The sequence below is a fragment of the Enterobacter cloacae complex sp. OE43NF genome, from assembly GCF_023544405.1.
In the GTDB taxonomy this organism is placed as follows: Bacteria; Pseudomonadota; Gammaproteobacteria; order Enterobacterales; family Enterobacteriaceae; genus Enterobacter; species Enterobacter cloacae.
On record NZ_JAMJFW010000006.1, the window covers coordinates 57672 to 114941 of the forward strand.

General features: G+C 54.1%; 56 protein-coding genes and 1 pseudogene (2 of these 57 running past the window's edge). 30 read left to right on the top strand and 27 right to left on the bottom strand.

Annotated elements, in window-relative coordinates; translation table 11 throughout:
• Positions 1–614: the 3' portion of a copper homeostasis membrane protein CopD gene (copD, locus tag M8370_RS04530; protein ID WP_038984481.1), read on the top strand. It extends 256 nt beyond the left edge of the window; only the last 614 of its 870 coding nucleotides appear in the window; its start codon lies off the left edge, out of view; its stop codon occupies positions 612–614.
• 16 nt (positions 615–630) lie between these two features.
• Positions 631–969 (top strand): YebY family protein, encoded by a 339-nt coding sequence (locus tag M8370_RS04535; protein ID WP_013096105.1) that lies wholly within the window; start codon positions 631–633, stop codon positions 967–969.
• Positions 970–2391: 1422 nt separating this feature from the next.
• Here the strand turns inward: M8370_RS04535 and M8370_RS04540 are convergent.
• Together M8370_RS04540 and M8370_RS04545 are read right to left on the bottom strand one after the other, a co-directional pair.
• Positions 2392–3240 (bottom strand): glycosyltransferase family 17 protein, encoded by an 849-nt coding sequence (locus M8370_RS04540; protein WP_250020579.1) that lies wholly within the window; start codon positions 3238–3240, stop codon positions 2392–2394.
• 789 nt (positions 3241–4029) lie between these two features.
• On the bottom strand, positions 4030–4971 hold the full coding sequence (locus tag M8370_RS04545) for a VirK/YbjX family protein (RefSeq protein WP_020690823.1): 942 nt from the start codon (positions 4969–4971) through the stop codon (positions 4030–4032).
• A 166-nt stretch (positions 4972–5137) separates the two neighbouring features.
• Here M8370_RS04545 and pphA point away from each other — a divergent pair, with 166 nt between their 5' ends.
• Positions 5138–5782 carry a protein-serine/threonine phosphatase gene (pphA, locus tag M8370_RS04550; protein ID WP_161657814.1) on the top strand — a complete coding sequence of 215 codons (645 nt, stop codon included), beginning with the start codon at positions 5138–5140 and terminating at the stop codon, positions 5780–5782.
• Between the two features lie 33 nt (positions 5783–5815).
• Here pphA and M8370_RS04555 read toward each other — a convergent pair whose 3' ends face one another.
• The 4 genes from M8370_RS04555 to yebS all read right to left on the bottom strand — a co-directional run bounded on the left by M8370_RS04555 (position 5816) and on the right by yebS (position 11565).
• The gene (locus tag M8370_RS04555) at positions 5816–6055 is read right to left on the bottom strand and encodes a YebV family protein (protein ID WP_013096113.1); all 240 of its coding nucleotides are present in this window, start codon (positions 6053–6055) and stop codon (positions 5816–5818) included.
• A 105-nt stretch (positions 6056–6160) separates the two neighbouring features.
• Positions 6161–7603, bottom strand: a complete 1443-nt coding sequence (rsmF, locus tag M8370_RS04560; protein WP_161657813.1) for a 16S rRNA (cytosine(1407)-C(5))-methyltransferase RsmF — start codon at positions 7601–7603, stop codon at positions 6161–6163.
• 76 nt (positions 7604–7679) lie between these two features.
• Positions 7680–10313 (bottom strand): PqiB family protein, encoded by a 2634-nt coding sequence (locus M8370_RS04565; protein WP_038419908.1) that lies wholly within the window; start codon positions 10311–10313, stop codon positions 7680–7682.
• The gene (gene yebS / locus M8370_RS04570) at positions 10282–11565 is read right to left on the bottom strand and encodes a membrane integrity lipid transport subunit YebS (RefSeq protein WP_250020555.1); all 1284 of its coding nucleotides are present in this window, start codon (positions 11563–11565) and stop codon (positions 10282–10284) included. The genes M8370_RS04565 and yebS overlap by 32 nt, the downstream gene beginning before the upstream one ends.
• 132 nt (positions 11566–11697) lie before the next feature.
• On the opposite strand from yebS, the gene msrC reads away from it, so the two are divergent.
• From msrC to htpX, 4 genes are all read left to right on the top strand, one after another.
• Positions 11698–12195 carry a free L-methionine (R)-S-oxide reductase MsrC gene (gene msrC, locus M8370_RS04575; RefSeq protein ID WP_040020000.1) on the top strand — a complete coding sequence of 166 codons (498 nt, stop codon included), beginning with the start codon at positions 11698–11700 and terminating at the stop codon, positions 12193–12195.
• A gap of 96 nt (positions 12196–12291) precedes the next feature.
• The gene (proQ, locus tag M8370_RS04580; RefSeq protein ID WP_023620460.1) at positions 12292–12978 is read left to right on the top strand and encodes an RNA chaperone ProQ; all 687 of its coding nucleotides are present in this window, start codon (positions 12292–12294) and stop codon (positions 12976–12978) included.
• 19 nt (positions 12979–12997) lie between these two features.
• On the top strand, positions 12998–15046 hold the full coding sequence (gene prc / locus M8370_RS04585; RefSeq protein WP_161669122.1) for a carboxy terminal-processing peptidase: 2049 nt from the start codon (positions 12998–13000) through the stop codon (positions 15044–15046).
• Positions 15047–15238: 192 nt separating this feature from the next.
• On the top strand, positions 15239–16120 hold the full coding sequence (gene htpX / locus M8370_RS04590) for a protease HtpX (protein ID WP_013096120.1): 882 nt from the start codon (positions 15239–15241) through the stop codon (positions 16118–16120).
• 50 nt (positions 16121–16170) lie between these two features.
• On the opposite strand, the gene M8370_RS04595 is transcribed toward htpX, so the two are convergent.
• Positions 16171–17544, bottom strand: coding sequence for an MFS transporter (locus M8370_RS04595; protein WP_058684086.1), 1374 nt, complete (start codon positions 17542–17544; stop codon positions 16171–16173).
• Between the two features lie 178 nt (positions 17545–17722).
• Here M8370_RS04595 and kdgR point away from each other — a divergent pair, with 178 nt between their 5' ends.
• Positions 17723–18514: a DNA-binding transcriptional regulator KdgR gene (gene kdgR, locus M8370_RS04600; RefSeq protein ID WP_013096122.1), complete on the top strand. Its 792-nt coding sequence runs from the start codon at positions 17723–17725 to the stop codon at positions 18512–18514.
• Positions 18515–18581: 67 nt separating this feature from the next.
• Here kdgR and M8370_RS04605 read toward each other — a convergent pair whose 3' ends face one another.
• Entirely contained in the window at positions 18582–18821 is a 240-nt protein-coding gene (locus tag M8370_RS04605; protein ID WP_013096123.1) for a YobH family protein, read from the bottom strand.
• 159 nt (positions 18822–18980) lie between these two features.
• Between M8370_RS04605 and mgrB the strand changes: the two genes are divergently transcribed.
• The 7 genes and pseudogenes from mgrB (at position 18981) to rlmA (ending at position 24215) form a co-directional block, all read left to right on the top strand.
• Positions 18981–19124, top strand: a complete 144-nt coding sequence (gene mgrB, locus M8370_RS04610; protein ID WP_013096124.1) for a PhoP/PhoQ regulatory lipoprotein MgrB — start codon at positions 18981–18983, stop codon at positions 19122–19124.
• Between the two features lie 74 nt (positions 19125–19198).
• Positions 19199–19489 (top strand): YebO family protein, encoded by a 291-nt coding sequence (locus M8370_RS04615; protein WP_023620462.1) that lies wholly within the window; start codon positions 19199–19201, stop codon positions 19487–19489.
• A gap of 23 nt (positions 19490–19512) precedes the next feature.
• Positions 19513–20502 (top strand): MBL fold metallo-hydrolase, encoded by a 990-nt coding sequence (locus tag M8370_RS04620; RefSeq protein ID WP_013096126.1) that lies wholly within the window; start codon positions 19513–19515, stop codon positions 20500–20502.
• A gap of 525 nt (positions 20503–21027) precedes the next feature.
• Positions 21028–21172: pseudogene (locus tag M8370_RS04625) on the top strand (DUF2627 domain-containing protein).
• Positions 21173–21184: 12 nt separating this feature from the next.
• The gene (cspE, locus tag M8370_RS04630; protein ID WP_001062678.1) at positions 21185–21394 is read left to right on the top strand and encodes a transcription antiterminator/RNA stability regulator CspE; all 210 of its coding nucleotides are present in this window, start codon (positions 21185–21187) and stop codon (positions 21392–21394) included.
• A 231-nt stretch (positions 21395–21625) separates the two neighbouring features.
• Positions 21626–23332, top strand: coding sequence for a peptidoglycan DD-transpeptidase FtsI2/PBP3(PARA) (gene ftsI2 / locus M8370_RS04635; RefSeq protein WP_072193823.1), 1707 nt, complete (start codon positions 21626–21628; stop codon positions 23330–23332).
• A gap of 67 nt (positions 23333–23399) precedes the next feature.
• A complete protein-coding gene (gene rlmA / locus M8370_RS04640; RefSeq protein WP_250020556.1) occupies positions 23400–24215 on the top strand; it encodes a 23S rRNA (guanine(745)-N(1))-methyltransferase in 816 nt (271 codons plus the stop codon).
• On the opposite strand, the gene mntP is transcribed toward rlmA, so the two are convergent.
• The 5 genes from mntP to manX all read right to left on the bottom strand — a co-directional run bounded on the left by mntP (position 24212) and on the right by manX (position 28365).
• Complete coding sequence (mntP, locus tag M8370_RS04645; protein WP_013096130.1) at positions 24212–24778, bottom strand: manganese efflux pump MntP; 567 nt, start codon at positions 24776–24778, stop codon at positions 24212–24214. The genes rlmA and mntP overlap by 4 nt on opposite strands.
• 396 nt (positions 24779–25174) lie before the next feature.
• Positions 25175–25633, bottom strand: a complete 459-nt coding sequence (locus M8370_RS04650) for a DUF986 family protein (protein ID WP_013096131.1) — start codon at positions 25631–25633, stop codon at positions 25175–25177.
• A 54-nt stretch (positions 25634–25687) separates the two neighbouring features.
• Entirely contained in the window at positions 25688–26539 is an 852-nt protein-coding gene (locus M8370_RS04655) for a PTS mannose transporter subunit IID (protein WP_006175979.1), read from the bottom strand.
• A gap of 12 nt (positions 26540–26551) precedes the next feature.
• Complete coding sequence (manY, locus tag M8370_RS04660; protein ID WP_003859914.1) at positions 26552–27352, bottom strand: PTS mannose transporter subunit IIC; 801 nt, start codon at positions 27350–27352, stop codon at positions 26552–26554.
• 47 nt (positions 27353–27399) lie between these two features.
• The gene (gene manX, locus M8370_RS04665) at positions 27400–28365 is read right to left on the bottom strand and encodes a PTS mannose transporter subunit IIAB (protein WP_250020558.1); all 966 of its coding nucleotides are present in this window, start codon (positions 28363–28365) and stop codon (positions 27400–27402) included.
• Between the two features lie 315 nt (positions 28366–28680).
• On the opposite strand from manX, the gene M8370_RS23580 reads away from it, so the two are divergent.
• Both M8370_RS23580 and yoaE read left to right on the top strand, forming a co-directional pair.
• On the top strand, positions 28681–28839 hold the full coding sequence (locus M8370_RS23580; RefSeq protein ID WP_372588456.1) for a protein YoaL: 159 nt from the start codon (positions 28681–28683) through the stop codon (positions 28837–28839).
• Positions 28827–30386, top strand: a complete 1560-nt coding sequence (gene yoaE / locus M8370_RS04670) for a CNNM family cation transport protein YoaE (RefSeq protein ID WP_013096133.1) — start codon at positions 28827–28829, stop codon at positions 30384–30386. The genes M8370_RS23580 and yoaE overlap by 13 nt, the downstream gene beginning before the upstream one ends.
• A gap of 6 nt (positions 30387–30392) precedes the next feature.
• On the opposite strand, the gene pdeD is transcribed toward yoaE, so the two are convergent.
• The 4 genes from pdeD to pabB all read right to left on the bottom strand — a co-directional run bounded on the left by pdeD (position 30393) and on the right by pabB (position 35580).
• Entirely contained in the window at positions 30393–31991 is a 1599-nt protein-coding gene (gene pdeD, locus M8370_RS04675; RefSeq protein ID WP_038419893.1) for a cyclic di-3',5'-guanosine monophosphate phosphodiesterase PdeD, read from the bottom strand.
• A 130-nt stretch (positions 31992–32121) separates the two neighbouring features.
• Complete coding sequence (gene sdaA / locus M8370_RS04680) at positions 32122–33486, bottom strand: L-serine ammonia-lyase (RefSeq protein WP_038419892.1); 1365 nt, start codon at positions 33484–33486, stop codon at positions 32122–32124.
• A gap of 184 nt (positions 33487–33670) precedes the next feature.
• Complete coding sequence (locus tag M8370_RS04685; protein WP_013096136.1) at positions 33671–34249, bottom strand: CoA pyrophosphatase; 579 nt, start codon at positions 34247–34249, stop codon at positions 33671–33673.
• Between the two features lie 2 nt (positions 34250–34251).
• On the bottom strand, positions 34252–35580 hold the full coding sequence (gene pabB / locus M8370_RS04690) for an aminodeoxychorismate synthase component 1 (protein WP_047023049.1): 1329 nt from the start codon (positions 35578–35580) through the stop codon (positions 34252–34254).
• Between the two features lie 61 nt (positions 35581–35641).
• Between pabB and M8370_RS04695 the strand changes: the two genes are divergently transcribed.
• On the top strand, positions 35642–35824 hold the full coding sequence (locus M8370_RS04695; protein ID WP_008500497.1) for a YoaH family protein: 183 nt from the start codon (positions 35642–35644) through the stop codon (positions 35822–35824).
• A gap of 5 nt (positions 35825–35829) precedes the next feature.
• Here the strand turns inward: M8370_RS04695 and M8370_RS04700 are convergent, their stop codons facing one another.
• The gene (locus M8370_RS04700; protein ID WP_013096138.1) at positions 35830–36174 is read right to left on the bottom strand and encodes a RidA family protein; all 345 of its coding nucleotides are present in this window, start codon (positions 36172–36174) and stop codon (positions 35830–35832) included.
• 132 nt (positions 36175–36306) lie between these two features.
• Between M8370_RS04700 and yoaA the strand changes: the two genes are divergently transcribed.
• The 5 genes from yoaA (at position 36307) to rnd (ending at position 42686) form a co-directional block, all read left to right on the top strand.
• On the top strand, positions 36307–38217 hold the full coding sequence (gene yoaA / locus M8370_RS04705) for a DNA repair helicase YoaA (RefSeq protein WP_057071804.1): 1911 nt from the start codon (positions 36307–36309) through the stop codon (positions 38215–38217).
• Positions 38218–38283: 66 nt separating this feature from the next.
• Positions 38284–38979, top strand: a complete 696-nt coding sequence (gene tsaB, locus M8370_RS04710; RefSeq protein WP_248087326.1) for a tRNA (adenosine(37)-N6)-threonylcarbamoyltransferase complex dimerization subunit type 1 TsaB — start codon at positions 38284–38286, stop codon at positions 38977–38979.
• Between the two features lie 37 nt (positions 38980–39016).
• On the top strand, positions 39017–39598 hold the full coding sequence (locus M8370_RS04715) for a Slp family lipoprotein (RefSeq protein ID WP_250020559.1): 582 nt from the start codon (positions 39017–39019) through the stop codon (positions 39596–39598).
• A gap of 203 nt (positions 39599–39801) precedes the next feature.
• Positions 39802–41487 (top strand): long-chain-fatty-acid--CoA ligase FadD, encoded by a 1686-nt coding sequence (fadD, locus tag M8370_RS04720; RefSeq protein ID WP_072193822.1) that lies wholly within the window; start codon positions 39802–39804, stop codon positions 41485–41487.
• Between the two features lie 71 nt (positions 41488–41558).
• A complete protein-coding gene (gene rnd, locus M8370_RS04725) occupies positions 41559–42686 on the top strand; it encodes a ribonuclease D (RefSeq protein WP_250020580.1) in 1128 nt (375 codons plus the stop codon).
• Between the two features lie 73 nt (positions 42687–42759).
• On the opposite strand, the gene minE is transcribed toward rnd, so the two are convergent.
• Genes minE through minC form a run of 3 tightly spaced genes read right to left on the bottom strand, consistent with a single transcriptional unit; the run spans position 42760 to position 44576 of the window.
• Positions 42760–43029, bottom strand: a complete 270-nt coding sequence (gene minE / locus M8370_RS04730) for a cell division topological specificity factor MinE (protein WP_008500504.1) — start codon at positions 43027–43029, stop codon at positions 42760–42762.
• Between the two features lie 3 nt (positions 43030–43032).
• A complete protein-coding gene (gene minD, locus M8370_RS04735; protein WP_013096144.1) occupies positions 43033–43845 on the bottom strand; it encodes a septum site-determining protein MinD in 813 nt (270 codons plus the stop codon).
• Between the two features lie 23 nt (positions 43846–43868).
• Positions 43869–44576, bottom strand: a complete 708-nt coding sequence (gene minC / locus M8370_RS04740; protein WP_020690845.1) for a septum site-determining protein MinC — start codon at positions 44574–44576, stop codon at positions 43869–43871.
• A gap of 123 nt (positions 44577–44699) precedes the next feature.
• Here minC and M8370_RS04745 point away from each other — a divergent pair, with 123 nt between their 5' ends.
• The 3 genes from M8370_RS04745 to ycgN all read left to right on the top strand — a co-directional run bounded on the left by M8370_RS04745 (position 44700) and on the right by ycgN (position 46215).
• A complete protein-coding gene (locus tag M8370_RS04745; protein WP_013096146.1) occupies positions 44700–44975 on the top strand; it encodes a YcgL domain-containing protein in 276 nt (91 codons plus the stop codon).
• A 47-nt stretch (positions 44976–45022) separates the two neighbouring features.
• Positions 45023–45682, top strand: coding sequence for a fumarylacetoacetate hydrolase family protein (locus tag M8370_RS04750; RefSeq protein WP_038984664.1), 660 nt, complete (start codon positions 45023–45025; stop codon positions 45680–45682).
• Between the two features lie 92 nt (positions 45683–45774).
• A complete protein-coding gene (ycgN, locus tag M8370_RS04755) occupies positions 45775–46215 on the top strand; it encodes a cysteine cluster protein YcgN (protein ID WP_014832353.1) in 441 nt (146 codons plus the stop codon).
• Between the two features lie 121 nt (positions 46216–46336).
• On the opposite strand, the gene dsbB is transcribed toward ycgN, so the two are convergent.
• On the bottom strand, positions 46337–46867 hold the full coding sequence (dsbB, locus tag M8370_RS04760; protein WP_028028084.1) for a disulfide bond formation protein DsbB: 531 nt from the start codon (positions 46865–46867) through the stop codon (positions 46337–46339).
• Between the two features lie 46 nt (positions 46868–46913).
• Complete coding sequence (gene nhaB / locus M8370_RS04765) at positions 46914–48452, bottom strand: Na(+)/H(+) antiporter NhaB (RefSeq protein WP_045903159.1); 1539 nt, start codon at positions 48450–48452, stop codon at positions 46914–46916.
• Positions 48453–48653: 201 nt separating this feature from the next.
• Here nhaB and fadR point away from each other — a divergent pair, with 201 nt between their 5' ends.
• Positions 48654–49373: a fatty acid metabolism transcriptional regulator FadR gene (gene fadR, locus M8370_RS04770; RefSeq protein WP_013096152.1), complete on the top strand. Its 720-nt coding sequence runs from the start codon at positions 48654–48656 to the stop codon at positions 49371–49373.
• Positions 49374–49491: 118 nt separating this feature from the next.
• Here fadR and M8370_RS04775 read toward each other — a convergent pair whose 3' ends face one another.
• Entirely contained in the window at positions 49492–51024 is a 1533-nt protein-coding gene (locus tag M8370_RS04775) for a SpoVR family protein (RefSeq protein ID WP_013096153.1), read from the bottom strand.
• Positions 51025–51344: 320 nt separating this feature from the next.
• Here M8370_RS04775 and M8370_RS04780 point away from each other — a divergent pair, with 320 nt between their 5' ends.
• Both M8370_RS04780 and dadX read left to right on the top strand, forming a co-directional pair.
• Positions 51345–52643, top strand: a complete 1299-nt coding sequence (locus M8370_RS04780) for a D-amino acid dehydrogenase (RefSeq protein WP_014832348.1) — start codon at positions 51345–51347, stop codon at positions 52641–52643.
• Positions 52644–52652: 9 nt separating this feature from the next.
• On the top strand, positions 52653–53723 hold the full coding sequence (dadX, locus tag M8370_RS04785; protein WP_250020561.1) for a catabolic alanine racemase DadX: 1071 nt from the start codon (positions 52653–52655) through the stop codon (positions 53721–53723).
• 47 nt (positions 53724–53770) lie between these two features.
• On the opposite strand, the gene M8370_RS04790 is transcribed toward dadX, so the two are convergent.
• Positions 53771–55504, bottom strand: coding sequence for a potassium/proton antiporter (locus tag M8370_RS04790; protein ID WP_250020563.1), 1734 nt, complete (start codon positions 55502–55504; stop codon positions 53771–53773).
• Positions 55505–55601: 97 nt separating this feature from the next.
• Complete coding sequence (ldcA, locus tag M8370_RS04795; RefSeq protein ID WP_040020042.1) at positions 55602–56516, bottom strand: muramoyltetrapeptide carboxypeptidase; 915 nt, start codon at positions 56514–56516, stop codon at positions 55602–55604.
• 96 nt (positions 56517–56612) lie between these two features.
• Between ldcA and emtA the strand changes: the two genes are divergently transcribed.
• Complete coding sequence (gene emtA, locus M8370_RS04800) at positions 56613–57224, top strand: membrane-bound lytic murein transglycosylase EmtA (protein ID WP_023621731.1); 612 nt, start codon at positions 56613–56615, stop codon at positions 57222–57224.
• Positions 57225–57262: 38 nt separating this feature from the next.
• On the opposite strand, the gene ycgR is transcribed toward emtA, so the two are convergent.
• Positions 57263–57270, bottom strand: partial view of a flagellar brake protein YcgR gene (gene ycgR / locus M8370_RS04805; RefSeq protein WP_250020564.1) — the 3' end only. It continues 724 nt past the right edge of the window; only the last 8 of its 732 coding nucleotides appear in the window; its start codon lies off the right edge, out of view; it ends in the stop codon at positions 57263–57265.

Below are 57270 nucleotides of genomic sequence, written 5' to 3' on the forward strand. Positions count from 1 at the left end.
TGGCAACGCAGTTTGGTAGCGTGTGGCTGTGGCAAATTATCCTGGGCGTAATTGCGGCCTGTGTCGCCTGGCTTGCGCCCCAGAAAGGATCGCGACTCTTGCTGCTCGCCATGGGGCAATTTGTCCTGCTGGCAGGCGTAGGGCATGCGGCAATGAACGACGGTGCAGCGGGGGCGTTGCAGCGTATCAATCACGCTCTGCATCTGCTCTGTGCCGCCACCTGGGTTGGCGGCCTCCTGCCGCTGCTGTATTGCATGCATCTGGCGAAAGGGCGCTGGCGGGTTGCGGCAATTTACACCATGATGCGCTTCTCTCGCGTGGGGCATTATGCCGTAGCGGGGGTCGTGCTTACCGGCGCGATCAATGGGCTCTTTATTCTGGGCATTACGCTGCCCTGGCAGACGGGCTACGTGCAACTATTGTTGTTCAAATGTGCGCTGGTGGCATTGATGGTGGTAATTGCGCTGGTGAATCGGTATTTTCTGGTGCCACGGTTTGGTGCCCACATCGGGCGCGAACAACAGATTTTTATCAGGATGACACAGGCAGAGGTGGTGCTGGGGGCGTTGGTGCTGGCAACGGTCAGCCTGTTCGCAACCTGGGAACCCTTTTGACAAGGTTAAAAAGCATATGAAAAAGACAGTACTTTCTCTCTTATTGTTGGCCTGCACGGGTAGCGCGCTGGCGGCACCGCAGGTCATTACCGTCAGCCGTTTTGAAGTGGGTAAGGATAAATGGGCGTTCAATCGTGAAGAGGTGATGCTGACCTGCCGTCCGGGTCATGCGCTGTATGCCATCAACCCAAGCACGCTGGTGCAATACCCGTTAAACGACGCGGCCGAACAGCAGGTCGCCAGCGGTAAGAGCAGCGGACAGCCCATCAGCGTTATCCAGATTGACGACCCATCCAGCCCGGGGCAGAAAATGAGCCTGGCGCCGTTTATCGAACGCGCTGACAAGCTCTGCTAGCTTTTAGTTTCCAGTAAAAAAAAACCGCAGTGGCTTGCGAAAGCACTGCGGTTTTTCATATTTATTGATGTTTTGACGCTTTTTTTCCGGCCGCTTTAGCTGTGGACTGGAAAACCTGGCGTCGTCATCTATTCTTAAAAGGCAAGGCGACTTAGCCTGCATTAATGCCAACTTTTAGCGCACGGCTCTCTTCCAAGAGCCATTTCCCTGGACCGAATACAGGAATCGTATTCGGTCTCTTTTTATCTGCTTTTTATTTCAGTCACTTGCGGCTCTCCGTCCGAAAGTTGTCCGAACTTCAATGTTCGGTAATTCCCGTTATACCACACCGTTTTTAACATTCACAATTCATTTACACGCAAACTTTTATATCATTACGAATTCCTTTTTCTGCTTTCCAGGTACTTTGCGGTCATCCTCTCTGACTTATGCCCTAAGCGGCGATGGGCGAAATCTTTCCCAAACTCCTTCTTATGCATCCTGCCGGACAGACTCCGGATTTTATGGAACGATGGCGGAGTCTCCGTAAATTCTTTCTCGTAAAAATTCTTCGCCTGCACAAAACCCTTTGTCAACCTGCCCAGGTTAATGTTCCCATCCGGGCTGTTTTTAGCGGTTCCCTCGGACTTATCATAAAATCGCAGCGACTTACCAGACGGAAACGATCGTCCACAGGGTAGAAGGGGATATCGATTATCGCGCGCATTGCGTGTGCCACTGGGGGCGTTAACGCCGGGGGTAGGGAACACCGGTGATAGGGTTGTCTTGCGTCCGGGAATGCCAGTCAGTGGCATTCCGTCAACCGGATATGCTGACACCGTGACCAGCGAAGATGATATGGAAGAACCAGTGACCTGATTCATCCCGCATAGGGAGCTTACCTTGTCCAGACAGTGCTAAATCATATTTTTCCACGGGTAGCTGTGGCCGGGTCGGACTGACGATCTTTGCTGCAAGCAAAAAGGTAATTCCGATGTCATAGCCCTGACTGAAGATACGGAAGAAATTTACGCGGCCGGTATGGCAGAACCGAATTCCCTGATTATGCGCGATGGGGTGCCATCCGGAAAAGCATACTTGTCACGCATTAGAGAGGCGATCAACCCGGCTACGGTTGCTTTAAAATGATGGCAGTTATTTAAACTTTCAATGGCGCGAAAGTCAGGTTTTACAAAATATAATAATGGATATTTTTTATCACAAGGTTCAAAATCGTTTTAAACTATAAGGTGGAAAAATTCTATTGAACCTTAGAGAGAATTTCTGTTTTACAGCTTTTTGTTGATTTATGGATGGCTAAGGCAAAGAGGTTAAAAATCATTTTAGAATGAGAAAATACTATATATTGCTCAGCAGGATAGATATGGATGAACCGGTGAGACAAAAAACTGCCAGCTAAATAGAATTTAACTGGCTTGGATTTTAAGCAATGAAATCTTTAAATCTGTCTGCATTATCTACAAGATAAGCAGGGAATTTGTCTTTTTTTAGATCCTGTTTAATCATTTTACGGTCACGATTCCATATGTCTTTAGCATTTGTCAGAGCATCAATAATATGTTCTTTGTTATTGAGGTGAGGTAAATCATATTCAGTATGAGAAATAGAAGACATTTTTTCAGAGATACGCTCAGGAGTCATTATCCATGAAAAGTGCCATCCAGCATCAGATACAATCTTTCTTCTGATTTTGAAAGTGGTTCTGGATATGAAATCTTTATGAAGTTCGGATTTTTTTACATTTCTGAATAATTCCGGTTCACCGGCAAAGTAATCTTTAAGATTACGCAATGTTGTTGCTCGTGGAAGTTTACAAAGACGATTTGTACCGTCAGTATTAAAAACCTGAAGGTTAAACTGATAATTGAAAAAATTCATGTGAAAAATAGTGCACAGTTTTTTAGGGTTTATATTTTTGATAACTTCGGGGCGAAAAATTTCATCAACATCTGAAATTAATATGATGTCATTATCTTTTGCATTTTTTAACCCGCGCATGATTGCATTGCGGGTAGCTGCTTCATTTTTCCAGGCGTCGTACTCACCCGCAATGCCATTTTTCAATTTTGGGAGATCGTTATATATTACATAAATTATTTTATCTTTAAATTTTTCAAATTTAGAAATGTCGAAATTTAATTTTTTAGGTTTGCCAGTGAATGTGTGTGTGGATTCTACAATAACGAAGTAATCAACAACATCATTTAGAGTATTAAGACGAATATCTAGCAACATATCTTCATCGTAATATAAAAAACAATCATAAATCATCATATACATCCTTAATAATTACGCTTTCTTGGCGCATTTCTTACGTTTCAACCAGCAATTCGTAACGGAATGCTAACCGAGCAGCCTCGCTGTATGCAATAGCAGACTGCCCTGTAGAGTTAAAATTGGATCCAACTATCCTGGACTTGTCATGCTATGGCGATCATTTTCTCTATCTCACCGGAGGTGAATTTTTCTGCGTTATCACATGGCATTACTGCAAAGCCGGAACGGATCACATGTGCCAGGCATGAATTTGGGTTCATAACTCCTTCGCAAGTCATAAGAGGGTGCAGGCCACAGGGAGATCTTTTTTAATTGGTGATGTTTGCGTAATGTAGTCGATCATCAGTCTGCTGCATCTGAGTTGATGGCTTCATAACCTCTTTGCCGAAGGTGTCTAATAAGTACCTACAGAATTCTTTTGCATTCGGCGTTCCGACAAACATGGCGATAAAATGTGCACTACAGAGGGAGAAAGATCGCACTGTTTTTTATAGTTCACAGAGACGGTCAAATTGACCTTCTCAGTGATTCGGGCAGAAAACTCTTTGTGGTTGCGGTTATAGATTCTGGCAATTGAGTCGTCTGATCTATTGCAGAGGACTTGGGTAAGCTCTGAAGAGGTGAGCCAGATTTGGTTGTTATCGGTAAAGACACTGAACTGAACGCTATTTAAAATTAGTTGAGTATTCATGTGGTGTTCCTTGACTGAGGAGGTTTGCACCACTGCGACGCCAATCATTGAGTTGGTGAGATGTACAGGGTTGGCAAAAGCAAGACGCAGGGTTAAAAGCGGGCGTTAATGGCCGTTTTAATTTCATCAAGCAGCTCAAAGCGGCGGCGATATTCTGCCCGTTTCTTACTGGCAATCTCGTCCAGGGATTTGCGCGCCATCTCAAGTGGCAACTGCCAGCAGAAGGTCGAGCGTTTCTTACCGTCCAGGGTTTCCCAAAACTCATCGTAGCTGGCGTGGAAATGACGGCCTTTGCTCAGGCGATAACGCAACGCGCGGAAAACATGGCCCTCATCACTGACGGCATAGATGGCGCGGATGTTTGACTGTGCGACCAGCTGGAAAATCACTTCCATCAGTACGCGTTTTGGGAACAGACCGTGGCAGGCGCGGGTAGCCTGTTTTATCACATCGCGCGTGACGCCACGGCGAGGCCCCTGAAGACCGCCGATCACCAGTACCCGTTGTCCCGCGCTGTGCGCAACAGTGAAGGTCAGGCTTGCGAGTAAGGTATTCTCGTCATCGCGCAGCCACAGTGTGCTTTCACCTTCGCGCTCGGCTTTGTGAGCGGAGGAGGCGTTGACGGTATAGAGCACCTCATTTTTAGCCCTGAACTGCACGACAGGTTGCTCCTGAGGGCTGGTCAGCGCATGGGCGAGTAAGGGGTCTTTCAGACCATCAATCCAGTGGTAGTGGCTGACGATCGCGTCAGCACGGTCGCCGGCATTCAGGCCGCGCATCAAGTACTGGCGGTGGGTTTTACTGGGTAACGTGATTTGCGCGGCCAGCAGTCGATCAAAGTCATCCCGGCCAGAGAGTGCCTCAAGCATGCGTCGGGTAGAAGACCAGAACAGAAGCGAGCGTAACAGGAATTTCAGCCGATACTCACGCTTTTTCCAGATGGGGCCCGGAACGCATCTTCCGTTGACCAGGTCGGAAATAATATGTGTACGATGCGGATAGAGCACATCGTTATGCAGGTGAGTATTGGACACGTTGAAACCTCTCTTTTATTTAGCGCTTATTTTAAAGGCCCGATAAAAAGGGATTAATAGCGTGGGAAGGTTTATTTCCGTTTGGTTTAGCGTTTGTTTGGCTTTGTGATGCCCGGCGCTGATATTTGCATTTTTTGATGCGGCTATACTTATTCAGGGAGGCCTTATGTATCAGCGAATCGATGGTGGAAAGTGGCGTCACGTCTGGGTTGTGAGCGATATACACGGTTGCTATCAGTGGCTCTTGGACGAACTGAAACGCCTCCGTTTTAATCCTTATGAGGATTTGCTGATCTCCGTTGGGGATTTGATTGATCGGGGCCCTGACAGCGTTAAGTGCCTGCAACTGATCAATGAAAAATGGTTTCGCGCAGTCCGGGGGAACCATGAGCAAATGGCAATCGACAGCGTGGAAAATAACGACTTTGCGCTCTGGTTGATGAATGGTGGAAGCTGGTTCTCGCAGCTTGATGATTCGCAACAGCAGCAGGCGCTGACCCTGTTAGAAGCGTGCCGACAGTTGCCGCTGATTATTGAGATAACCTGCACAAACGGCCTGAATGTTATTGCTCATGCTGACTATCCGGCAGCGGAATATCGCTGGCAGCAGCCGGTGAGCGCTGAGCGGGTGCTGTGGGATCGGGATCGGCTAATGGGGTTTATGGCAGGAAAAGGGCAGGGAATTCGCGGGGCGGATCACTTCTGGTTTGGTCATACGCCGCTGGATAAGCGATATGATTTTGACAACCTGCACTACATTGATACCGGCGCGGTGTTTGACGGCTATTTCACGCTGGCGCAGTTGCAGTAATAAATAACCCGCCTTCGGGCGGGTTCTCTCTGGTCAGGCAAGACGCATGACCCAGGCATCGGTTTTACTATCGTAATGCTCGCGGTAAAGGACGGAATGTTCGCCATCAAGGATTGCCGGAACGCTGGTGTCGGCATCCCAGGCATCCAGTTGCATACACAAATCCGGGTCGGATTTGCAGGGAATACTTAACGTTCGTTCGCCCTGTGTTTCGCCGCGCAATTCTGCGTCGTCGATTTCAAAAGCGCCAATTCGCACGCTGGTTTTCGTCATAATGCTCTCCGGGTGTGTTGTCAAAATCTGGTATGACCAGTACAGCCATCCATTTTTGATCGTAGACAAGGAGAGCAAAATCGCCAGTAAAAAAGTGCGCTTTTTTTAGTCGGCGCGATCGTTACCGTTAAACAGGCGACCATCGCGCACCAGTTCGCGTGGATAGCTGTTTTTCAGACGCGAACCCACTTTCTTTGCCAGCCCCAGCGGGTATCCCTGGTACGTCACCACGACGTCATCCTGAGAAGGGGTCGTTTCCGGATACACATCGCGCCCCCGGTACCACTCTTCAGCTTCCTGATGCGTCAACGCGAAGGTGTTAGCTGTGCCGGCAAGGGCAATGACCGCCTCGTGCTGCCAGCGATAGCCCTTGTTATGCACTTCCGCCAGGCGGATCCCGATTCGGGAAAAACGAACTTTGCCGATAAGCGGTTCGATGTTCGCCGGGAAAAGCCAAATCTCTTTATCACGCTGCCAGAGGTGAAGATCGTCATTCCAGTTCAGTCCGGCTTTGCGGGCTGCGGTGGTGACCTGCTCTGCTTCACGGCTCTTCAGCGGTGTGAAGGGGAAATTACCGACCTTAAATGTTGGCGCGGGCTGTGGTGTGATGGCGGCAGTTTTACGCAGACGGGCGACAAAAAAACCTTCGCAGTCATAAATCTGCGGGAATACGTGGAGGAAACCTTCCGGGGTGATGGCGTCTTCAGCAGAGGCAAATAAGTCATTCAGTGGCAGAAACTCAACCGCATCGGGGTATTGCGCTTTCAGCCACAGGCAGACGTCTTCGTTTTCATCACGGTTTAACGTGCAGGTGGAATAAACCAGCGTACCGCCTGGACGAAGGGCATGAAACGCGCTGTCGATCAGTTCGCGCTGCGTTGCGGCAATGTCGAGGTTGCTTTCAACTGACCAGTTTTTTAGCGCATCGGGATCTTTGCGTACCACGCCTTCACCGGAGCAGGGAGCGTCCAGCAGGATGGCGTCAAACGCTTCCGGCAGGGCGGCGCCAAACACGCGTCCGTCGAAATGCGTCAGGGCAACATTCTGAATGCCGCAGCGGCTGATGTTGGCATGCAGCACCTTCACGCGGCTGGCTGAAAACTCATTGGCGAGAATGGCCCCGCGGTTAGCCATGCGGGCGGCAATCTGCGTGGTTTTTGAACCGGGTGCGGCAGCCACATCCATGACCCGTTCAGGCGCGTTGCCATCGGCAAACAGCGCAGCAACCGGCAGCATTGAGCTGGCTTCCTGAATATAAAACAGACCGCTCAAATGCTCGGCGGTACTGCCCAGCGGCAGTGACGCCTCGTCCTCCCGTTCGATCCAGAAACCCTCTTCACACCACGGAACGGGCGTGAGCTGCCAGTGGTAAGGTGATACCAGCGCAAGGAAATCCGCGACGCTGATTTTCAGCGTGTTGACGCGAATACTCCGGCGTAACGGTCGCTGACAGGCGGCGATAAAATCGTCTAACGAGAGGTGAGAAGGAAGCGCCTCGCGCATCTGCGCCAGGAATTGTTCAGGAAGATATACGGAGTTTTGAGCCACGGGCACACCACAGGGAAAAGTTCAGGTGCGCAGTGTAACATAAAGGCTCCGGTGCGTTGACACCGGAGCCCTAAGATTAACGCGGCAGGGCGGTTCCCCACTCACGCCACTCTTTAGGTTCGCTTTCGAGCAGCAGGAAGTGTTTGCCCGGCTGTGCTTTCGGCGCCAGCGGTGTACCCGGCGGCGTGGCGAAAGCAATACCGCCGCGAATAAACTGGTTGAACGTACCGGTTTTCACCACACCACCCGTCAGGCCGAAGTCCAGCGAATAGCCGGAGGCCAGCCAGAACACCGAGTTATTCCGTACCAGATGCTGGTAACGATCGCTGATGCGTAACGCCACCATCACGCGGTCGGAGAGCGTGCCGAGCGTCAGGCCGGTCACCGTTCCCACTTCAATACCGCGGAACAGGACTGGCGTGCCGATGCTAAGCGAGCCGGCTTCCGGTACCTCCACCACAATGCTCAGACCATCAAGATAGCGCGAGTCGGTGATGGTGGCTTCCTGCAGTTCAAAATCACGACGCGCGTTGCCACGGCCAGGCTCGACGTTAATATACGGCTGCAGGATGGTGTCGAGATGCTCAACGCCCGCGGCCGAGATCTGCGGCGTTACCACGGAGAAACGCGTGCCTGAACGGGCAAACGTCTGCACATATTCCGGATAAAGCACCGCGGTGGCCTGCACTTCATTGCGGGCGGTGATCAGCGTCAGCTTCTGGATCTGTCCGATATCGATGCCCAGATAGCGGATAGGCATTCCTTCCGCCAGCTTCCCGGCATCGAAGGCGTGCAGGGTAATCTGCCCGCCAACCGCACGTGCAGCGGTTTCAGACGGGAAGAGGATACGCTTGTCACCCTTGCGCATATTGCCGCCCGCGCCGGGCAGATTATCGAAGCTGATCGCCCCGCGCAGCGCGCGAGAGAGCGGGGAAGCCTGCACGGTCAGCCCGCTACCGTTGAGCTGAACTTTTGCGCCACCTTCTGCCCAGAAGACGCTGTTCGGGGTAAGCAGTTTGCGATACTCTGGCTTGATGTGCAGTTCAATATCAAAGGCGTCTGCACGAGGGCGAACGGTGATGACCTCCCCAACTTCAAACTTGCGATACAGCACGACCGATCCTGCCTGAACGTCCGGCAGCGTTTCCGCACTTAACGTCAGCGTGGTGGTCGGCAGATCGCTCATGCTGTTTTCAATCGCTTTATCCAGATTGGCATACAGCGGATAGCTGTCGCGAACGGGACCTTTGCTGCCCGGCAGGATGCGGATCCCACCGTTCACCCACTCGCTCGCACTGGCTCCGAGGAATTCAACGCCGTCCAGCCCGACCTTCACGTCTACGCGGCTGTTAACTACAAATTTGCTGTCGCCATGCACCAGGTTGCTGTATTGCGGATCGATTGCAGCGGAGAAGCTCACACCGTTTTCCGACAACGACCGCTCCAGCACCTGGCCTACCTGTACACCGTGTAAGATCAGCGGCTGACCGGCTTCGATACCGTAACTTTCCGGCGCGTTCAGCGTAATGGTCACCACGCCGGGTTTTTGCAGCAGGGCTTTATCCGCCGGGGCAACCACAAAGGTGTTGCTGGGCTGGCCTTCGCCGGGGATCAACTCGAAGGTACTGCCTGTCAGGAGGCTGCTGATGCTGGCATCACTCAGGGACAGTTTCGGGCTGCGCATTTCGATACGCGTTTTCTCGCGCAGAAGATCTACCACGCTTGGGTCAACCGTCATCTCCCCGGTTACGGAACCGCCCGGATTGAGCGTCATTTTGGTGAGCTGACCGACCTCCAGCCCCTGATACATCAGCGGCGTAGAACCGGCTTTTAACCCTTTGGCATCGGGCAGGGCAAGTTTGACGATCACGCCACGCTGGCTGTGCGCCAGGTCGGCATACAGGCCGAACGTGTCATCTGCGGCGGCAGGGCTGGAATTTTCCGGGGAGTCAAAGGCAATGGCACCATTGACCAGCGCGGCCAGACTTTCAAGCTTCACTTTCGCACCGCTGAGGCTTAGGTCAGCATCCACGCCGGAAACGTTCCAGAAACGGCTGCCTTTTTTCACCAGATTGGTAAAGCGACGCTCGATTAACACATCGATAGTCACCCCCTGCTTGTTGGGGTTGATGGCGTAATCGTACACCCGGCCCACCGGGATTTTACGGAAGTACACCAGCGAGCCGCTGTTGAGTGACCCTAAGTCCGGCGCCTGAAGGTGGATCATCAGATCCCCGTTATTGAGACGATATTTGGGCTGCGTATCAAGCGCCACAAAGTGATCCTGTGGCTCACCTTTACCCGGCATCATGCCGATATAGTTCCCGCCAACCAGCGCATCAAGACCGGACACCCCGGCCAGAGAGGCCTTTGGCGTGACCAGCCAGAACTGTGTTTCGCTGCGCAGCGCGTCCTGCATATCGGATTTGATGCTGGCCCGCACCTGAATCTTATTCAGCCCTTTTCCAAGGGAGATATCCTGGACGGTACCGACTTCCACCCCCTGGAAACGCACCGGGGTACGTCCGGCCACAATGCCGTCGGCAGACTGGAAATCAATGGTGATGGTACTTCCGCGATCTTCATAGCTCGTCCAGATAAGCCAGCCTGCAATCATCAGGGCGATGACAGGCAGCAACCAGAATGGCGAAATGCGGCGTTTTGTTTTAATTCTCGCTTCAGTCGGCGAAGCGGGGGTTTCCTGACTCATGTGCATCCCAAAGTAAGCGGCTATCCAGCCATTCCACAGCAAGAATAGTCAATATCACCGCAGAGCCGAAATAAAAAGCTGCGGGTCCCATTGTAAAAGCAAGTAGCTGGTCGCGGTTAATCAGCGACATCATCAACGAAATCACGAACAGATCCAACATCGACCAGCGGCCAATCCAGGTAACGAAGCGCAGGAGCAGGATACGGGTACGTAAGCCTTGCTCACATTTAAAGTGAATGCTGATGAGCAGGGTAAACATCACCACCACTTTGGTAAACGGCACCAGAATACTGGCGATAAACACAATCGCCGCCACGCCAATATTACTGTGCGCAAGGGAGATAATGCCCGAGAGGATGGTATCCTCCTGCCGCCCGCCATTCACGTAAATAATGGATATCGGCAACATGTTGGCAGGAAGCAGGAATATCAACGAGGCAATGAGGGCGGCCCAGCATTTTTGCAGGCTGTTGTTGCGCCGCAGTCGCAAGGGAATATGGCAGCGTGGGCAGCGGCCGCGCGCATCGGGCAGCCCGGTGTAGTGGCAGCCCAGACAGACCCGGAGATTCTCGTCCGGGCGCGTGGCGGGGCGCTGCGGGTAAAATCGCTCCCAGAGCTGCTCAACGTTGAGATGGATCAGCGTCAGGATACTGAGCAATACCAGACAGATAAAAGCAAAGAGGCCGACGCCCGGTTGCAGAAACGCGTAGTCCTGCACTTTTATGGAGGCCACGCCAACGCCCACCAGATAGATATCCAGCATCACCCACTCTTTGAGTTTATCGAGCATCAGCAACACCGGGCGCAGGTTCATGCCGAGAATATTACCGAACCAGAGATACGCAATGGCGGCGACCAGCACCAGCGGTGCACCAACGGTGCAGAAAAGCACCATGGCTGCGGTCACCGGATCGCCCTGGCGCGTCATCTGCCAGATCCCCTGCAGCACGTTGGCATCAATGCGCACGCCGAGCAGGTAGAGCTTCAGCAGCGGCTCGCTCCAGGCAAAGGGCATCAACAGCAGCATGGTGACCGCCATGGCGGCGAGACGGGTTAATGACCAGTCGCGGCCATCACGAATTTTGGCGTCGCAGCGGGGACAAAAGGCGCTTTGGTGCGATTTCATCTTCGGCAACATAAAAAGCGTATCGCACTGGGGGCAACGCTGATAATGTGCACGAGGCAAAGCTGCGCTTACCATATGGACAGTTATCTTTTTTGTCGGCGTGATTTTGGTTGTTTTTAAGGCCATCAGTTGCGCACAAATAGGTATTGTTGAAAGTTATAATAACTCATGAATGGATTCATCTTGAGCATGAGCGCATTTAATGCTTATTTTAATAGGCTATGCGGTAATTTTGTAAGACAACTAAGTGATTGAAGAATGAACAAAACAGAATTCTACGCGGATCTGAACCGCGATTTTAAGGCATTGATGGCGGGTGAGACCAGCTTCTTAGCCACTCTGGCAAATACTAGCGCATTGCTGTTTGAACGTCTCTCTGACGTGAACTGGGCCGGTTTTTATCTTCTGGAAGGTGAAACGCTGGTGCTGGGGCCGTTTCAGGGCAAACTGGCCTGCGTGCGCATTCCGGTCGGCCGGGGTGTCTGCGGCACGGCAGTGGCCGAGAATCAGATACAGCGTGTGGAAGATGTGCATGCGTTTGACGGGCATATTGCCTGTGATGCCGCCAGTAATTCTGAAATCGTGCTGCCGCTGGTGGTAAAAAATCAGATTATTGGCGTTCTGGACATCGACAGTACGGTCTTCAGTCGCTTTACAATCGAGGACGAACAGGGGCTGCGCGAGCTGGTGGCGAATCTGGAAAACGTTCTTGCAGCAACCGATTATCAAAAATTCTTTGCGAGCGTCGCAGGATAATCAACGGATAACGTAGCATTTACTGATAGCGTCATTATAATGACGCCTGTTCATGCCTGCGCTTGTTGGCAACGTCCGTTGTAATCAGGAAATTTCATGGAAAATCAACCTAAGTTGAATAGCAGTAAAGAAGTTATCGCATTTCTGGCCGAGCGTTTCCCACAGTGCTTCAGCGCTGAAGGCGAAGCTCGTCCCCTGAAAGTCGGTATTTTTCAGGATCTGGTAGCACGCGTTGAGGGGGAAATGAACCTCAGCAAAACTCAGCTGCGTTCCGCCTTACGTCTTTATACTTCGAGCTGGCGTTACCTGTACGGTATCAAACCGGGCGCGACTCGCGTGGATCTTGACGGCAACCCCTGTGGTGAGCTGGACGAGCAGCACGTCGAGCATGCGCGTAAGCAGCTTGAAGAAGCCAAAGCACGCGTTCAGGCACAACGTGCAGAACAGCAGGCGAAAAAACGTGAAGCCGCTGCGGCAAACGGCCAGGAAGAAGCGCCTCGTCGTGAGCGTAAACCGCGTCCTGCACCGCGTCGCAATGAAAATAACGATCGCAAACCGCGTGCTGACAAACCAGCAGCTAAAGCCCCGCGCGCGCCTCGTGAAGAGCAGCGCCACACTCCGGTTTCAGACATCAACGCCCTGAGCGTCGGTCAGGCACTGAAGGTAAAAGCGGGTAACAATGCAATGGACGCCACCGTTATGGAAATCACCAAAGATGGCGTTCGTGTACAGCTGACTTCTGGTATGTCAATGATTGTACGCGCAGAACACTTGTTGTTCTGAAACGGAGGCCAAGCCTGGCATGAACACTTTTTTTAAGCTCACCGCGCTGGCGGGCCTGTTTGCCATAACAGGCCATGCTTTCGCAGTGGACGATATTACGCGTGTTGATCAAATTCCGGTTCTCAAGGAAGAGACGCAGCACGCGACGGTGAGCGAGCGTGTGACGTCACGCTTCACCCGTTCGCACTATCGTCAGTTCGATCTCGATCAGGCCTTTTCGGCCAAAATCTTCGACCGCTATCTGAACTTGCTGGATTACAGCCATAACGTACTGCTCGCCAGCGATGTCGAGCAGTTCGCCAAACGTAAATCCGACGTCGGTGATGAGCTGCGTTCCGGCAAGCTGGATCTGTTCTACGATCTGTATAACCTGGCACAAAAGCGCCGCTTTGAACGTTATCAATATGCGCTGAAAGTGCTGGAACGTCCGATGGACTTCACCGGCAACGACACCTTTAATCTGGACCGCAGTAAAGCGCCCTGGCCGAAAGACGAAGCCGAGCTGAACGCCCTGTGGGACAGCAAAGTGAAGTACGACGAACTGAGCCTCAAGCTCACTGGCAAAGATGAGAAAGAGATCCGTGACACGCTGACGCGCCGTTACAAGTTTGCCATTCGTCGTCTGGCACAAACCAACAGCGAAGATGTTTTCTCGCTGGCAATGACTGCCTTTGCCCACGAAATCGACCCGCATACGAACTATCTCTCCCCGCGTAACACCGAACAGTTCAATACCGAAATGAGCCTGTCTCTGGAAGGTATCGGCGCGGTGCTGCAGATGGACGACGATTACACGGTGATCAACTCCATGGTTGCGGGTGGCCCGGCATCAAAAAGCAAAGCGATAAGCGTAGGCGATCGCATTGTCGGTGTAGGCCAAACCGGGCAGAACATGGTTGATGTTATCGGCTGGCGTCTGGACGATGTGGTTGCGCTGATCAAAGGTCCGAAAGGCAGCAAGGTTCGTCTTGAAATTTTGCCTGCCGGGAAAGGGACCAAAACCCGTATCGTTACCCTGACCCGCGAGCGTATTCGTCTTGAAGACCGCGCGGTGAAAATGTCGGTGAAAACCGTCGGTAAAGAGAAGGTGGGTGTACTTGATATCCCTGGCTTCTACGTAGGGCTGACCGATGACGTAAAAGTGCAGCTGCAGAAGCTTGAGAAGCAGAACGTCAGCAGCGTGATCATCGATCTGCGCAGCAACGGCGGTGGTGCACTGACAGAAGCCGTTTCTCTGTCTGGCCTGTTTATCCCGTCTGGTCCGGTCGTGCAGGTGCGCGATAACAACGGTAAAGTGCGTGAAGATGCCGACAATGATGGCGTGGTTTACTACAAAGGCCCGCTGGTGGTGCTGGTCGATCGCTTCAGTGCGTCAGCGTCAGAAATCTTTGCCGCTGCAATGCAGGACTATGGCCGCGCGCTGATCGTGGGTGAGCCGACGTTCGGTAAAGGTACCGTCCAGCAGTATCGTTCTCTGAATCGTATTTATGATCAGATGCTGCGTCCGGAATGGCCTGCGCTGGGGTCTGTTCAGTACACCATTCAGAAATTCTATCGTGTGAACGGCGGCAGTACGCAGCGTAAGGGCGTGACGCCAGACATCATGATGCCGACAGGCACGGAAGAGACGGAAACCGGTGAGAAGTTTGAAGATAACGCGTTGCCGTGGGATAGCATCAATGCCGCGACTTACGTGAAAGCCGGTGATATGACCCAGTTTGGTCCGGAGCTACTGAAAGACCACAACGAACGCATCGCGAAAGATCCTGAATTCCAGTACATCATGAAGGACATTGCCCGCTTTAATGCCCTGAAAGAAAAACGGAATATTGTTTCTCTGAACTACGCTCAGCGTGAGAAAGAGAACAATGAGGATGACGCAACGCGTCTGGCGCGTATCAACGATCGCTTCAAACGTGAAGGTAAACCGTTGCTCAAGAAACTGGACGATCTGCCAAAAGATTACCAGGAGCCGGATCCGTACCTGGACGAGACGGTACATATCGCTCTTGACCTGGCGAAACTCGAAAAAGCCAGGCCCGCCAAGCAACCCGCTCCGGCAAAATAATCCCCAACAGGCACAAGAAATTGTGCCTGTTTCTTTTTGTTCTGCATCCTTCCGTCAGGCAGATTTCCAATTGTGTAAAGTTGTGTCTTTCTGGTGACTTACGCCCTTCGTATGCTTGAAAATAGCCACAATACCCATACGATGTGGGTAATCGCATAGTGCGTTTTGTTAAACTGAGGTTAAAAGAAAATTATGATGCGAATCGCGCTCTTCCTGCTCACCAACCTGGCGGTAATGGTGGTATTCGGGCTGGTGCTAAGCCTGACAGGAATTCAGTCGAGTAGCGTTCAGGGTCTGTTGATTATGGCGCTGCTGTTTGGTTTTGGTGGCTCTTTTATTTCACTTCTGATGTCGAAGTGGATGGCGCTGAAATCGGTAGGTGGTGAGGTCATTGAACAGCCGCGCAACGATATGGAGCAGTGGCTGATGAATACGGTGGCGCAGCAAGCTAAGCAGGCGGGGATCGCCATGCCACAGGTTGCCATTTACCATGCGCCGGACATCAATGCCTTTGCTACGGGTGCCCGTCGCGATGCGTCGCTGGTTGCCGTAAGTACCGGGCTGCTGCAGAACATGAGCCGTGACGAAGCCGAAGCGGTTATCGCGCACGAAATCAGCCATATTGCGAACGGTGACATGGTAACCATGACGCTGATTCAGGGCGTGGTGAACACCTTTGTGATCTTTATTTCCCGTATTCTGGCGCAGATTGCCGCTGGCTTTATGGGTGGAAACCGCGATGAAGGTGAAGAGAGCAACGGTAACCCGCTGATCTACTTCGCGGTATCAATGGTTCTGGAACTGGTGTTCGGCATTCTGGCCAGCATCATCACCATGTGGTTCTCCCGTCACCGTGAATTCCATGCGGATGCCGGCTCTGCGAAACTGGTTGGTCGTGAGAAGATGATTGCTGCCCTGCAGCGTCTGAAAACCAGCTACGAGCCGCAGGAAGCAAACAGCATGATGGCATTCTGCATTAACGGTAAATCAAAATCGTTGAGCGAGCTGTTTATGTCTCACCCGCCGCTGGATAAACGTATTGAAGCGCTGCGCAGTGGGGAATACCTGAAGTAACGCTGAAGATGCAGTCTGAGCCGGGCGGAGGAAACTCCGCCCGGCTTTTTTTATGCCTGTACGCTGGGCTGCGTGACGCGCAGGCCGCTGACGATCGCGGCAAGGGTAGCAAGGGCGCCTGCGGTGAGGAGCGCAAGGTGATTACCATTCTGCCCGGCAAGGTTGAACATCAGGGCGACCAGTGCCGCACCGGTGCTTTGCCCCAGCAGGCGCGCGGTACCCAACATGCCACTGGCTCCTCCACTGCGATGGCGCGGTGCGGAGGTGATAATGGTGTGGTTGTTCGGCGACTGGAACAGGCCAAAACCGGCACCGCAGAGGATCATGCGCCAGATAATATCCAGATCCGTAGGTTGCGAGGGAAGCAGCGCCAGCGCAAACAGACCCACCGCCATGACCGCCAGCCCCAGCGCGCCCAGTAATCCGGCATGCACGCGCTCTATGAGATAACCTGCCAGCGGTGCCATCACCATCGTCGCCAGCGGCCATGGGGTGAGCAGCAGTCCGGTCTCTACTTCCGAACGTCCTATTACGCTCTGCAGGAAAAAGGGCAGAGAGACGAGGGCGAGCATCTGGGCGCAGAACGAACAGATGGAGGTGCATATTGAGAGCGAAAAAAGCGGAATACGCAGCAGATCCACCGGCAGTAACGGCACAGGCAAAGCGAGCTGACGGCGAACAAAGAAGTAGCCAATGATCAGCAGAGCAGCAACCTCAGCGACGGTCAGCAGGAGTGATTGACCCTGCGCAAAGCCGCTCAGGGCCGTAATCAACAGGCCAAAGGTCAGCGCATTCATCACCGCACTGGCGATATCAAAACGAGGCATGGTGCTTTTGGGGCCGTTCCCCGGCAGATAGCGCAGGGCAAAGAAAATGGCCACCATACCCAGCGGCACATTGATGGCGAACAACCATTGCCATGAGGCGACAGACAGTATAGCCGCCGCAATGGTGGGCCCGGCGGCCGAGGATACCGCCACAATAAAGGAGTTTATTCCCATTCCGCGCCCCAAATGGCGCTGAGGATAAATTAAGCGAATCAACGCGGTATTCACGCTCATCAACGCCGCGCCGCCAAAACCCTGCGCAATGCGGGCCAGCGTCAGCATATGCAGCGAATCAGAGAGGGCGCAGAACAGGGAGGTTAAGGTAAACACAGCCAGACCGCACTGATATACCCGCCGGTAGCCAAACATATCGCCCAGAAACGAGAACGAGAGCAGTGAAATCACGATCGCTATCTGATAAGCGTTAACAATCCAGATTGAGCTGGCGGGTGAGGCATGCAGATCGCTGGCAATGGTGGGCAGGGCAACATTGGCAATCGCGCCGTCGAGTACGGCCATTGAAATACCGATGATAATCGTAGCGATAGCGCCATACCGCTGGGGTAAAGGCAGGCCATCGGACAGTTTTTTTTCCATGTGGGATGAATAGCTCAGTGTGAAATTATTCTCAGGGTAACTATTTTAGCACTGTTACAACCGCTTTATGTCGCAGATTTGTAACGAAGTAAACGCGGATTGATTGCAGCAGGCATGACGGGAATTTATAATAAAAACCGGTTCTGATTTTTATAAAACACTCTCTATGAGGTGATGAATGGCAATTGCAGATTTGGATAAACAACCCGATTCTGTTTCTTCCGTGCTGAAGGTGTTTGGCATCCTGCAGGCGCTCGGAGAAGAGCGTGAAATTGGTATTACAGAATTGTCGCAGCGTGTGATGATGTCGAAAAGCACCGTTTATCGCTTTTTGCAAACCATGAAGTCACTGGGGTATGTCGCGCAGGAAGGCGAGTCTGAAAAATATTCTCTGACGCTGAAACTGTTCGAATTAGGTGCCCGTGCGCTGCAAAACGTTGACCTGGTGCGTAGTGCAGATATCCAGATGCGTGAGCTCTCTCGTCTGACCAAAGAAACCATTCACCTGGGTGCTCTGGATGAAGACAGCATTGTTTACATCCATAAAATTGACTCTATGTATAACCTGCGCATGTACTCTCGCATCGGGCGTCGCAATCCGTTATACAGCACGGCTATCGGCAAAGTTCTGCTGGCCTGGCGCGACCGTGAAGAAGTGAAGCAGATTCTGGATGGGGTGGAGTACAAACGCAGTACCCAGCGTACCATCACCAGCACGGACGAACTGCTGACGGTGCTTGATAAGGTACGTGAGCAGGGCTATGGCGAAGATAACGAAGAGCAGGAAGAAGGGCTGCGCTGCATTGGTGTGCCGGTATTTGACCGCTTTGGTGTGGTGATTGCGGGTCTGAGTATCTCCTTCCCGACGCTGCGCTTCTCAGAAGAACGTCTGCATGAGTATGTTGCTATTCTTCATACCGCCGCGCGTAAGATTTCTGAGCAGATGGGCTATAACGCGTATCCGTTTTAACCCCCTCTCAGAATAAAAAAACGCCGCAGACATTGCGGCGTTTTTTATCGGTCGTAAAAAAGGGTAATTAACCGTTATCAATGACGACAGAAGTTTTACGCAGAACCGGGCAGTTGGTTAAACCGATGATCCCGCTATCAGAATGCAGGTACTGGGCGGTGCTCATTCCCTGGGCGGTCAGGTATTTACACTGGATACCTAATCCAGCTGCGTTTTCGGTGCTCCCCACAAGCACGCCATATCCGGTTAATAAAAGGCCAATCCATACTACGGCCAGTGCAATAATTGTTCGAATGATTAAATGCATCATTGCCTCTTTATCTTTGTTGTCATGCCTCAAGACTAAACGGTTTACTCTATGAAACAAGTGCATGATTCTGAAAAGGGCTTACAGGCGTTACAGTTAGTCCTTGTTTAAGATAACCGTGATAACCTGTATGCAACAGGTGTTAAGACGGAGTGTGGAGTGAAAAAAATACGCTGGGTAATTCTGGTTATCGTGCTGATTGCATGCGTGGTGTTGTGGACGCAGACGATCAATGTGATGTGCGATCAGGATGTACAGTTTTTTAGCGGCGTTTGCGCAATCAATAAGTTTATTCCGTGGTAACAGGCATTTTTTCTTAAGGTGATTTCCTTCCTTCGCGCCAGTGGTAAAATGCGTGTTTTTATTGAGGTGGTGAAATGGGTGAGTTACTGAATTCAGGGCTGCTGAATATGGCATCCTTGATGGTTTCTGTCGTTGTTTTGCTGGTGGGACTTGTCATCTGGTTTTTCGTGAACCGTGCGAGCTCCCGGACGAACGAGCAGATCGAACTGCTGGAAGCGCTGCTCGATCAGCAAAAGCGTCAGAATGCGCTGTTACGCCGTCTGTGTGAGGCTAACGAACCGGAAGAGAAAGAAACGGCGAAAGAGGCGGCTGCGGAAGAGAGCGACGACAAAGACGACTTTATCCGTCTGGTGGCAGAGCGTTAATCTTTCTGACCTGGGAGGTGGTTGTGGTCTGGAAAAATCCCTGGTATGACGCCTCCCTGAAGCATCACACGCCGAACGGTTTTCAGAATACCTGTCCCGTTGGGCATCAGCCCGGCGACCTTGAGCGCTGGCGTAAAGCGCGTAAAGAAGCCGGTTTGCCCAAACCTCCTGCGCTCGGTTATGACGACTTTATCCGCCAGTGGTGGCAGCCCGTGTCGCTTAATCAACCTCATGAAGATGGGGTATGGTGGCTGGGGCATGCGAGTATGCTGCTGCAAATGGACGGCAATACTCTTCTCACCGACCCGGTGTTTTCCCGACGCGCCTCTCCCGTACCGTTCCTGGGGCCCCTGCGCAGAACGCCTCCCGCTCTCTCTGTGGAACAACTCACGCAGCTTGATGCAGTGGTTATCTCTCACAATCATTACGATCACCTTGATGACGCGACCATTCGCCGTATCCTGAAGCGCTTTCCCGACGTCAGTTTCTTCGTGCCGTTAGGACTTGCACAGTGGTTTCGCCGCCGGGGAGCAAGGCGCATCGTTGAACTCGACTGGTGGCAGAGTATCACTTGGCAGGGGATAACCCTGACCGCCGTTCCGGCACAGCACTGGAGCATGCGAACATTCTGGAACCGCAATCGCTCTCTGTGGTGTGGCTGGGTCTTTGAGGGGCGACACCGCCGTTTCTGGTTTAGCGGCGATACGGGCTACTCTCCGGAGCTGCTTTTGATCCCGGAACGATTGGGCAAAATCGACGCCGCCGCGTTGCCAATTGGCGCCTATGCACCAAGATGGTTCATGGCGGTACACCATATGGATCCGCAATCTGCCGTCGCATTGTGGCAGCAGCTGGGAAGTCCCTTAGCTTTTCCCATTCACTGGGGCGTGTTTGAACTGGCGGATGAATCACTGGATGAACCTGTCAGAGAGTTAACTGACGCGCTTGTTAATTTAGCACCGGTTAATAATTCCTTCAGGATACTGAAAATTGGTGAATATTTATCCTTGTAAGCGAAGCGATGATTTGTTGCATATATTCTACTATTGAAGCCACTGTCTAATGTTTTATTTTTATCGAAACGTTTTGCTTGCCTTCTTTTGAGGCAGAGTCATAAAAATTTCATTATTTTGGTGCATAACATTTTTATTATCTGGTGATTTTTAACACAGTTTGGCCGGGCTTATTAGCTGTGTATTTTCTTTGTAACAATACAGTTGCGTTACAATGATTTGAGCATAACTTTTCACAAAATGTTCTAAATCAATCACTGTTTCCGGCTTTCTTTCGTGGGTTGCTGGACGCATTGTAATGATTGAGCTATGTTAAAAAAGTCTTTGATTACAGCGGGTGTGAAAGCGACGTTGAGTCTGTATAAGGACGAGGACTGGTTTGTATGCGGTAAGCATAAATGTGCAAATCCTTACAGGCTGTGTTCGAATTTGTGCGGCGGATCGAGACATGTTTAAAAATGGCTTGCCATATTAAACATAGTGTGTGATAACACGTTTTGGGTCAAACGAGGTACAGTTCTGTTTATGTGTGGCATTTTCAGTAAAGAAGTCCTGAGTAAACACGTTGTCGTTGAATACCGCTTCTCTGCCGAACCTTATATTAGTGCCTCAAGCAGTAATGTCTCAGTTTTATCTCAGTCAATGCCTGCGGGCTAAGAAAACACTCTAAGGAATTTTGCAAATGGCAAAGATTAAAGGTCAAGTTAAGTGGTTCAACGAGTCTAAAGGTTTTGGTTTCATTACTCCTGCTGACGGCAGCAAAGATGTGTTCGTACACTTCTCTGCAATCCAGGGTAACGGCTTCAAAACTCTGGCTGAAGGCCAGAACGTTGAGTTCGAAATTCAGGACGGCCAGAAAGGCCCAGCTGCAGTTAACGTAACTGCTATCTGATCGAACCGCTGCTGACTGAAGCGCGTAGCACTTCAATCTCAGACATAAAGCCTCGCAAACGCGGGGCTTTTTTATATGCCTTATCTTTCAAAATATTACCATCCCTGTCTCTGTTAGTAACTTGTTGCAAAGCTACGAGATTATTAGCACTGTTTTCCCCCCTCCACAGCGGCTTTTCCCGTTAAATCAGGGCGTTGTTCAACAGCCCCTGGGGTTCAGGTGAAGAAGAAAATGATACCGAGTGCCGGCAGTTTCACCCCGGCACGTTTTGCTCTGCTCTGTTTTGCTATTTTTTGCAGCCTGGCATTTTTACTGGGACGCGTTGCCTGGCTGCAGATTATTAAACCTGACAATCTGGTAAAACAGGAAGATATGCGATCGCTGCGTGAGGTGGCGATTGATGCACCGCGTGGCATGATCATGGATCGTGAAGGCCGTCCGCTGGCGGTGAGTGTGCCCGTCAGGGCCGTCTGGGCCGATCCCAAAACGGTGCTGGCAAAAGGTGGGGTTGGGTTTGATGACCGCTGGCAGGCGCTGGCCAGCGCGCTGCATCTCTCCCTCAGCACGCTGGCATCGCGCATTAACAGTAATCCGCAGGGGCGCTTCATTTACCTTGCCCGTCAGGTGGATCCTGCTCAGGCGCAGTGGATCGATAAACTCAATTTGCCGGGCATCAACCTGCGCGATGAGTCCCGGCGTTTTTATCCGGCAGGCCATGTGGCCGCAAACCTTATCGGTTTTACCAATATTGATGGCCAGGGGATTGAAGGCGTAGAGAAGAGCTTCAACGCGCAGCTGATGGGGAAGGCTGGGGTCCGACAGGTGAGGGAGGACCGCTATGGACGCGTGGTGGAAAACCTGACCGAAGTGGCGCCCGTTCCTGCGCATAATATCCAGTTGAGCATTGACGAGCGGCTGCAAACCATCACCGAGGACGCGCTTGATAATGCGGTTGCCTGGAATAAAGCCGAGTCGGGTGCATCGGTCCTGATCAATATCCCCACAGGGGAAATACTCGCCATGGCGAGCTATCCCGATTTCAACCCGAACAACCGTGAAGGTGCAACGTTAAACGATTTTCGTAATCGTGCCATTAGCGATACCTTCGAACCCGGCTCCACCGTTAAGCCGCTGGTTCTGATGACGGCATTGCAGCAGGGGCTGGTGCAACCGGACAGCGTCATTGATACCCATCCGTATACTCTTGACGGTCACCGTATCCGTGATGTGGGTTACTATCCGGAACTGACGATGACCGGGATCCTGCAAAAATCGAGCGACACCGGTGTTTCCCGTCTCTCTCTGGCGATGCCCATCCAGCATCTTATCGATACCTACCGGAACTTTGGCTTTGGCACCAATACCGGGCTGGGCTTAACGGGCGAAAGCTCAGGATTACTGCCGCAGCGTAAATTCTGGAGTCAACTCGACAGGGCAACCTTTGCCTTCGGCTACGGCCTGATGGTGACGCCCCTTCAGCTGGCCCATGTCTACGCCACCATTGGCGGGTATGGGCTTGAGCGTCCGCTCTCGATCACCCGTATCGATCCGCCGGTGATAGGCCACAGAGTCATGCCAGAAGAGATTGCCCATGAAGTGGAACACATGATGGAAAGCGTGGCGCTTCCGGGCGGTGGAGGAGTGAAGGCCGCCGTACGGGATTACCGGGTGGCGGTCAAAACCGGTACGGCGAAAAAGATTGATGACAGTGGCAAGTACGTCGATAAGTATGTCGCCTATACCGCAGGCGTTGCGCCTGCCAGCGACCCACGTTTTGCGCTGGTGGTAGTCATAAACGATCCGCAGAACGGTGCCTATTATGGTGGTGCCGTTTCAGCGCCCGTTTTCAGTGAGATCATGGGGAATGTGCTGCGCCTGGAGAACGTGAAACCGGATGGCTTGCCGGCTGATTCCGGCCACCTTATCGTCATGCGTTAACCCTAGCGTTTTATAACGGGGCGAATAGCGGTACACTTCGCCCTTTGATTTATGCCCCGGAGTTGTCATGCCCTTCAGTTGCCCCCTTTGTCACGCGCGCCTGACGCGTTCTGAGAAAAGTTATGCGTGTCCGCAGGGACATCAGTTTGATATGGCGAAAGAGGGGTATGTGAATCTTCTGCCGGTGCAGCATAAACGCTCCCGCGATCCGGGCGACAGCGCAGAGATGATGCAGGCGCGACGTGCATTTCTGGATGCCGGACATTACAAGCCGCTAAGGGAGAGTGTCGCGCAGCTGCTGGACCACACCCTGACGCAGAGTGCCTCCGATCTGCTGGATATCGGCTGTGGTGAAGGATATTACACCGCAAGGTTTGCCGAGATTGCCGCCGGGAAGGGCGCGCAGACGACGGGTCTGGACGTGTCGAAAGCGGCGATTCGCGCAGCGGCAAAACGCTACGCGGGGGTGATGTTCTGCGTGGCCTCAAGCCACCGGCTGCCGTTTGAAGATGCCAGCATGGATGCCGTTGTGCGTATTTATGCTCCCTGTAAGGCAGAAGAGCTGGCCCGGGTGGTAAAACCCGGCGGGTGGGTGATAACCGTCACGCCTGGACCACGTCATTTGATGGAGCTGAAAGGGCTGATTTATGACGAGGTTCGCCTGCATGCTCCCCATTCAGAACAACTGGCTGGTTTTGTGCTCAGGCAGGAAGAAACCGTAGCGTATGAGATGGATCTGAAAGGGGATGAAGCCGTGGCGTTACTGCAAATGACGCCGTTTGCCTGGCGTGCAAAACCTGCTGTCCGGGTGACGCTGGCTGCACAGGCCACGTTTCGCTGCCAGACGGATTTCAGCATCCACTGCTGGCAGCGCGAAGGTTAACCCGCGAAGTGTGCCCAGAGTATCTGGGCACCAATACCGATTAACACGATCCCGCCCAGGATCTCGGCTCGCTTACCCAGCAGCGGGCCGATAAAACGGCCAACCATCATGCCCAGGGTGGACATAATCAGTGTGGCGCAACCAATGGCCAGCGCGGTGGCAATGATATTCACCTGCAGGAAGGCCAGACCAACACCGACGGCCATCGCGTCAAGGCTGGTGGCAATTGCGGTGGTGACCAGCAGCCAGAAACCGTGGCGGTGCTGAGGCTCTTCATCTTCATCGCTGTTGCCACGGAATCCTTCAATCACCATTCTTCCGCCGAGAAACACCAGCAGCACAAACGCAATCCAGTGGTTCCACTCCAGTACAAACTGGCTGGCCAGCATACCCAGGCCCCAGCCGATAAGCGGCGTCAGGGTTTCGATAGCACCGAAAATCAGACCTGTGCGCAGCGCTTCAGAAAATTTTGGTTTATGGAGTGTGGCACCTTTTCCGATGGAAGCAGCAAAAGCATCCATGGACATGCCGAAAGCGAGAAGAATGGTGGCGGAGATGTTCATACAAGCGTCCAGACCGGGAGATATCCATATGACACATCACTGCCCCCAGTAAACAGCAGTTGATGTATCTATGGTCTCGCCTGACCGTCGCACAATGATGTGCAGAAAACGAACCGTACGCGCCACGTTTTTCAACGAGTATGTTGACACGTACATTTCCTGAGTACAGGAAATTAGCTACTCCCCAACGACGGGCGCAACCTTAACATATTTTGAGAATATAAAACAACAACAGCGGGGGTATTATTTTATTATCTTGTTGATAACGATTTTCATTTAGGTTTATTCGTAAAAATAGCGTTAAAAAATAGGAAGGATAAAAAGAATGGAATATAGCTATGGCTATATTTCGTGAGCAACGTTAACACGGAATATAGCCGATGCTATAAATATAACTTATTGAGTTTTAATGAGTAATTTGTATATCTTTTCCAGGTCATCTATATTTTTGACCCGAATGAGCAGGCGGCGCTGTTCTAATTGCATCACCAGCACCCCGTCTTCAGATAAATTCATCTCTTTAATGCGGTTATATTCTATCCAGACATTGGCAAAGAAGAACCCGTGTTTTTTAAAAATGAGTTTTGGCGAACGGATCCAGAACAGGTAAATCGCCATTAATGCCAGCGCACATAATAACCATGTGGTTAATATTGCACCATGGCTGGTCACGTTATTGTAAATCAGGATGACCACCAGACCGGCGAAGATAAACGCATCAATGCGTCCACGGCGTAAGAGGGGAAGGGTCAGCAGCGTCTCGCCGTGGCGGCGAGGCATAATGAACTCGTCATAGATCGCGTAAGCCAGAAGGGCAACAATAAACAAAACCAGTACGGTGTCCGTGACAGTCATTCATCCTCCAGATAAAAAAACCGGGGGCAAGCCCCCGGCGTATAACATAAAGCTTTACAGGCCCAACAGACCGACAGCGTAGCCCGCGATACCGATGACGAAGAAGCCAACGATGATCCACAGCGGGTTCACTTTCTTACGCAGCAGCCACATACAGGCGAAGGTCAACAGCAGCGGCACCAGGCCAGGCATCAGCTGGTCAAGGATGGTCTGCACGGTGGTCACACGGGTTTGCCCATCCTGTCCGGTGATGGTTGAAACCACCAGCGGGATGTTCACGTGCGTCCACTTGTTAACCAGCGCCCCCATCACAAACAGGCCGAGGATTGACGCCCCCTCTGTCAGTTTTTGCAGGAAGCCGCCGCCCATATCTTTAACGATATCCACCCCTTTACGGTAACCGTACGCCACGCCGTAGTAACGGGTCAGCAGACGCACCGCATTGAACAGGATGAAAAACAGCAGTGGACCGAGCAGGCTGCCGCTCATCGCGATACCCGCGCCCAGCGCTGCAAAGACCGGACGAACGGTACCCCAGAAGATCGGGTCACCTACGCCTGCCAGCGGACCCATCAGACCGACTTTAATACCGTTGATGGCACCATCGTCGATCTCTGCGCCGTTTGCACGCTGCTCTTCCATCGCCAGGGTAACGCCCAGTACCGGTGCCGCTACGTAAGGATGGGTGTTAAAGAATTCCAGGTGACGCTTAATCGCCTGGCGACGTGCTTCGTTGTTCTCCGGGTAGAGGCGTTTGATCGCCGGTACCATGGAGAAGCAGAAGCCCAGGGCCTGCATACGTTCGAAGTTCCATGAACCCTGAAACAGGTTAGAACGGATGAACACGCCACGAATATCACCCGGAGTGAGTTTCTTCTCAGGGGTAGTTTTAGTCATATCAACCATTTCGCTCACCTGTTAGTCCAGTTCGTTATCGAGATCGTTATTACCAGCAGCCTGCGCTGGGGCACCCGCAACGCGGTTATATTTCGGGCTGAGCTGGATGTAGAGAATTGCCATTACCGCACCAATCACACCGAGAGCAACCAGGTTGAAGTTGGTGAACGCCGCGGTTACGAAGCCCAGGTAGAAGAATGGCATCAGGTAGCCTGCGCGCATCATGTTGATGACCATCGCATAACCAACCACCACGATCATACCACCGGCGATGTTCAGACCGCTGGTGACCACTTCAGGGATGGCGTTGAGCATGCCCTGAACTTCGCTGGTGCCTACGGAGATAGCGACGATAACGGCAGGAATAGCGATACGCATCGCCTGCAGGAACAGGGACGAGACGTGGATCCAGGAGAGCGCCGTGAGGTTGCCGTTTTCGGCCGCCTTATCCGCCGCGTGCTGGAAAGCCACGGTGATAGTACGAACGATAATGGTCAGTACCTGGCCTGCGGCAGCCAGCGGAATTGCCAGAGCGATACCGGCACCGATGCTTTGATGACCGGCAATGACCAACACGGTTGAAATAATGGACGCCAGCGCGGCATCGGGCGCAACCGCCGCACCGATGTTCATCCAGCCAAGGGCGATCATTTCCAGGGTACCACCGATGATGATACCGGTTTTCATATCACCGAGAACGGCGCCAATCAACGTACAGGCCACCAGAGGGCGGTGGAACTGAAATTCATCAAGTACGGATTCCATACCCGCAATACACGCGACGATGAACACCAGCACAATCTGAAGAGTGGTAATCTCCATTGTACTTCTCCTATTGCATAATCTTTATGTGAAAAACCGGCGCGGGCTTATTTCCCAACTTTGCCGATCAAATCCATCATTTTCAGTTTCGGGTCCGTGGAAACCTTACGGGCTTCCAGTTCAATACCGCGAGCATTCAACTTGTTAAATGCCTCGATATCCTTCGCATCGACTGAAATCGCGTTGTTGACCTGCGTTTTGCCCTGACGGAAAGCCATACCACCAATGTTCACGGAGGTGATTTTCACGCCGCCTTCAACAATGCGCTCGACGTCTGTCGGGTTAGTGAACAGAAGCATCACACGTTCACCGGCATATTTCGGGTTGTTATAGACGCGGATCATCTTGGCGACATCCACCACGTGCGCGGTAACGCCCGGAGGAGCAACCTGGGTGAGGAGGGTTTTACGCACCGTGTCGGCGGCCACTTCGTCGCTGACCACGATAATACGTTGAACGTTGGTCTCTTTGGTCCAGCGCGTTGCCACCTGGCCGTGAATTAAACGGTCATCGATGCGCGCAAGGCCAATCACCATATAATCGTTCGGGCCCATCGGTTTTGCGGGGGCAGCGGCTTTCGGTGCCGCGGCAGCCGCCGGTGTGGGTTTCTCAACCGGCTGTGCCTTCAGCGCTTTCACGCCTTCGCGACCGGTTTCGACCGCCAGGGCAACCAGCTCATCAAAAGCCGGGTTGTCGTCGCGTGCCATGAAGGTTTCCACCAGCATCGGGATATTGACCCCGGCGACAACTTCATAGTGCTCTTTATCGACGACAATGCGGCTGGCAGCGTTGAACGGGCTGCCGCCCCATGTATCAACGAGAAACAGCACGCCTTTGCTGGTATCCAGCTTCGACAGTTGAGCCGTGTATTTCTCAATCAGCGTCTCGGCGTTTTCACCGGGAACGAAATCGATCCAGCCGACGTTTTCCTGCTCGCCCAACAGCATCTCTGCTGTTTTGAGTAGCTGCTCTGCAGCCCAACCATGTGTGCCTATGACAATAGCAATGGTCACTTGCTACCTCCTTTTATTATCATTAATACCTCTGCCAGGCAGACGTACTGAGAATCGTATTGGCGAACCGAATCGATTCAGATAAGGGTTAGAGTTAAAAAAGCTCAGACTTACGCGAATTATTTTAGATAGTGAAAAAATAATTTATGTGATGAAGATCCGTAATTTAGGTTTCGAAAATCAGAAATTACTCAACACAAATTCTGCCTTTTCACGTTTTTGCAAAGGAACGTAAATCTTTGCTAAAAACGTAATGTCTCTGATATGTTTAGCCTCCGTTTAATTGATCAGGAGTATAGGGCTACAGCCCACTATATGGACCGTCACCGACGTCAGTCATCTATCAGGCCACTTCGCGCCTTTTTCACCGGCGATCCTCGCCACGTATCGACTCTGTTTACCGCTGTTTTGCCCACATTGAGTGGGGCACCGTTTCGTCATTCCTTTAGCAGGAGCTTGTCATGGAATTCTTAATGGACCCGTCAATCTGGGTGGGATTGCTCACGCTGGTGGTGCTGGAGATCGTTCTCGGCATTGATAACCTGGTGTTTATTGCCATCCTCGCGGACAAACTGCCGCCAAAACAGCGTGATAAAGCGCGTCTGATCGGCCTCTCGCTGGCGCTGGTTATGCGTCTGGCGCTGCTGTCCGTGATCTCATGGATGGTCACCCTGACAAAACCGCTCTTTACCGTCATGGATTTCACCTTCTCTGGCCGCGATTTGATCATGCTGCTCGGGGGGATATTCCTGCTCTTTAAAGCAACGACAGAACTGCACGAGCGGCTGGAGAACCGTCAGCACGACGATGGTCATGGCAAAGGCTATGCCAGCTTCTGGGTTGTGGTGCTGCAGATCGTGGTGCTGGATGCTGTCTTCTCGCTTGATGCGGTGATCACAGCGGTGGGTATGGTGAACCATCTCCCGGTGATGATGGCGGCGGTGGTTATCGCCATGGCAGTTATGCTGCTGGCGTCTAAACCGCTGACCCGCTTTGTGAACCAACATCCGACGGTCGTGGTGCTGTGTCTGAGCTTCCTGCTGATGATCGGTCTGAGCCTCGTTGCGGAAGGTTTCGGTTTCCATATTCCGAAAGGTTATCTGTATGCCGCGATTGGCTTCTCGATCCTGATCGAACTGTTTAACCAGATTGCACGCCGTAACTTTATTAAGCAGCAGTCCAATCAGCCGCTGCGTGCCCGCACCGCGGATGCCATCCTGCGCCTGATGGGCGGTCGCCGTCAGGTGAATGTGCAGAGTGACACCGAGAACCGTAACCCGGTTCCGGTGCCGGAAGGGGCATTTGTGGAAGAAGAGCGTTATATGATTAACGGCGTTCTCTCCCTGGCCTCCCGTTCGCTGCGCGGCATCATGACCCCGCGCGGCGAGATCAGCTGGGTAGATTCCCGGTTGAGCGTTGATGAAATTCGTCAGCAGCTGCTCTCTTCACCGCACAGCCTGTTCCCGGTGTGTCGTGGTGAGCTGGATGAGATCATCGGTGTCGTGCGTGCCAAAGAGATGCTGGTCGCGCTGGAAGAGGGCGTTGACGTCGAAGCCATCGCCGCCGCCTCCCCGGCTATCGTGGTACCGGAAACGCTGGACCCCATCAACCTGCTTGGCGTTCTGCGCCGTGCCCGCGGCAGCTTCGTGATTGTTACCAACGAGTTTGGTGTGGTGCAGGGGCTGGTCACGCCGCTGGACGTGCTTGAAGCCATTGCCGGTGAGTTCCCGGATGAGGACGAAACACCGGAAATCGTGGCCGATGGTGAAGGCTGGCTGGTGAAAGGTACCACTGACCTGCACGCGCTTTCGCATACGCTGGGGCTGGAAAACGTGGTCAACGATGAAGAAGACATTGCCACTGTGGCCGGTCTGGTCATCGCCGTGAACGGGCAGATCCCGCGCGTGGGGGATGTGATCGAACTGCCCCCGCTGAGCATTACCATTGTTGAAGCCAACGACTATCGCGTTGATATGGTGCGTATTGTTAAAGAGCAATCCGTGCACGACGAAGATGAGTAACGCTTCTTAACGCAACGGCATTAAGGGCACGATGTGCCCGTTATGATGCGCTGGCGGAGGTGAACTCTCCGCCAGCCATTGTGGAAAATCCCGCAGCGGCATCGGCCGCGCATAGAAATACCCCTGCAGAGTATGAACACCGTGTCGGCGTAAGTAGCGCGCCTGCTCCTCCGTTTCGACCCCTTCCGCAACCAGCTCAATATTCAGCCGCTGACCCAGCGCAATAATGATATCTGTCACCGTTGAGTTCACGGCATCGGTTCCAATGGCGGTGGTAAAGGACTGGTCGATTTTCAGTACGTCAGGATGAAGCTTTTCAAGCCAGGAGAGCGAACTGTTCCCGGTACCAAAATCGTCGATAGCCAGTTTGACCCCTTTGCGATGCAGCTCGCGCACGATGCGATAATCTGCATCGACCAGCGCGTCACGCTCGGTGAGTTCGATAACCAGCCGCTGGCTCGGGTTTGCGCTGAACCAGTAGCGGTTCAAATCCTGAAGTAGCACGGCGTGACGGAAGTGGCTGGCCGCCACGTTAATACCGATGTGAAAGCCCGGGTGGGAGGGGAAGTAGCCTATCTGGCGTACCGTCTCGGCAATCACGTAGCGGGTCAGGGGAACAATCAGGTTATGTTCTTCTGCCAGGGGGATGAACACTTCCGGGGAGATCCAACCCTGACGCGGGTTGTTCCAGCGCAGAAGAATTTCCACGCCGATACACTCCTGCGTACGGGCATTCACAAGCGGCTGACAGAACAGCTCAAATTCCCGCGCCGCAATCCCCATATCGATCTCCCACGTGAAGCTCATCCGGTTTGCTGTGGCCAGCCAGGCCAGATACCCCAGAACCAGGCTCAGCATTAACCCCAGCGGCAGCTGTGCCGGCAGGCTTTTAAGTGCCAGCGCGCCAGGACCCGGCCCACTGACCGTGATGGTAAATGGAAAGCGTGTAGAGACTTCCTCTATTCGCGAGTCAGCCTCATTAAACTTCAGCGCGTCGGTAATACCTTGACCGTAGCGTAAAGAGCGATCTCCTACGGTTAACGCCACGTCAGTGATAAGCGGGCGGGGCGGCTCAAGGATCATTCTGGTGATGAGATCGATATTGATCACCTCCATCACCCCCTCTTCACCGCGTTGTGACGTCGGGTGCCACTGGATAAGAATAGGGCTGCCTTTAAGCAGCCACTTATCGGTCGATAAAATCAGTTTTGGCAGACCTGACGGCAGTTCGGGAAATAATTCATGAACCGGGACGGCGCGACTGCCAAAAATACTGGAGCAGTAGAGGATCCCCTCTTTAATCAGGGTAATCGAGCGGACGGTCTGTAAAATGGCAGCCTGCTTACGCAGAGTCAGATGCGCCTGTGGGCACGGCTGGCCGACAAGATCCAACAACTCCGGTCGGCGGTTATCCAGGGAAAGCAGGACGTTTTCAAGTGAGCGAACGGTATGGCTGGCGAAATCGACAATGCGTTGTTGATTAACATTGCGCTGTGAAATAAATCGAATGCCCAACGTCAGGATGAGCGTAAGGAGCGCAACCGTCACGCAGACGATAACGCGTTTTCGGCGATAGTTTTTAATGATCGTTTGTGCGGTTTGCATGAACGGTCGCCTGATACACCTCCAGCCCCAAAAGCCAGACGCAACAGTGAAAGTGTAGTGGGGAAAGTGAAAGGCGACGAGAATCAGAAGGAAATTTCGCCCATCCGTTGCAGATGGGCGAGGGGAGGTATTAGTCGCACTGTACCTTAATGGCCAGACCACCACGGGAAGTCTCACGGTACTTCGCGTTCATGTCTTTACCGGTTTCGTACATGGTCTCAATAACTTTATCCAGCGACACGCGAGGCTCGCTGGTACGGCGCATTGCCATACGGGAGGCGTTAATCGCTTTCACCGACGCAATGGCGTTACGCTCAATGCACGGTACTTGCACCTGCCCGGCAACCGGGTCACAGGTCAGGCCCAGGTTATGTTCCATACCGATCTCCGCCGCCACGCAAACCTGCTCAGGGCTTGCGCCCAGCAGTTCAGCCAGACCAGCGGCCGCCATGGAACAGGCCACACCCACTTCACCCTGGCATCCTACTTCAGCGCCAGAGATAGAGGCGTTCATTTTGTACAGCGCACCGATGGCACCTGCCGCCAGGAAGTAACGGATGTAGATATCTGGCGTAACAGGTTCAATAAAGTGATCGTAATAAGCCAGCACCGCCGGAACAATACCGCACGCACCGTTGGTGGGCGCCGTCACTACGCGGCCACCGGCAGCGTTTTCTTCGTTAACCGCCAGAGCGAACATATTCACCCAGTCGACCACGTTCATCGGGTCGTTGGAGAATTTATCGGTGGTCACCAGCATGCGGCGCAGGGCAGAGGCACGACGCGGTACGCGTAGCGGACCCGGCAGCACGCCTTCGGTGTTCATCCCGCGATCGATACAGGCGCGCATGGTCTGCCATACGTTTGCAAAATAGTCTTCGATCTCTTTTTTGCTGTGCAGCGCCAGTTCGTTCTGCATCACCATGCCGGACAGCGACAGGCCGGTCTCTTTGCAATAACCCAACATCTCGGTGGCCGATTTGAAAGGATACGGCACGTTGACGTCGCCGGTGCTCTCTTTACCGAAATGCTCTTCATCCACGATGAATCCACCGCCGATGGAGTAGTACGTTTTGCTGTAAATCTCTTTCTCGCCGTTCCAGGCATGGATGGTCATGCCGTTTTCATGCAGTGGCAGGTTGTCGCTACGAAAACGCATCCCGTCATCCTGCGGGAAATCCACTTCGTGCTGGCCGTTAGCCAGCAGCAGGCGACCGCGCGCTTCCACGTCACGGATGAATGCCGGGATGGCATCAATATCTACAGTGTCCGGCATATTGCCTGCCAGACCCATAATAATGGCGATATCGGTGTGGTGGCCTTTACCCGTTAATGACAGTGAGCCGTAGACATCCACGGCGACACGGGTAACGCTTTCCAGTAATCCTTTTTCGACCAGATCATCGACGAACTGTTTACCGGCCTTCATCGGCCCAACAGTATGGGAAGACGAAGGGCCAATTCCCACTTTAAACATGTCGAATATACTAATCACTTTCACACTCCTGACAGGGTTACCGGGGTTCCAGTAACGATGTTATAACTGCGCATAGTGTAAGAGGGAACATCGACCTCGGCTTAACTATTCACATGAATTAAACTAATGGTTAACGATGGTTTTGCTAATAGCGCGACGCCGATCGCAAACCTGACAAAAGAGGGTGGAATGTAAAGTATAGTCAAGGCTTCAGGCCGATTTGCAGAGCCAGTTCACGAATGATGCCCGCCGTCATGCCCCAGACAAAATAATGCTGATACCAGGACAACCAGACCCGATGATCGTGTCCACGGCGCTGAATATCCAGCGGGTGATAGCGGCTCAGGCGAAGGGCTTCTTCCAACGGCATTTCAAACACCGCAGACACCTCATCAACACTGGCGTGATACTGAAGGCCGGGCGGGATAATGCCCACCACCGGCGTCACCTGGAAACCGGTCACGCTGTCCACCGGCGGGAGGACGCCGACAATCTCGACGGCCTCCGGTGGGATCGCCACCTCTTCCTGCGCTTCACGCAGCGCCGCGGCAATCAGCGAGGCATCGCTGCTGTCTACCGCGCCGCCGGGGAAAGCGACCTGACCGGCATGTTTGCGTAAATGAGGGGAGCGCTGGGTCAGCAGCAAACCGGGCTGCTCACGGCGCACCACGGGGATCAGCACCGCCGCCTGACGTTGATTAAGCGCTTCGCGGCTCACCTGTGGCCGCAAAAGCTGAAAGCGCGACAGAAAATCATCCAGCGTCAGGTTCTCTCTCTCCACCGTCAGTTCTCCAGTTGTTGCAGGATACGGTTAACTTTATCAAAGGTTTCCTGATATTCCGCCTCGACCTGGCTGTCAGCAACAATCCCGCCGCCTGCGGAACAGTAAAGCTGGCCGTCGCAGGCCGTCAGGGTGCGAATAGTGATGCTGGTATCCAGCGTGCCGCAGACGCTAACGTAGCCAATGCTGCCGCACCAGGCGTTGCGACGGTGCGGTTCCAGTTCATCGATAATCTCCATCGCCCGCACTTTTGGCGCGCCGGTGATGGAGCCACCCGGGAACGCGGCGCGCAGAAGATCGCAGGGGGTACGCGAAGCCGGCAGCTGTGCGGTAATGGTGCTGACCAGATGGTGCACCGCCGGGAAAGGCTCGACGACGAACAGCTCCGGCACGCGAACGCTGCCCGGTACCGCCACCCGGCCAATGTCGTTGCGCATCAGGTCGACAATCATTAAATTTTCGGCGCGGTCCTTCGGTGACGCGGCGAGCTTTTCCGCCTGCTGGCGGTCAGCAGCCGGATCGCTCAGGCGCGGCAAGGTCCCTTTAATCGGGCGTGTCTGGATCTTGCCTTCCGCCAGATGAATAAACCGCTCAGGCGAAAGACTCAGGATCGCGCCCTGATCGAGACGGATAAACGCACTGAACGGTGCCCGGTTGCTGGCATTGAGGCGGGTAAAGGCCTGCCATTCATCGCCCTGATACGTCGCCTGGAAGCGCTGGGCAAGGTTCACCTGATAACAATCGCCGCTTTGCAGATATGCCTGTACGCGTGCGAATTTTTCCGCATAGGTCTGCGGGGTCATGTTTGAACGCCACGCAGAGGTCAGACGGAAATCTGGCGCGGCTGCGGGCTGCTGCGCGTTCAGCCACGCCAGGCGTGCCTCCACATCCGAATGGCTGAGCAGGGAGACCACCTGTTTATGGTGATCGACAATCAGCGCCCAGTCGTAAAGTCCCACCGCCATATCCGGCAGCGGAATATCCGCCTTCGCAACGGAAGGCAGCGTTTCAAAGCGGCGACCAAGGTCATAGCCAAACACGCCCAGCGCACCGCCCTGGAAGGGAAGATCCGGGTTAGGCGTGGCAGACAAACCCAGCTCGTCGATAGCCTCCTGAAGCTTGATCAGCGGATCGTGCGTGGAGGGCTGGTTTTCGGATGTCACCGTGCGCACCGGGTCAGCAACCACAATGTCGAAGCGGCTGTAAGGATGGTCCGCATGGCCGGAATGCAGCAGCATCGCCCAGGGAAGATGGCTCAGACGAGCAAACCAGAATTCAGCGGCGTCAGTACGCCACGGCAGGGTAATAACAGTGGGGAAGCGCATGTTCATGTGTGGCATACTACCGGGCAGCGTGAAATAATTAGCGCGAATAATTTAGCAGGAGTTGACGATGTTTGCAGGTTTACCTTCTCTGAGCCACGAGCAACAGCAGAAAGCGGTTGAGCGGATCCAGGAGCTGATGTCCCAGGGGATGAGCAGCGGGCAGGCCATTTCTCAGGTGGCGGAAGAACTTCGCGCCACCCATACCGGCGAGCGGATCGTGGCGCGTTTCGAGGATGAAGATGAAGAGTAACCGGCTTACACCGCCGCGATAATCTTAATCTCTACCTTGTATTCCGGCTTCATCAGCGTGGCCTGTACGGTACAACGTACAGGCGCGTGACCCGCCACCACCCACGCATCCCAGGCTTTGTTCATAGCCGCAAAATCGTCTTTATTCGCCAGGAAAATGGTGGCGTCCAGAATACGCGATTTGTCGCTGCCTTGCTTTTCCAGCACCGCATCGATCTGCGCCAGGGTGTCAGCTGTTTGTTCAAAGGCATCCGCATCCAGATTGGACGGCACGCCAGTGTAATAGAGCGTCTGGTTATGAATGACTACATCAGACCAGCGGGCTTCGGCATCAATGCGCACAATTGTCATAAACGTTTCCTCGTTACTTTCGTCATCAGGCGGCAAGACTGCCATATTGTTTCGCCGTCGTCACTATTTGGGGTGGCACAGGAGAGAATGGGCTGACATAATCCCTGTGCAAAAATACAGTGAGAGAACACCGTGGCAGACGATTTTTCCCCTGAAGGGCAGTTAGCACAGGCTATTCCCGGTTTTAAACCGCGTGAACCGCAGCGTCAGATGGCGCATGCCGTCGCTCGCGCCATCGATAAGGCACAGCCGCTGGTGGTCGAGGCCGGAACCGGCACGGGAAAAACCTACGCTTACCTTGCACCGGCGCTGCGCGCGAAAAAGAAGGTGATCATCTCTACCGGCTCGAAGGCGTTGCAGGATCAGCTCTACAGCCGTGATTTGCCGACGGTGGCAAAAGCGCTGAAATACAAAGGGCGGCTGGCATTGCTGAAAGGGCGCTCCAACTATCTCTGCCTGGAGCGTCTTGAACAGCAGGCGCTGGCGGGCGGCGACCTGCCGGTGCAGACCCTGAGTGATGTGATCATCCTTCGCGCCTGGGCTAACCAGACGGAAGAGGGGGATATCAGCACCTGCGCGAGCGTGGCGGAAGACTCTCCCGCCTGGCCGCTGGTGACCAGCACCAATGACAACTGCCTGGGCAGCGACTGCCCGCTGTATAAAGACTGTTTTGTGGTCAAAGCGCGTAAAACGGCGATGGATGCAGATGTGGTGGTGGTCAACCACCATCTGTTTCTCGCGGATATGGTGGTGAAAGACAGCGGTTTTGGCGAACTTATTCCTGAAGCGGAAGTGATGATCTTCGACGAAGCCCATCAGCTTCCGGATATCGCAAGCCAGTATTTCGGCCAGTCGCTCTCCAGCCGCCAGCTGCTGGATCTGGCGAAAGATTTTACCATTGCTTATCGCACTGAATTAAAAGATACCCAGCAGCTGCAAAAATGTGCCGATCGCCTCGCGCAAAGCGCGCAGGATTTTCGCCTGCAGCTTGGCGAGCCGGGCTACCGCGGCAATTTGCGCGAGCTGCTGGCGGACAATAATATCCAGCGCGCGCTACTGCTGCTGGATGATGCGCTGGAACTCTGTTACGACGTGGCGAAACTGTCGCTTGGCCGTTCTGCGCTGCTGGACGCTGCCTTCGAGCGCGCCACGCTCTATCGCGGGCGGCTGAAACGGCTGAAGGAGATCAACCAGCCGGGGTACAGCTACTGGTATGAATGTACCTCGCGTCATTTCACCCTGGCGCTTACGCCGCTGACGGTGGCAGACAAATTCAAAGAGGTGATGGCGCAAAAACCGGGGAGCTGGATATTTACCTCCGCGACCCTGTCGGTGAATGACGATCTGCACCACTTCACCGAGCGTCTCGGGATTGAACAGGCGGAGTCACTGCTGTTGCCGAGCCCGTTTGATTATGAAAAACAGGCGCTGCTCTGCGTGCCGCGTAATCTGCCGTTACCCAACCAGCCCGGCGCCGCACGCCTGTTGGCAGCCATGCTGAAGCCGATGATTGAGGCCAACAATGGCCGCTGCTTTATGCTCTGCACCTCTCACGCCATGATGCGCGACCTGGCAGAACAGTTCCGCGCCACCATGACCTTGCCTGTGCTGCTGCAGGGAGAAACCAGCAAAGGGCAACTGTTACAGCAGTTTGTCAGTGCCGGGAATGCGCTTCTGGTGGCAACCAGCAGTTTCTGGGAAGGCGTTGACGTGCGGGGCGATACCCTGTCGCTGGTGATTATCGATAAACTGCCTTTTACCTCGCCGGACGATCCGCTGCTCAAAGCGCGAATGGAAGACTGCCGTCTGCGCGGGGGCGATCCTTTCGACGAGGTACAGCTGCCGGACGCGGTGATCACCCTCAAACAGGGGGTAGGACGCCTGATCCGCGACGTGGACGACCGCGGCGTGCTCGTAATCTGTGATAACCGGCTGGTGATGCGCCCCTACGGTGCGACCTTCCTCGCCAGCCTGCCGCCCGCGCCGCGTACGCGGGACATTAAACGCGCGGTTCGCTTCCTGTCCAACCCAACGGCGGAGTAATTTGCCCGGGAGTGTGCTAAGATGCGCGCCATTTTGTGACTGACCATTGCGAGAGCGCGACGACTGATGCGAATTCTGGCTATTGATACCGCTACAGAGGCGTGTTCCGTTGCTCTGTGGAACGACGGTGCTATTTCTGCTCATTTCGAAGAGTGCCCACGAGAACACACCCAACGTATTCTGCCCCTGGTGAAAGCGATTTTGACCCAGGGCAACACCACCTTAACCGACCTCGATGCGCTGGCCTTTGGCCGTGGCCCCGGCAGCTTTACGGGTGTACGCATTGGGATCGGTATTGCGCAGGGGCTGGCGCTGGGCGCTGACCTTCCGATGATCGGTGTTTCCACCCTGGCGACGATGGCGCAGGGCGCGTGGCGTATGACCGGTGCTACCCGTGTGCTGGCAGCGATTGATGCCCGCATGGGCGAAGTCTACTGGGCTGAATACACTCGCGACGAGCAGGGCGTGTGGCACGGCGAAGAGACGGAAGCGGTGCTCAAGCCGGAAGCGGTAACCGAACGGTTGCAGAACCTCTCCGGTGAGTGGGCGAGGGTAGGGACCGGTTGGGCGGCATGGCCTGACATGGCAAACGGTACCGGCGTAACGCTGGTGGACGGCAACATGCTTCTGCCTGCCGCAGAGGATATGCTTCCTCTGGCCTGCCAGCTGCTCGCAGCAGGAAAAACCGTGGCCGTTGAACATGCCGAGCCGGTTTATTTGCGAAACACCGTCGCGTGGAAGAAACTTCCAGGCCGCGAGTGAATCTCAGTAACAGGAACTGAGAAAAAGGAGTCGCATCATGGCGGTTCAGACTAAAGTAGTACGCCTAATTATGGCAGGCGCTGTGGCCATAGCACTGAGCGGATGCGTTTCCGTTCCTGATGCGATTAAGGGCAGTAGCCCTACGCCACAGCAGGATCTGGTTCGCGTGATGAATGCCCCTGAGCTTTACGTCGGTCAGGAAGCGCGCTTCGGCGGGAAGGTGATTGAAGTGCAAAACCAGCAGGGGAAAACCCGGCTGGAGATCGCCACCGTGCCACTGGATAGCGGCGCGCGGCCGATCCTCGGCGAAACCTCGCGCGGGCGCATTTTTGCCGATGTCAGCGGCTTCCTCGACCCGGTTGATTTCCGTGGACAGCTGGTGAGCGTCGTCGGGCCGATTACCGGCACGACACAGGGCAAAATCGGCACAACGCCTTACAAATTTATGACCATGCAGGTTAACGGCTACAAACGCTGGCGGCTGACACAGCAGGTGATCATGCCGCCTCAGCCTGTTGATCCGTGGATGTGGGGCCCACACCCGTATCGTTACGGCTACCCCGGCTGGGGCTGGTATAACCCAGGCCCGGCGCAGGTACAGACGATCGTTACTGAGTAACTTACTGTTATTGTTAGAAAAGAGACAGCGGCTCAGCCGCTGTCTCTGTTTTTTTACGGCTAAAACGAAAAAAAAGAGTGACGCGCTTCGCAACCTTAAATCTGGGCAATTAATAAACTGGTACGCTGAGTTAATATAATGTTAACAAACTGTTTATTATCGGGGTTGTGATGACGACGAACACTCAATTCAGAGGTGATGCATTGAACAAGGTTTGGCTTAACCGTTATCCCGCAGATGTGCCTGCGGAGATCAATCCTGACCGTTATCAATCCCTGGTTGAATTATTTGAACACTCGGTAAGGCGTTACGCCGATCAGCCCGCGTTTATCAATATGGGTGAGGTGATGACGTTCCGTAAGCTTGAGGAGCGGAGTCGGGCGTTCGCGGCCTATTTGCAGGAAGGGCTGGGGCTGCAAAAAGGGGATCGCGTCGCGCTGATGATGCCGAATCTGCTGCAATACCCGGTCGCGTTGTTTGGTATCCTGCGGGCCGGGATGATTGTCGTCAACGTCAACCCGCTCTACACCCCACGTGAGCTGGAGCATCAACTGAACGACAGCGGCGCGACCGCAATTGTGATCGTCTCAAACTTTGCCCACACGCTGGAGAAAGTGGTCGACAGAACCCAGGTGAAACACGTCATCCTGACGCGCATGGGGGATCAGCTCTCCACCGCCAAGGGCACACTGGTTAACTTTGTCGTCAAATACATCAAACGTCTGGTACCGAAATACCATCTGCCGGATGCCATCTCCTTCCGCCGCGCGCTGCATGCCGGGTATCGTATGCAATACGTCAAACCGGAAGTGGTGTCAGAGGATCTTGCGTTCCTGCAGTACACCGGTGGCACTACCGGCGTGGCCAAAGGCGCCATGCTGACTCACCGCAATATGCTGGCGAACCTTGAGCAGGTGAATGCGACCTACGGGCCGCTGCTGCATCCGGGCAAAGAGGTGGTCATCACCGCGCTTCCGCTTTATCACATTTTCGCGCTGACCATGAACTGCCTGCTGTTCATTGAGCTGGGCGGTCAGAACGTGCTGATCACCAACCCACGCGACATTCCGGGGCTGGTTAAAGAGCTGGCGAAATACCCGTTCACCGCCATGACCGGGGTCAATACCCTGTTTAACGCGCTGCTTAATAACAAAGAGTTCCAGCAGCTTGATTTCTCCACGCTGCACCTCTCTGCGGGCGGCGGAATGCCGGTTCAGCAGGCGGTGGCCGAGCGCTGGGTGAAACTCACCGGCCAGTATTTACTCGAAGGCTATGGCCTGACCGAATGCGCCCCGCTGGTCAGCGTCAATCCGCATGATATCGACTATCACAGCGGCAGTATCGGCCTGCCCGTACCGTCGACGGAAGCCAAACTGGTGGATGATGACGACAACGAAGTTGCACCGGGCGAGCCGGGTGAGCTGTGCGTTAAAGGGCCACAGGTGATGCTGGGCTACTGGCAGCGTCCTGATGCCACCGACGAAATCATCAAAGACGGCTGGCTACACACCGGTGATATCGCGGTGATGGACGAAGAGGGCTTCCTGCGCATTGTCGATCGTAAGAAAGACATGATCCTCGTCTCCGGATTTAACGTCTATCCGAATGAGATCGAAGATGTGGTGATGCAGCATAGCGGCGTGCTTGAAGTTGCCGCGGTTGGCGTACCTTCCGGCAGCAGCGGCGAGGCAGTGAAGATTTTTGTGGTGAAGAAAAACGCCTCTCTTACCGAGGAGGAGCTCATCACGTTCTGCCGCCGTCAGCTCACCGGCTATAAAGTGCCGAAGCTGGTGGAGTTCCGCGATGAGTTGCCGAAATCAAACGTCGGGAAGATATTACGACGAGAATTACGTGACGAAGCCCGTGCCAAAGTGGACAATAAGGCCTGAGCTTCACGCTAATCGCCCAGACGCCGGTTTAGCCGGCGTTTTTTATGGGCGCAAACAAAAGAGAAACCGTTTTGAATTACCAGATGATCACGACCAACGACGAGCTGGCTTCGCTGTGCGAAGTGACGCGCGACTTTCCTGCCATCGCCCTGGATACCGAGTTTGTTCGTACCCGGACGTATTATCCGCAGTTGGGTTTGATTCAGATGTACGACGGCAAAAACGTGTCGCTGATTGACCCGCTCGGCATTACCGACTGGACGCCGATGCGTGACCTGCTGCTTGATACTGCGGTCACCAAATACCTGCACGCAGGCAGTGAAGATCTGGAAGTCTTTCTGAATACGTTTGGCATCATGCCGCAGCCGCTGATTGACACGCAGATCCTCGCCGCGTTCAGCAATCGTCCGCTTTCATGGGGCTTTGCCGCCATGGTTGAGGAGTACACCGGCCTGACCCTGGATAAAAGTGAATCCCGTACCGACTGGCTGGCGCGCCCGCTCACAGAGCGTCAGCTGGACTACGCTGCGGCAGATGTGTTTTACCTGCTGCCGATTGCCGGACAACTGATGAAAGAGGCAGAAGCCTCCGGCTGGCTGCCTGCTGCTCTGGATGAGTGCCGCATGACGCAGCAGCGTCGCCAGGAAATTGCTGACCCGAAAGAGGCCTGGCGCGATATCAGCAACGCGTGGCAGCTGCGTACGCGTCAGCTGGCCTGTCTGCAATTATTAGCCGACTGGCGCCTGCGTAAAGCGCGCGAACGCGATTTGGCCGTTAACTTTGTGGTACGCGAAGAGCACCTGTGGGCGGTCGCACGCTATATGCCAGGCAGCATGGGTGAGCTGGACAGCATTGGGCTTTCAGGCAGCGAAATCCGCTTTCACGGAAAAACGTTGCTCGCGCTGGTGGCCAAAGCGCAGCAGATACCGGATGACGCACTGCCAGAGCCGCTGCTGAATCTGATGGATATGCCGGGTTACCGCAAAGCGTTTAAAGATATTAAAGCGCTGGTGCAGGCTGTGGCGGCAGAAAGCAAACTGAGTGCGGAATTGCTGGCATCACGTCGTCAGATAAACCAGTTGCTGAACTGGCACTGGAAGCTGAAACCGCAGAATGGCTTACCGGAAATGATGGCGGGCTGGCGCGGGGAATTGATGGCCGATCGCCTGAATACGTTGCTGGAAGGGTATCCACGATAATCAATATGCCGGGCGATATACCCGGCATATTCCCCCGGAGGCGCTGCGCTTACCGGGGCTACGAAATCAAAAACTACGGACGCGACTCTTCCGCTTCCGGGAGCGTGACGTTCAGCTCCAGAATCGAAATATCCCCGTCTTTTTGCTCCAGCTGCACGGTGACCATCTCCGGGTCAATCTGCACATATTTGCAGATCACTTCCAGGATGTCCTTGCGCAGCTGCGGCAGGTAGTGAGGCTCGGCGTCGCTACGACGACGCTCCGCAACGATGATTTGCAGTCGTTCTTTTGCGATGTTGGCGGTGTTCTTTTTCCGCGAGAGAAAAAAGTCCAGTAATGCCATAACTTATCCTCCGAACAGGCGTTTGAGGAAACCTTTCTTCTCTTCTTCAATGAAGCGGAAAGGACGTTCTTCTCCCAGCAGACGGTCAACCGTATCCGCATACGCTTTACCGGCATCTGCTGTTGTATCAAGGATCACTGGCTCGCCCTGGTTAGAGGCGCGCAGCACGGACTGGTCTTCCGGGATGACGCCCACCAGTTTAATGCGCAGGATCTCCAGCACGTCTTCCATGCTCAGCATGTCACCTTTGTTTACGCGGCCCGGGTTATAGCGGGTCAGCAGCAGGTGCTCTTTAATCGGGTCTTCGCCATTTTCCGCACGGCGGGATTTGGATGCGAGGATCCCGAGAATGCGGTCAGAGTCACGGACGGATGACACTTCAGGGTTCGTGGTGATGATCGCTTCATCAGCGAAATAGAGCGCCATCAGGGCACCGGTTTCGATACCGGCAGGGGAGTCACAGACAATGAAGTCGAACTCCATTTTTTTCAGCTCATCGAGCACCTTTTCAACCCCTTCGCGGGTCAGGGCGTCTTTGTCACGCGTCTGAGAGGCCGGGAGGATATAAAGGTTCTCGGTGCGCTTGTCTTTAATCAGCGCCTGGTTAAGGGTGGCATCGCCCTGAATCACGTTTACGAAGTCATACACGACGCGACGTTCACAACCCATAATCAGGTCGAGGTTACGCAGACCGATATCGAAATCGATAACGACGGTTTTCTTTCCCTTCTGGGCCAAACCAGTAGCGATGGCCGCGCTGGAGGTGGTCTTGCCAACGCCTCCTTTACCCGAAGTAACAACAATAATGCGTGCCATAGAAATTCCTTGTTAAAAAGGGATCAATTCAACGGTTGAACGGTCAACGCGTCGTCTGCCAGTCGCAGACGAGCCGCTTTGCCATAAAATTCGGCTGGGATCTTGTCGCTCAGCCAATATTCACCTGCGATGGACACCAGTTCCGCAGTCAGGTGAGTACAAAATATTTGTGCGTCCCGATCGCCACTCGCCCCGGCGAGTGCACGCCCACGCATCATACCGTAAACGTGAATATTGCCATCTGCAATCAGCTCAGCGCCAGCGCTGACGTGGCTTGTAACAATTAGATCACAGTTTGGTGCATAAATGCGCTGTCCGGAACGAACCGGGACATCAATCATTCGCGTTTTTGTGAGGGCGGTAACGTTTTGTACCGCAGGTGGGGGCGTTTCAACGGCAACGGGGGCCGCACGTGGGGCTTTTTCTTTGCCCTCGTTCAGAAGAGGCAGTCCCGCACGGTCGATTTCCGCTTTCAGCTCAGTATCTTTACAGCCGCTGATGCCCACAATGCGCAGACCGGTAGAGGAGACGGCCTGCTGGAGTTGTTTCCAGTTAACCGGGGATTCCAGACCGCTGACATTGATAACAACAGGGGCGTGTTTCAGAAAGGCGGGAGCCTGAGCGATTTTGTCTTCTAACGCCTGACGAATAACCTCGGGTTTTGCATCATGCAAATGTACCACTGATAAGGTGAAGCTACTGCCTTTAAGCTCGATGGGCGTGTTTGACATCCTGGCCTTACTCAATTTGCTATTAACCGCAACCACTCGCTGCGATATTCCGAAGAGTATCAGGCATGTTATAGTCAGGAGTATATTGAGGCAAGCAACCACCTATGAATTCAGAGTAAAAACATGTTTTGTGTGATCTACAGAAGTACAAGCCGCGACCAGACCTATCTTTATGTCGAAAAGAAAGACGATTTTTCCCGCGTGCCAGAAGAATTAATGAAGAGCTTTGGCCGACCTCAGCTGGCGATGCTGCTGCCGCTCGACGGTCGTAAGAAACTGGTTAACGCCGATCTGGAAAAAGTTAAAACGGCCTTAACGGAGCAAGGCTATTATTTACAGCTTCCGCCACCTCCCGAGAATTTATTAAAACAGCATCTTGAGGCGACCGGTAAAAAATAGCCTCACCTGTTTTCGGGCATAACACATCAACCGTTTAGGGGTCGACCATGTATCAACATCATAACTGGCAAGGTGCATTACTGGATTATCCCGTCAGCAAAGTGGTTTGCGTGGGCAGCAATTATGCCAAACACATTCAGGAGATGGGCAGCGCGACGCCAGAAGAGCCGGTGCTGTTCATTAAGCCGGAAACCGCGCTTTGCGATATCCGCCAGCCGCTGGCACTGCCGCAGGGATTGGGTTCAGTGCATCATGAAGTGGAGCTGGCGGTGCTGATTGGCGCGACGCTACGCCAGGCCTCCGAAGAGCATGTGCAAAAAGCTATCGCCGGTTACGGCGTGGCGCTGGATCTGACGCTGCGTGAGGTACAGGGAAAGCTGAAGAAAGCAGGGCAGCCGTGGGAAAAAGCCAAAGGCTTTGATAATGCCTGCCCGATCTCGGGTTTTGTTCCGGTCGGCGAATTTACCGGCGATCCACAGAACACGTCCCTCAGCCTGAAAGTGAACGGTGAGATCCGCCAGCAGGGCACCACGGCAGATATGATCCATAAGATCGTGCCGCTGATTGCCTATATGAGCCGCTTCTTTACCCTTAAGCCGGGGGATGTGATCCTGACCGGTACGCCAGAAGGTGTTGGCCCTCTTAACGGTGGAGACGAACTGGACGTGAGCTTTAACGGCCTGTCACTGAAAACCCGCGTACTGTAAACGCATTTTGCCGCCCCTCAGGGCGGCAAAACTTGCATCAACGTGCCAGACTCGTTATAAGGTGCGCTTTCTTTTGACGTGTGGACATCCTGATGAACGACATCCCTTTCTGGCAACGCAAAACTCTCGACGAAATGACAGACGTGGAGTGGGAGTCGTTATGTGACGGCTGCGGGCAGTGCTGCCTGCATAAGCTCATGGATGAAGACACTGATGAAATCTATTTCACCAACGTTGCCTGTAAGCAGTTAAACATCAAAACCTGCCAGTGTCGCAACTACGAGCGCCGCTTCGAGTTCGAGCCGGACTGCATCAAGTTAACCCGTGAGAACCTGCCGACGTTTGAATGGCTGCCGCATACCTGCGCGTATCGCCTGCTGGCGGAAGGGAAGGATCTACCGACATGGCACCCCTTGCTGACCGGGTCTAAAGCGGCCATGCACGGCGAGCGTATCTCTGTGCGTCACATCGCGGTGAAAGAGTCCGAGGTGCGGGACTGGGAAGACCACATTATGAATCACCCGACCCGGTGATAAATAAAAACCCGCCGAGGCGGGTTTTTATTGGGGTGCGGCCTGATGCCCTCACCCCAGCCCTCTCCCACGGGAGAGGGCGCAAAAACTAAAAACGGCAACTATCGTTGCCGTTTTGCTTTTACCTTCCGAACAGATCGCGCTTCTTCGGCTTAAACGGCTGAGCAATCAGCACCAGCAGCGCCACGACGAAGTAGGCCACAAAAATGCCCACCAGCCACTGCGGCATCTCCAGCGACAGGAATTCCCACTGACGTACAGAGCAGTCACCTGAGGCGACAAACACCTGCGGCAGCCATTTATCCAGCGGCAACCAGCTCGGGAAGCGGGCAGCGAAATCACAGGTCATAAACGGCGACGGGTGCAGTTGCATCATGGTGTGCTGCCAGGAAAGCTCAATCCCTTTCCAGGCGCTGTACAGCCAGACCGCGATAGCGACGTAACGGAGCGGTGTTTTAGGTGCAATCGCACCCAACAGACCCGCGCCCATGACGCCAAACAGCGCGCAGCGCTCGTAGATACAGAGCACGCAGGGTTTGAGTCCCATCACATGCTGGAACCACAGCGCGACCATTTCCAGCGCAAAGGCGGTCAGGGCCATTAACAACCATGCTCCGCGACCGCGGGAGCACTGGTTTAAAAATCTCAACATAATCATTTCCCTGGAACATGCTTAGAAAGCGCAGTGTAAACGAATTTTAATGCGCCGCAAGTATACCCGCTTGTATCAGCCATTGCGTACAGGGAATGAGGGTAATTTTGACGCAAAGCAATCCCACAATGGTGAGAACCAGCGTATAGGGCAGCGCCATCCAGACCATCTTTCCATAAGAAAGACGTATGAGTGGCGCGAGGGCCGAGGTCAGCAGGAACAGGAAAGCGGCCTGTCCGTTTGGCGTCGCCACCGACGGCAGGTTGGTGCCGGTATTAATGGCAACCGCCAGCAGCTCGAACTGCCCGGCGTTGATAATGCCTTCTTCCATCGCCGCTTTGGCTTCATTGATGTAGACCGTGCCGACAAAAACGTTATCGGAGATGGACGACAGCAGGCCGTTGAACAGATAGAAGAGCGACAGCTGCGCGTCGGGCGCCGCCTGCAGTACAAAAGTAATAATCGGGGCGAACAGGTGTTGGTCGATAATCACCGCCACCACCGCAAAGAAGACCGCCAGCAGCGCGGTAAACGGCAGGGCTTCGGTAAAGGCTTTACCGATAGCATGTTCATCCGTTACCCCGCTAAAGGTCGTCGCAAGAATAATAACCGAAAGACCAATCAGCCCGACTTCGGCAAGATGGAAAGCCAGCGCGACGATAAGCCAGATGCCGATGATCCCCTGCGCAATCAGACGCAGCGTCTCCTGGCGCGTGCGCTGCGTACGGTTCTGCTCGTCAAATTTATGCAGCTCTTTGCGAACTGGCTCAGGCAACTGCGCACCGTAGCCGAAAACATTGAATTTCTCGACCAGGATACAGGTCGCTAACCCGCAGACGAACACGGGCAGGCTGACCGGTGCCATGCGCAGGAAAAACTCGCCAAAATGCCACTCAGCCGCTTTGGCGATGATCAGGTTTTGCGGCTCACCAACCATGGTCATCACGCCACCTAATGCGGTACCGACGCCTGCGTGCATCATCAGGCTGCGCAGAAACGCGCGGAACTGTTCCAGCACCTCACGGTTATGCGCCTCGACGTGGCTGTCGTCCTGCAAATCCTCGCCCGGACGGGACGATGCCACGCGGTGATAAATGCCGTAAAACCCGACGGCAACGCTGATAACCACCGCCACGACGGTTAGCGCATCCAGGAAGGCCGAAAGGAATGCGGCAGCAAGGCAGAACGCCAGCGACAGCATCGTTTTAGACGGAATGCTGAGCAACAGGCGGGTGAAGATAAACAGCAGCAGCTGTTTCATAAAGTAGATACCGGCCACCATGAAGATCAGCAGCAGAAGCACTTCAAGGTTGGATGCCAGCTCGGCTTTGACATGCTCTGCGCTCGTCATGCCGATAACCACGGCTTCAAAAGCCAGCAAACCACCCGGCAGCAGGGGATAACATTTCAGCGCCATGGCCAGGGTGAAGATAAACTCCGCCACCAGCAGCCACCCGGCGACGAACGGAGCGATACTAAAAATAATGGGATTAACAACCAGGAAAACCAGAAGTATCAGTTTGTACCAGTCAGGAGACTGGCCTAAAAAATTGCGCCACAGCGCGCGCCCAAAAGAAATTTCCACAACAGACGTCCTTCCCCGTCAGGTAAAACAAAACATCAGTATACGCAAAAAACGCGGGGCAGAGGCGGATAAGCGTGTATTGTAAATTTTACGAAAATAAAACAGCGATCCCTCTTTTCTCTCTTTCACGCGCTACCTGCCATTGCATGCCTCTGGTATGATGAGTGCAATTTGCAAAAGCTGTGTAATGGAAATCTCACTATGGTCATTAAGGCGCAGAGCCCGGCGGGTTTCGCGGAAGAGTACATCATTGAAAGCATCTGGAATAATCGCTTCCCTGCGGGATCCATTCTTCCGGCTGAACGCGAACTCTCTGAACTGATTGGCGTCACTCGCACCACGCTGCGTGAAGTGCTCCAGCGACTGGCGCGCGATGGCTGGTTGACGATCCAGCACGGTAAGCCAACGAAAGTAAACAACTTCTGGGAAACTTCCGGGCTGAACATTCTTGAAACGCTGGCGCGCCTCGATCACGAAAGCGTGCCACAGCTGATCGATAATCTGCTCTCGGTGCGTACCAACATTGCGACAATCTTTATTCGTACCGCTTTTCGTCAGCATCCGGAAGACGCGCTGCAGGTGCTTGCCAGCGCGAACGAAGTGGAAGATCACGCGGATGCCTTTGCCACGCTCGATTACAACGTTTTCCGCGGACTGGCGTTTGCCTCCGGTAACCCGGTGTACGGTCTGATCCTGAACGGCATGAAAGGGCTGTATACCCGTATCGGTCGCCACTACTTTGCTAACCCCGAGGCGCGCAGCCTGGCGCTGGGCTTCTACCATAAGCTCAGCAAGCTCTGTACTGAAGGCCTGCACGATCAGGTATATGAAACGGTGCGCCGCTACGGCCACGATTCCGGTGAAATTTGGCACCGGATGCAGAAAACACTGCCGGGTGATTTAGCCATTCAGGGCCGCTGAAATAAAAAACCTCTCAAGTGAGAGGTTTTTTTTCGTCGGGTGGCGGCTACGCCTTACCCGACCTACGGTTCATGTAGGCCCGGTAAGCGAAGCGCCACCGGGCGCAAAAAGGCCCGCATTAGAGCGTATTCAACCGCGCCGGGCAACGCTCCAGCAGCTCCACGCTGCCATCTTCATTCTGCTGCTCCAGCAGTACATCAAAGCCCCACAGGCGATGCACATGCTTCAGCACCTCTTTGCGTCCTTTATCCAGCGGCGCCCGGTTGTGCGGAATATAGCGCAACGTCAGGGAGCGATCGCCGCGTAAATCCACGTTCCATACCTGAATGTTGGGTTCAAGGTTGCTCAGGTTGTACTGGGATGAGAGGCGAGAGCGGATCTCACGGTAGCCTTCCTCGTTATGGATCGCAGAAATCTCCAGGTAGTTATTGCGGTCGTCATCCAGCACGGTGAAGAAGCGGAAATCACGCATGATCTTCGGCGACATAAACTGGCTGATGAAGCTCTCATCCTTAAAGTCACGCATCGCGAAATGCAGCGTTTCCAGCCAGTCAGAGCCAGCGATATCCGGGAACCAGTATTTATCTTCTTCCGTTGGCGACTGGCAGATGCGTTTAATGTCCTGGAACATCGCAAAGCCGAGCGCGTACGGGTTAATGCCGCTATACCACGGGCTGTTGTAAGGCGGCTGGAACACCACGTTTGTATGGCTGTGCAGGAACTCCATCATGAACCGCTCGGTGACTTTCCCTTCATCGTACAGATGGTTAAGGATGGTGTAATGCCAGAAGGTGGCCCAGCCTTCGTTCATCACCTGGGTCTGTTTCTGCGGATAGAAATACTGGCTGACCTTACGCACGATGCGCAGGATCTCACGCTGCCACGGCTCCAGCAGCGGCGCGTTTTTCTCCATAAAATAGAGCAGGTTTTCCTGCGGCTCAGACGGGTAGCGACGCGCTTCGGCAACCGCTTTCTCTTCTTCACGTTTCGGCAGGGTGCGCCACAGCATATTCACCTGGCTTTGCAGATACTCTTCGCGGCTTTTCTGCCGCGCTTTCTCCTCCTGAAGGGAGATTTTCTGTGGACGTTTGTAACGATCAACGCCGTAGTTCATCAGCGCGTGACAGGAGTCGAGCAGTTTCTCCACTTCGTCCACGCCGTAGCGCTCTTCGCAGTCGGTAATGTACTTACGCGCGAAGATCAGGTAATCGACAATCGAGCTGGCATCCGTCCAGCTGCGGAACAGGTAGTTATTCTTGAAGAACGAGTTATGCCCGTAGCAGGCATGCGCCATCACCAGCGCCTGCATGGTAATGGTGTTCTCTTCCATCAGGTAGGCGATACACGGATTGGAGTTGATCACGATCTCATACGCCAGCCCCTGCTGGCCGTGCTTATATAAGCGCTCCGTTTCAATGAATTTTTTACCAAACGACCAGTGCGGATAATTGATCGGCATCCCGACGCTGGAGTAGGCGTCCATCATCTGCTCGGACGTAATGACTTCAATCTGATGGGGATAAGTATCCAGACGATACAGTTTTGCCACCCGGTCGATTTCGGCGAGATAGACATCCAGCAACTCGAAGGTCCAGTCGGGTCCATCGCTCAGACGTGTGCTGTCCTTATTCAGGGAATCAATAGTAGCCATTAGCGCGCCCTCGTTGTGGGAGCTCTCTCTGTCTGGAGAGCCTCCTGATAAGCATAGATCACCGTGTTAAAAAGCGTGCTGGAGCAGAAATTTTTTCTTTGCGATTTCCCGTTTTTGATGCGGCAAAAAAAGCGGTCTTCACAGAATTTTATACTGGTTAAAAATAACGCGCAGCAGGAGATCCCAAATTCGCCTCATCCCCTGATGCTGGGGGATGTGTGAGGTAAGTCACCATAAAAAAGTCGTATGTTGTATAATATTTTCAACTAGGTTATCAATCTGTAATTAGAAGATTGTTCTTTTGCACATATGGAGTGGCTATGCGTGTTGTCATACTGGGAAGTGGTGTCGTTGGCGTAACCAGCGCCTGGTATTTAAGTCAGGCGGGACATGACGTGACCGTTATCGATCGTGAGTCAGGGCCTGCGCTGGAAACCAGTGCGGCGAACGCCGGACAGATCTCTCCGGGCTATGCCGCGCCGTGGGCGGCACCCGGCGTTCCGCTGAAGGCAATTAAGTGGATGTTCCAGCGCCATGCGCCGCTGGCCATCAGCCTCGACGGCACCCAGTTCCAGCTGAAGTGGATGTGGCAGATGCTGCGCAACTGCGACACCCGGCACTACATGGAAAACAAAGGTCGGATGGTGCGTCTGGCGGAATACAGCCGTGACTGCCTGAAAGCGCTGCGCGCCTCCACCGGTATTGAGTACGAAGGTCGTCAGGGCGGCACGCTGCAGCTGTTCCGCACGGCGCAACAGTATGAAAACGCCACCCGTGATATTGCCGTGCTGGAAGATGCGGGCGTACCGTATCAACTGCTCGAAGCCAGCCAGCTTGGGCAGGTTGAACCGGCGCTGGCAGAAGTGTCGCACAAGCTGACGGGCGGCCTGCGTTTGCCGAATGATGAAACCGGTGACTGCCAGCTGTTTACGCAGCGTCTCGCGCAGATGTGCGAGCAGGCGGGAGTAAAATTCCGCTTTAATACCGCGGTCGACAAACTGCTCTCTGAAGGCGGCAGTATCTACGGCGTGAAGTGTGGCGATGAAGTCATTAAAGCGGATGCCTACGTCATGGCGTTTGGCTCCTATTCCACCGCGATGCTGAAGGGCATTCTCGACATTCCGGTTTACCCGCTGAAGGGCTACTCCCTGACCATTCCGGTAAAAGAGGACAGCGGTGCGCCAGTTTCCACCATTCTGGATGAAACCTACAAAATCGCCATTACCCGCTTTGATAACCGCATCCGCGTTGGCGGGATGGCGGAGATTGTCGGCTTTAACACCGAGCTGCTGAAGCCGCGCCGTGAAACGCTGGAGATGGTGGTGGGCGACCTGTTCCCGCGTGGCGGTTTTGTCGAGCAGGCAACCTTCTGGACCGGGCTGCGTCCAATGACGCCAGACGGCACGCCAATTGTTGGCCGTACGCCGTTCAAAAACCTGTGGACCAATACCGGCCACGGTACGCTTGGCTGGACAATGGCCTGCGGCTCTGGCCAGCTGCTTAGCGATTTGATATCCGGGCGCACGCCGGCAATTCCGTTTGACGATTTAAGTGCCGCACGCTATCAATCGGGGTTTACCCCTTCGCGTCCACAGCACCTGCACGGCGCGCATAACTAAGGAGTTGTCATGTCCCGTCCTGTTCTGGCTCAGCTCGATTTGCAGGCCCTGAAGGATAACCTACAAATTATTCGCCGGGCGGCGCCAGGTTCACGCGTCTGGTCGGTGGTGAAAGCCAATGCCTACGGCCACGGTATCGATCGTATCTGGAGTGCGCTCAGCGCCACCGATGGTTTTGCGTTACTGAATCTGGAAGAGGCCATTCTGCTGCGCGAGCGCGGCTGGAAAGGGCCCATTCTGTTGCTTGAGGGGTTCTTCCACGCCGACGATCTGCCGCTGCTGGATAAGTACCGGCTGACCACCAGCGTTCACAGCAACTGGCAAATTAAAGCGATTCAGGATGCAAAACTGCATGCGCCGCTGGATATTTATCTCAAGGTGAACAGCGGTATGAACCGCCTGGGCTTCCAGCCTGAGCGGGTCCATACGGTATGGCAACAGTTGCGCGCCCTGAAGAACGTGGGCGAAATGACGCTGATGGCGCATTTTGCCGATGCGGAAAAACCGGACGGCATTGCCGATGCGATGGTGCGCATTGAGCAGGCGGCAGAAGGACTGGATTGCCCACGTTCGCTCTCCAACTCAGCGGCCACGCTGTGGCATCCTGAGACGCATTATAACTGGGTGCGTCCTGGCATTGTCCTTTATGGCGCCTCTCCCTCAGGCCAGTGGCAGGATATCGCCAACAGCGGCCTTAAGCCGGTGATGACCCTGCGCAGCGAAATCATCGGTGTGCAAACGCTGAAGGCCGGCGACACGGTGGGCTACGGCAGCCGTTACCGGGCGACGGGCGAGCAACGGATTGGTATTGTGGCGGGCGGTTATGCTGACGGCTACCCGCGTATCGCGCCGAGCGGCACGCCAGTCTGGGTAGACGGGGTGCGTACGGGAACGGTGGGCACCGTCTCCATGGATATGCTGGCCGTTGATCTCACGCCATGTCCGCAGGCGGGCATTGGTTCCCCGGTCGAGCTGTGGGGTAACGAAGTCAAAATTGATGACGTGGCTGCCGCGGCGGGGACGGTAGGGTATGAACTGATGTGCGCGCTGGCACCGAGAGTGCCGGTTGTGACGGTGTAACGTGTCTGTGTGCCGGGTAAGCGTTAGCGCCACCCGGCAAAAAACCACTACTCCACGTCCTCTTCCATCGGCCGCAAACCGACTTTCCGCACTGCGTTATCTTCTTTCTCTGCTACGGTCCAGATCATCCCGGCAAACTCCACCTGGTCACCCACAACCGGGGCCGCACCAAGACGCTGCTGGATGATTTCGCCCAGCGTTTGCTGGTTATCGTCGCCTTCAGCCCCTTCGTCGAGCCCATAAATCAGGGCCACATCCGCAAACCTGGCGCTGGCTTCCAGAATAAAATCGCCGAAGAAACGCTGATCCAGCGCCACCGGAGGCGACTGGCTGAACAGTTTACCCAGGGCGGGCAGGTCCCGCTCGCGGCCAATCACACACAGAATATCGCCTTCGCGTAGCCGGGTGCTGCCGGTAGGGTGCAGCAGGACATTATCGCGGAACAGGGCGGCAATTCGCGTTTCCGCAGGCATGTGCAAATCGCGCAGCGATGCCCCCACGCACCATTTATCGGCGCTGAGCTGGTAAACAAACTGTTCCCACGGGTTTTCCGGGTGAATATCCAGCCCCACGCGGGAAACCGGCCAGCCCACAGGAGGAACCACCACTTTGGCTTTTTTCGCCGCCCACCCGAGCGAGGTTCCCTGGAACAGCAGCGAGATCAGCACCACGAAGAAGGCGACGTTAAAGAACAGCCGCGCGTTATCCAGTCCGGCCATCATCGGGAAGACAGCCAGGATAATGGGTACCGCGCCGCGCAGCCCCACCCAGCTGATAAAGACCCGTTCGCGCAGGTTGAAGCCGCGAAACGGCAGCAGACCAGCAAACACCGACAGGGGACGTGCGAAGAAGATCATCCACGCCGATAAAATCAGCGCCGGAACGGCAATCGGCAGCAGGTCTGACGGCGTCACCAGCAGGCCCAGCACGAGGAACATCCCGATTTGCGCCAGCCAGGCCAGCCCGTCGAAGTTCTGCAAAATGGCATGACGGTTGCGAATAGGGCGATTGCCCAGCAGGAAGCCGCAAAGATAAACCGCGAGGATACCGCTGCCGTTCAGCGCAGTGGTGACGGCAAAAATCAAAATGCCGCCGCTCAGGGCAAGCAGCGGGTAGAGCCCCGAAGGCAGCGATATCCGGTTGATCGTCTGCTGAAGCAGGTAACCCCCGGCCAGGCCGAGCGCAATCCCCAGGCCGAACTGCTGCAGGATATGCAGGACAAACATCCAGCTTAAGCCTGTTTCATGCTGCTTGATCATCTCTATCAGCGTGATGGTGAGAAATACCGCCATCGGATCGTTACTGCCGGATTCAATCTCAAGCGTGGACCCGACGCGTTCGTTCAACCCTTTGCCCCCCAGCAGGGAAAACACCGCCGCCGCGTCGGTTGAGCCGACAATCGCGCCAATCAGTAAACCTTCCATCAGATCGAGATGGAACAGCCACGCCGCCATCATGCCGGTCAGACCGGAGGTGATTAACACCCCGACCGTCGCCAGCGACAGGGCGGGCCCCAGCGCAACGCGAAATGAGCTCGCCTGGGTGCGCATCCCGCCGTCGAGCAGGATCACCGCCAGCGCAAGGTTACTGATCATGTAAGCGAAAGGGTAGTTATCGAAAGGGATACCGCCGATACCATCGACACCCGCCAGCATGCCGATGGCAAGGAAAATAACAAGAATAGGTATGCCGAGACGCGATGAAAATGAACTTAATAAAATACTACAGGTTACGAGCACAGAACCCAGAATGAAAAGACTGATTATCGCTGTGGCATCCAATGTTGTCTTACTCCCACCTCAATGTTAATGCTGTTACTAAAACCCTAACATATTAACGACGGAAACAGCGGTTTATTGAGGGGGATTAACGGCTTTTTTATGCCTTTAAGACCGGATGACCCCCAATCGTTAACCGACTGCCCGTTTCATCATGCTTCAGGGTGGCCTGCGCGCCTAACGCCAGGGTGACGGTTTGCTGCTCGTGGCCGAAGTCCAGCCCGGTAATAACAGGAATATCAAGGCGTGAGCGGATGAAATCGATCATTGTTTCCAGCGAGTATCCTGCGTCATAGTCATTCGGCGCGGCACCGGTAAAACTGCCAAGAATAACCGCGGATTGACGTTCCAGAATACCGGCGTAATACAGCTGCAATAACATGCGCTCGACGCGGAACGGATGTTCATTGATATCTTCCAGCACCAGAATGCCGCCGTCAATTTGCGGCAGCCATGGCGTCCCGATGAGCGACACCAGCATTGCCAGATTTCCGCCCCAGAGTTGTCCTTCACACGACCAGTGCGGCCCGTTGCCCCGCCACTCAACGCTGTAGGTCGGGTTTTTCAGGGCGCGCCAGAAGTGTTCCACCGTAAATGGATCAAGCTCGGGTGCCCCGAAATTACCGGCCAGCATCGGGCCGCTGAAGGTCACCACGTTATGCAGCGCGAGCAGCCCGAGCTGGATTACGGTAAAGTCGCTGTGGCCGCAGATAAGCAGCGGATCCTGCTGCTGACGCTTTGCCAGCCCTTGCCAGTCAATACTCTCCAGCAACCGGCTCGCACCATAGCCGCCGCGCACCGCCAGCACGATATTGTTCTCACCCTGCAGGTTCACCAGGCTGTTGATATCATTCAGCCTTTGCGCTTCCGTACCGGCAAAACGCTGCTGGCGGCGGGGGATAATTGTCTGATTTTCTACCGGGTAACCGAGTTCCAGTAAGCGCTCAACGCCCCGCTGTGCCGCCTCCTGGTTGATGCAGTACCCGGACGGCGCGATAAGATGAAACTGAGACATGGCAATTCCTTGCTGAATGAGAATCTAATTGTCTATATCATGCCGCTTATACGTTGCCTGCTTCAAGGGCGATGACCGGCTATAAGGATAGATGACGTGAAATTGAGATGGTTTGCTTTTTTGATTGTGTTGCTGGCTGGCTGTAGTTCAAAACATGACTATCAAAACCCGGCATGGAACCCGGAAGTGCCTGTAAAACGGGCCATGCAGTGGATGCCGATCAGTGAACAGGCAGGCAAGGCCTGGGGCGTCAGCCCGCGACTGATCACGGCGATCATTGCCGTGGAATCCGGCGGTAACCCAACGCTTGTCAGCAAATCTAACGCCGTGGGGCTGATGCAGCTTAAGGCCTCAACCGCAGGGAGAGAGGTCTACCGCTATATGGGCTGGCGTGGTCAGCCGTCAACCAGCGAGCTGAAAAACCCGGAACGCAACATCTCCATGGGCACGGCCTATTTGAGCATTCTGGAACACGGCGTGCTGAAGGGAATCGAGGATCCTGAAGTGATGCAGTATGCGCTGGTGGTCTCTTACGTGAACGGTGCGGGTGCGCTGCTCAGGACGTTCTCATCGGACCGTAAAGAGGCGATAGAAGAGATCAACGACATGGACAAAGACGAGTTCTTTGAACACGTGGTGAAAAATCATCCGGCACCACAGGCTCCGCGTTATATCTGGAAAGTTCAGAAAGCAATGGATGCCATGTAATGCCGTTGTCGGGCGGCCTGTGTGCTGCCCGGCTCCTGTCACAACA

What these genes read in the sequence shown, in the direction of transcription:
- M8370_RS04535 (WP_013096105.1), top strand. Translation starts at nt 631, where the DNA reads ATGAAAAAGACAGTACTTTCTCTCTTATTGTTGGCCTGCACGGGTAGC.
- M8370_RS04540 (WP_250020579.1), bottom strand. Translation starts at nt 3,240, where the DNA reads ATGATTTATGATTGTTTTTTATATTACGATGAAGATATGTTGCTAGAT.
- pphA (WP_161657814.1), top strand. Translation starts at nt 5,138, where the DNA reads ATGTATCAGCGAATCGATGGTGGAAAGTGGCGTCACGTCTGGGTTGTG.
- M8370_RS04555 (WP_013096113.1), bottom strand. Translation starts at nt 6,055, where the DNA reads ATGACGAAAACCAGCGTGCGAATTGGCGCTTTTGAAATCGACGACGCA.
- M8370_RS04565 (WP_038419908.1), bottom strand. Translation starts at nt 10,313, where the DNA reads ATGAGTCAGGAAACCCCCGCTTCGCCGACTGAAGCGAGAATTAAAACA.
- yebS (WP_250020555.1), bottom strand. Translation starts at nt 11,565, where the DNA reads ATGGCCTTAAAAACAACCAAAATCACGCCGACAAAAAAGATAACTGTC.
- msrC (WP_040020000.1), top strand. Translation starts at nt 11,698, where the DNA reads ATGAACAAAACAGAATTCTACGCGGATCTGAACCGCGATTTTAAGGCA.
- proQ (WP_023620460.1), top strand. Translation starts at nt 12,292, where the DNA reads ATGGAAAATCAACCTAAGTTGAATAGCAGTAAAGAAGTTATCGCATTT.
- prc (WP_161669122.1), top strand. Translation starts at nt 12,998, where the DNA reads ATGAACACTTTTTTTAAGCTCACCGCGCTGGCGGGCCTGTTTGCCATA.
- htpX (WP_013096120.1), top strand. Translation starts at nt 15,239, where the DNA reads ATGATGCGAATCGCGCTCTTCCTGCTCACCAACCTGGCGGTAATGGTG.
- M8370_RS04595 (WP_058684086.1), bottom strand. Translation starts at nt 17,544, where the DNA reads ATGGAAAAAAAACTGTCCGATGGCCTGCCTTTACCCCAGCGGTATGGC.
- kdgR (WP_013096122.1), top strand. Translation starts at nt 17,723, where the DNA reads ATGGCAATTGCAGATTTGGATAAACAACCCGATTCTGTTTCTTCCGTG.
- M8370_RS04605 (WP_013096123.1), bottom strand. Translation starts at nt 18,821, where the DNA reads ATGCATTTAATCATTCGAACAATTATTGCACTGGCCGTAGTATGGATT.
- M8370_RS04615 (WP_023620462.1), top strand. Translation starts at nt 19,199, where the DNA reads ATGGGTGAGTTACTGAATTCAGGGCTGCTGAATATGGCATCCTTGATG.
- cspE (WP_001062678.1), top strand. Translation starts at nt 21,185, where the DNA reads ATGGCAAAGATTAAAGGTCAAGTTAAGTGGTTCAACGAGTCTAAAGGT.
- ftsI2 (WP_072193823.1), top strand. Translation starts at nt 21,626, where the DNA reads ATGATACCGAGTGCCGGCAGTTTCACCCCGGCACGTTTTGCTCTGCTC.
- rlmA (WP_250020556.1), top strand. Translation starts at nt 23,400, where the DNA reads ATGCCCTTCAGTTGCCCCCTTTGTCACGCGCGCCTGACGCGTTCTGAG.
- mntP (WP_013096130.1), bottom strand. Translation starts at nt 24,778, where the DNA reads ATGAACATCTCCGCCACCATTCTTCTCGCTTTCGGCATGTCCATGGAT.
- M8370_RS04650 (WP_013096131.1), bottom strand. Translation starts at nt 25,633, where the DNA reads ATGACTGTCACGGACACCGTACTGGTTTTGTTTATTGTTGCCCTTCTG.
- M8370_RS04655 (WP_006175979.1), bottom strand. Translation starts at nt 26,539, where the DNA reads ATGGTTGATATGACTAAAACTACCCCTGAGAAGAAACTCACTCCGGGT.
- manY (WP_003859914.1), bottom strand. Translation starts at nt 27,352, where the DNA reads ATGGAGATTACCACTCTTCAGATTGTGCTGGTGTTCATCGTCGCGTGT.
- M8370_RS23580 (WP_372588456.1), top strand. Translation starts at nt 28,681, where the DNA reads ATGGACCGTCACCGACGTCAGTCATCTATCAGGCCACTTCGCGCCTTT.
- yoaE (WP_013096133.1), top strand. Translation starts at nt 28,827, where the DNA reads ATGGAATTCTTAATGGACCCGTCAATCTGGGTGGGATTGCTCACGCTG.
- pdeD (WP_038419893.1), bottom strand. Translation starts at nt 31,991, where the DNA reads ATGCAAACCGCACAAACGATCATTAAAAACTATCGCCGAAAACGCGTT.
- pabB (WP_047023049.1), bottom strand. Translation starts at nt 35,580, where the DNA reads ATGAACATGCGCTTCCCCACTGTTATTACCCTGCCGTGGCGTACTGAC.
- M8370_RS04695 (WP_008500497.1), top strand. Translation starts at nt 35,642, where the DNA reads ATGTTTGCAGGTTTACCTTCTCTGAGCCACGAGCAACAGCAGAAAGCG.
- M8370_RS04700 (WP_013096138.1), bottom strand. Translation starts at nt 36,174, where the DNA reads ATGACAATTGTGCGCATTGATGCCGAAGCCCGCTGGTCTGATGTAGTC.
- tsaB (WP_248087326.1), top strand. Translation starts at nt 38,284, where the DNA reads ATGCGAATTCTGGCTATTGATACCGCTACAGAGGCGTGTTCCGTTGCT.
- M8370_RS04715 (WP_250020559.1), top strand. Translation starts at nt 39,017, where the DNA reads ATGGCGGTTCAGACTAAAGTAGTACGCCTAATTATGGCAGGCGCTGTG.
- minE (WP_008500504.1), bottom strand. Translation starts at nt 43,029, where the DNA reads ATGGCATTACTGGACTTTTTTCTCTCGCGGAAAAAGAACACCGCCAAC.
- minD (WP_013096144.1), bottom strand. Translation starts at nt 43,845, where the DNA reads ATGGCACGCATTATTGTTGTTACTTCGGGTAAAGGAGGCGTTGGCAAG.
- minC (WP_020690845.1), bottom strand. Translation starts at nt 44,576, where the DNA reads ATGTCAAACACGCCCATCGAGCTTAAAGGCAGTAGCTTCACCTTATCA.
- M8370_RS04745 (WP_013096146.1), top strand. Translation starts at nt 44,700, where the DNA reads ATGTTTTGTGTGATCTACAGAAGTACAAGCCGCGACCAGACCTATCTT.
- M8370_RS04750 (WP_038984664.1), top strand. Translation starts at nt 45,023, where the DNA reads ATGTATCAACATCATAACTGGCAAGGTGCATTACTGGATTATCCCGTC.
- ycgN (WP_014832353.1), top strand. Translation starts at nt 45,775, where the DNA reads ATGAACGACATCCCTTTCTGGCAACGCAAAACTCTCGACGAAATGACA.
- dsbB (WP_028028084.1), bottom strand. Translation starts at nt 46,867, where the DNA reads ATGTTGAGATTTTTAAACCAGTGCTCCCGCGGTCGCGGAGCATGGTTG.
- fadR (WP_013096152.1), top strand. Translation starts at nt 48,654, where the DNA reads ATGGTCATTAAGGCGCAGAGCCCGGCGGGTTTCGCGGAAGAGTACATC.
- M8370_RS04775 (WP_013096153.1), bottom strand. Translation starts at nt 51,024, where the DNA reads ATGGCTACTATTGATTCCCTGAATAAGGACAGCACACGTCTGAGCGAT.
- M8370_RS04780 (WP_014832348.1), top strand. Translation starts at nt 51,345, where the DNA reads ATGCGTGTTGTCATACTGGGAAGTGGTGTCGTTGGCGTAACCAGCGCC.
- dadX (WP_250020561.1), top strand. Translation starts at nt 52,653, where the DNA reads ATGTCCCGTCCTGTTCTGGCTCAGCTCGATTTGCAGGCCCTGAAGGAT.
- ldcA (WP_040020042.1), bottom strand. Translation starts at nt 56,516, where the DNA reads ATGTCTCAGTTTCATCTTATCGCGCCGTCCGGGTACTGCATCAACCAG.